This is a genomic window from [Flexibacter] sp. ATCC 35208 (genome assembly GCF_001975825.1).
GTDB lineage: Bacteria > Bacteroidota > Bacteroidia > Chitinophagales > Chitinophagaceae > Chitinophaga.
The window spans coordinates 1-57,671 of sequence record NZ_MTKN01000025.1; the positions used below are offsets into that span (position 1 = coordinate 1).

The following is a 57,671-nucleotide window of genomic DNA, read 5'->3' on the forward strand; positions in this document are numbered from 1 at the left end:
GCTTTCTTCCTACTCGATTTGATTGTATTTTTAGTTGTGTATTACTCTCCTGACTCTAACGTAAATCCAAACGTACTACCAATTTCCGGCTTACTGCGGATGTTGATTGTTTGTCCATGGGCTTCTATAATATGCTTCACAATTGCTAATCCAAGGCCGGTACCTCCAATATCTCTTGACCGTGCTCTATCCGTACGATAGAACCTTTCAAACACACGTGGTAAATGCTCTTCAGCAATCCCGATACCATCATCAGAAATCTCTACCAGCACGCGCTTATCATCCATAATGTAGATGCTTGCTACCGTATGGCCATCTGTACGACCGTATTTGATTGAGTTGTCAATTAAGTTAATCAGCACCTGTCTTACTTTCTCTTTATCTGCCAATACATGTATTGGTGCTTCACAGCCTTTCTTCACATTGAACTTAATTCCTTTGGTATTCGCCTTTAGTGAAAGGGTGTCGAATACATCCCTGATCAGTTCCTGTATCACAAAGTTCTCTGCATTGATCGTCATCTCTCCACTTTCCAGTTTAGAGATCTCATCCAGGTCATCTATCAAGCGACAGAGGCGTTCAATATTCTTGGTAGAATTCTTCAGGAACAGTTTATTCACTTTCGGATCATCCATGGCACCATCCAGCAGTGTGTGAATGTACCCCTGTACCGCGAAGATCGGTGTCTTCAGCTCATGGCTCAGGTTCAACAGGAACTCTTTTCGATACGCCTCGTTTCTACGCAGGCTATCCAACTCTTCTTTCTTTTGACTGGCCCACTTCTCCACATCTTCACTCACCTCTTCAATCGTCTTTAGGGGAAGAATATTCTTGTTGAAGAACTCTTCTCTCTTAGACGCTTTGGTCTGATAAATGAATTTATAAATCAGCTTGATCTTTCTGTAGATAAAGTTCTGTAAGGTATACAGATAGAGATAGTAAGACGTGAGGAAGGTGAGCACGAATGCTGTGACAATGATCTTCCAGTCACTATCAATTAATACAGACCCCAACGTGATGACCGTTGCGAGAATCAGTGCGGTAAAACCCGCTAATTTTTGCGGGGAAAGGTTTTTGGCTTTGAACATACTCCACAATGAGTAATGATTATAATACCGGGAAATTAATCCAATTTTTTCACTTGCCATACAAAGGAATTCCTCCGGATAACTGTTGCAACCTATGATTGCATCAGCTATCCGGCCAGGTTCGGCCTGCTGCCGTTATCAACACAATTTACATTTCGAACTTATAGCCAACGCCTTTTACAGTGGTAATGAGATCGATCCCAATTTTCTGGCGGATCTTACGGATATGCACATCTATGGTACGGTCGCCCACGATGACTTCTGTACCCCATACCTGATTAAGGATCTCGTTGCGAAGGAATACGCGGCCTGGTTTAGAAGCCAGCAGTTGCAGTAATTCAAATTCTTTCTTAGCCAGGATGATCTCCTGTCCTTTGTATGTCACTGTAAACTTCTCTCTGTCGATGATCAGGTCGCCCAGATGTACCTGCATTTCTTCAGTCTTGTGCAGACGGCGGAACAATGCATTGATACGGCTTACGAGCAACTTTGGCTTGATTGGTTTTGCAATATAGTCGTCGGCACCCATGTTCAGTCCATCTACCTCCGATTTTTCATCATTGAGGGCAGTCAGAAAGAGCACCATGGTATCTTTAAATTCAGGAATTTTTCTGATCTCCCGACAAGTGTCGATACCGTTTTTATTGGGCATCATAATGTCCAGCATAATCAGGTCCGGACGGAACACTTTCGCCTTCTGAATCGCCTCGATACCGTCTTTGGCAGTTACTGTATCATATCCTGCAGACTTAAGATTATAACTGATAATCTCAAGGATATCGAGCTCATCATCCACCACTAAAATCTTACCTGCTACCGCTTGGTCCATCATATAGTTTGACATTTTTAGACGGCACAAAATTATATCGCCGGCCCCGCTATTAATGAAAAGTTAATATTATCTAATTGTTAATTCGGACGTATGGCACACCCATAGCCGGTATACGGGAAAATTAAGACATATGAATTTACATCATTTTCAGGGGATTCAGATGATAGCTATTCTGTTTTTTTGTTATTGCCATTTATTTCCCTGTGATTACCATTCCCTTCGCCACCGAGTTTTTTGATTGCCTGCGACATTTCGGACAGCATTTCGATCTGAGTTTGTTGCATTTCCATCATATCCTGCTGCTGATGAATGATGAGGTGATCGATTTTTTCATGTAAGATCCTGACTTCCAGCTCGGACTTCAGGTTGATCATATAGTCATTTTTTGCCCTGATCCTGTCCTTTTCTTCCGTACGGTTCTGGCTCATCATGATGACAGGGGCCTGTAAGGCTGCCAGGCAGGAGAGGATGAGGTTGAGGAGGATAAAAGGGTAGGGGTCAAAGCCTTTGTTGAAAAGCCAGAAGACGTTGAACGCCATCCAGAGGAGGATAAAGACGAGAAATGAGATGATAAAGGTCCAGCTTCCGCCGAATTCGGCAATTTTATCGGCTATCCGCTGACCGAAGGTGAGTTGTGAGCCATCACCGTCCTCCAGTTTGTCTGTAAGTGTATCATGGTCCCGAAGCTTTTCGATCACGGTTTTCTCCATTTCGGTGAGTTCTCCGATTTCCTTGGCGAAGAGGTGCTCGAAATAGTGTTGCCTGTATTTGTTGAGCTCAGAGAGCGAGATCTTTGATTTAATGCTGAGGTTGGGATGGTCCTTGCGGATCAGGTCGAGAACGGACTTACGAACATTACGGCAGTGGATCTTTTCATTGGCGGGGAATTCGTTGCCTGAAAGATCGCTGATGAAGTTTTGCATAAATAAAGCGGATTTCCGGGATGAAGGTACTAAAATTACAATAGCATCCTCCGCCGGGGGGACTTCCTGCCCCTGAGATACGATTGCCGGGGGCAGAAGTATCTCAGGGGCGATTGGTGGCCCGATCCGTGGGGCGCCAATGAGCAGAACTCCCTTATTGTAGGAAATTGGTAGTAAATTTGCTATACTAGCCTTTATTAAGCATAGTTGTATTAATGAAAAAAATTATAATAGTCCTGTTAATGATTGTCTTTCAGGACAGTCTGGTTCATGCACAAAGTACTCAGAAGATAGACATCCCTATCGGGCGTATCGGATTCCATGATAATATCGACAAAGAACAGGCAGCAGCACTAAAATTTGATGGCAAGGCGGACGACCTGGTAAAGGTGTCGGATGATCAAACGATCAACCTACAGGTAACCAATGCCTTGATCAGGCAGGTGGATGATATGCAAACCCAGATAGAACTGGATTCTTCACTCGATCATCGTTTGAAAATCAAGTACCTGTCAGGGCTATATGTTATGCTGCACGATTATAATATGAAACGTGCTTACCATAAAATACAGGCTGAAGAAGCTCCTGTAATGGTAGAAGCTTACAGGAATATGATGGCTGCCGATATCAAAGGGCAGAGCATCAAGCCTTACCTGCAGGACCTTTCGTTCGACGCAGGCGAGAAAATGATCGAAGTATTTAAGGATAACCCTGGTTATAAAGACGCCAGGGAAATACTCTTTGGTAAATATGCCTTCAATCATCTTGAAACTGTGATGACAGAGATTTCAGGTTACCTGGAATACCCTATCACTGACTCCGTGATTGCAGCAGTAGCACGTAAATATCCTAACCAGGTATTGACTTACGCTACTTCGTACACACCGATAGCAGCCAGCATCCGTAAGAACCCGGATCCTATTGTACAGCAGATCGTAGCCATCGGCAAAACGAGCCAGCCTACACTGATCCTGCCTTTCATCGATGAACTGATGGACGGTACCACTACCGTGGATAAACTCACGACTGTAATCAGCAACGAAGACCTTTACTTCAAACAACTGGTGAAGAGCGCTATCGCTTTGCAACACCGCCGTAACAACGGAGAACACGTACTGGGTCTGAAAGCGATGATGGAGAACCTGCAAGCCAAGTCCCTCCGCTATATCCGCGAAGTGGATGACCTGCATGAAGAGCCTGCTAATGTACGCTTTGCTATCGTTAAGAACTTTACACCTGAAGAACTATATTACCTGATCGTAAACGGTCAGGAAGAGTTATATACTTCCAGTTACACCAACCATAACAACGCCGGTCTGTACGACCAGATGATGGCTCGTATGAAACCGCCGCGTGGTGATAGTTTGCTGATGCTGGTAGAATTTGACCGCTTTAAGAAATTCATCGCTATGGCGGCTGGTTATAACACCCTGGATAACTTCCTGAAATCCATGGATCCGGCAAATGCCAACTACCTGATGAAGAAATATGTGAGCAGCCTGGAGAAAACAGAAGACCTGGAAGATGCAGTAGATGTGGCTAACTCATTCGGTAGTATCAGAGATACAAAGCTGCTGGCTTTCCTGCGGGAAGAGGTTGCTAAGAACTATGCTTACCTGTCTAAGAAAAAAGATAGAAGAGGGATGGTGATCTATGAACTGCTGGGTAGCCTGTTCGACACTGAAACAGAGAAGACCAGTGATTCTTCCAAAGCCACTGAAATGGCGACCAAGCTGAAACTGCCTCCGATCAACTTCGTGACTTATAATAGCCTGCTCAATGACAGCGGCAGAATTATACAACAGGTATTTTTCTATGGAGATAAAGATGGTCATGACTCATATGTAAGCTTTATGGGCAACTTCCCATCAAGCGAGTGGAGAGTGACTAAGGGTAAATACTGGACAGTGATCACTTCTATCAAGGGTAAGCCAATTACTATCTATGCGAACCTGCCACTGGAAGAGCCGGCGGATAAGGAAGCGATTGAGAAGCTGAGTGAGTTCCTGGATGAAAATGATATTCATCCGACCGTATTCATTCACCGTGGGCATAGTTATCACGTGAATACTACGCTGGATAATTTGCAGGCGACTGCGAAGATAGTGGTATTGGGATCTTGTGGTGGTTATCATAACCTGGCGATCGTGTTGGAGAAGTCACCAGAGGCGCATATTATTTCTTCCAAGCAGGTGGGTACCAGGTTTGTGAATGAGCCGATCATTCGTCAGTTGGATGAGACGCTGAGAGTAGGGAAGAATGTGGATTGGGTGGATATGTGGAGTGTGTTGACCAGGAAGTTTGCGGGGGATGCGAGGAATAAGGAGTTGTTTAGTGATTATGTGCCACCGCATAAGAATCTGGGGGCGATATTCATAAAGGCTTATAAGCAGATAATGAAAGACGAGAAATTATAATTGGAAATTATATGGGGCTGACTAAAAAGTAAAATGAAGGTGTTCAGAATTGCGGAAAAGCAATTTCGGCTCCATCACCTACCCGAGAGGGGGGCCCCTTTTTGGTCAGCCCCCTTTTGCGGGGCTACCATGAACGGTTCTGCTACTGCAGAACCGTTCATGGTAGCTTATTCCTTAAAAAAGCTGTAGGTTTGCTTACTGTAAAGCGATATTAGGGTGGAAAAATCAGCGGAAAAGAAGAAAGTATTCGATGTCAGCCTATTAAGGCGCATATTCAGTTTTACATTTCCTTACAGACGTTCCTTTTACATTTCAATGTTTTTGACGGTATTACTGGCAGTGATCTCGCCCATGCGACCTTACCTGATCCAGCTTACTGTCGATAAGTACATTGCCAATCAGATGATGCAAATGTTGATTACCATCTCCATCATCCAGGTTGGTTTACTGTTGCTGGAAACAGTATTTCGTTTTTACTTCTCGTACCTGACCAACTGGCTGGGACAGTCAGTAGTGAAAGATATGCGAGTAGCAGTGTACAAAAAGATCGTTCATCTCAACCTCGCCTTCTTCGACAAGACCCCCATAGGCACGCTTACCACCCGCACCATCAACGATATCGAAGCTATTAACGACGTATTTTCCGAAGGATTAATTTCCATCATCGCAGATATGCTCATGATCGTAGCCATCCTCGGTGTGATGTTCTACGAAGACTGGCGGCTCACGTTGATCAGCCTGTCTCCATTCCCGATCCTGATCATAGCCACTTATATCTTCAAGGAAAGCGTGAACAAGTCATTCTTCCGTGTTCGAAATGCAGTGGCGGCATTGAATGCATTTGTGCAGGAGCACCTGACAGGGATTGTGATAGTACAGGCATTCTCCGCAGAGAAAAGAGAATTTGCCCGTTTCAAACATATCAATAAAGAACACAGGCAGGCCAACGTAGATGCGATCTTCGCTTATTCGGTCTTCTTTCCGGTAGTAGAAATTATTCTCGCCATCTCCCTTGGATTAATGGTGTGGTGGGGTGCAAATAAGGTACTGAATTACGAAGTGACACGGGGTGTAATGATTGCATTTATTATGTACCTGAACATGCTGTTCCGTCCACTGCGTATGCTGGCAGATAAGTTCAATACTTTGCAGATGGGGATGGTGGCCAGTGAGCGTGTGTTCAAGATCATGGATAGTGACGACTATATTCCTGATACTGGACAGGAGAGTGCTGCGAAGATGCGTGGTTCGATCACGTTTGATCATGTCTATTTTGCTTACAAGGATCAGGAATATGTATTGAAGGATATCAACTTCCACGCGGAACCGGGTGAGACCATTGCCATTGTAGGGCATACGGGTTCAGGGAAGACGACCATTATCAGTATCCTGAATCGTTTGTACGAGATTCAGCAGGGAGTTATCCGAATAGACGGAACAGACATTACCAAGTATGGCTTGCAGTCGTTGCGCAGCAAGATTGGCGTAGTACTACAGGATGTATTTCTCTTTGCTGGTTCCATTTATGAAAACATTACACTCCGTAACCCCGGAATTTCAAGGGAGCAGGTAGAGCAGGCGGCCCGCCTCATCGGGATGCATGAGTTCATTATGCAGTTGCCGGGAGGGTATGATTATCAGGTGATGGAAAGGGGTAGTACCCTTTCACTGGGACAACGTCAGTTGATATCATTTGTAAGGGCTTTATTATATGACCCTGCCATTCTTATACTGGATGAAGCCACATCATCGGTAGATACAGCATCTGAAATGTTGATCCAGCGGGCTATTGATAAATTGATTTCCGACCGTACCTCCATTGTGATTGCACACCGTTTGTCTACCATTAGCAAGGCAGACAAGATCATTGTGCTGGACAAGGGAGTGGTGAAGGAAATGGGTTCACATGAAGAGTTGTTGAAGCTGGAAGGGTTTTATTTTAAGCTGCATAGTATGCAGTTTAAACAGCCGGATACGATATAAGAGTATGTGTTTTGGGGCCTGGCGGCGAACCTGGAATGAATAGAATATTAACCCTTTTTTTGTTATTTTTATTAGAATAAAACTCCCCTACCTATTTATGAGAAGTACGATGAGAGTGCTATTATGCTGTATTGCGTTCGTAGCGGTCACCACCCAAACCCATGCTGGCGATTATGAAAAAGCGTGGGAGGCACTGCACAAAAACGACAAAGTACACGCTTATGAACTGTTCCGGAAAGTACTGAAGAGTGACCCGGTCCACAAACAAAACGCTATTGCCGCCCTGATTCTGCTGGAAAGCTATGATGGGCGCGGTGATACATTCCTCAACAGGTATCCTTCGCCATTTACGGTGATCACCGACCTTAACCCGTATACCTACGCTTTATGGTTCACTGACGGTATCTTCGGCGCTTATGGCATCAAGAAGGGGAAGCAACTTGATAACCTGAACACAGTAATTACCGACAACCGCTTTAACGGTTCGCTACATGCTGCGGCTAAGTATTACAAAGGGCTCCATCACCTGATAGGCATGCAGCTAAAGGAATCCGGTAATATGTACAGCCAGATTGGCGCCTTAGGTAACTGGCAGTTCGTTGGGTCCTTTGACAACATCAGCGGTAGTGGTTTTAACAAAGACTACGGCCCGCTGAAAGAGCCTAATACCGGAAAAGGCTTTACCTCTTACAATAACACACATATAGACTGGTTCAAACCAGCGGTGACGGACAGTGCCGGCTGGCTGTTCGTAGGCACACTGTTCCCTGCTGCCAATTCAGTTGGGTATGCACAGACTTTTGTGAATTCGCCGGTAGATCAGGATGCGATCCTTTGCCTGGGTGGCAATGGTAGTCTGAAGGCCTGGCTGAATGATAAATTGCTGATTGCACAGGAGGATGAAATTGCTACAGAGCTGGATAAATTCAATGTACGTGTACACCTGAAGAAAGGTTACAACCGTGTACTGGTGCAGATAGGCTTTACGAATCCCGGTTCCAACTTTATCGTTCGTCTTACAGATGATAAGTATGAAACCCTGAAAGGGCTTACCACAACTGATAAGGTAGAAACTTACCCTGTAGATAAAACTACAGATGTACCGGAATTGCTACCACACTTTGCTGAAGCATATTTCAAAAAGCAGGTAGAGAAATATCCGAACGATCCTATCTATGCTATTCTGTTGGCTAAAGTATACAACCGTAACCAGCAATATGATAAAGCAAAAGATGCATTGTTTAAATTCTTTGAAAAGGATCCGCAGGACCCGCTGCTGGCTTATCAATACCTGGAATGCCTGTCATCCAAATACGACAGAACTGACATCTCTGCACTGGTAGAAATGCTGAAACAGATAGATCCTGAAAATACGCTTGTATTGCAGGGGCATGAGTCAGAACTGGAAGATGAAAAGAAATGGAATGATGCACTGGAAGTAGTGAACAAACTGGAAGCCCGCGAAGGACAAAGTCTCTGGACGATCTCGAAGAAAATGTACCTGCATGCAAATCTGCAACACGTAGATAGCATGGTCACCATGTTGAAGAAAGCATATGAACTGTACCCGGATGAATACGATGTGGTAAGTGGCATGTATGCATATAACCAGAAGATGGTGAGAGACCCGGCAGAAGCCATGAGAATACTGGAGAAGTACCTGGCTGGTCACAACAATACCAAAGTGCAGGAACAACTGGCAGAGGATTACTTTCAGCAGAAAGAACCTGAAAAGGGGTTGGCTGTATTACGTAATATCATCAAGACGGCGCCGTATGAACTGTATGTGTATTCACCAATTATCACGCACTTCTTTGCAGCACAGCAATATGATTCTGCTATTCATTATCTGGAAATAGAACATGCTATCAGCCCATACAATTCAAGTCCGCTGGGTACTATAGCTGCCTGTTATCTGCAAAAGGGAGATAAGGAAAAAGCATTGGATTATTACAAACAGGCACTGGCCCTCTATGCAGGTGGTACGACTTACAGAGAGAAGATCCGTGAGCTGCAGAATAAGCCGGATGTATTCAGTTACTTTCCCAAAATGGATTATTACGCAGCAATCAACAAGGACCTGAAAGCACCGCAGGATACAGCAAAGAGCTATTACTACATCTTCGATGAAGAGAATGTAGTACTCTATGCAGAAGGCGCCAGTGAACAGGTGACGAATACGGCTATCTATATCAACAAGAAAGATGCGATTGATCAGTGGAAAGAAATTTCCATTCCTTACAACAGTACTTATTCAGACCTGACCATCATCAAAGCAGAAGTGGTAAAAGCGAATGGTACCAAGATTTCTGCAGAAACCTACGACAATGATATTGTATTCACCCGTCTGGAACCAGGTGATGTGATTTACTATAATTACAAGGTGGCCAACTTTGGGATTGGTCGTTTAGGACGTGAGTACTGGGATAAGTTTTACTTCCAGGCGACAGTGCCTACCAGGCTGGCGCGATATAGCCTGATGGTGGCTGCGCCGCTCAGCATCAACTATGTGATGAAGAATGCAGATGACGTGAAACCTGTAGAAAGTCAGCATGAAGATTTCCACATGTATACCTGGGAAATCAAGAACGTGCCTGCTTTCAAAGACGAATCTTACAGTCCTTCACTGGGTGATATTGGCAAGGTATTGCATGTATCTACTGTAAAATCCTGGGATGTGATTGCGGAGTGGTACAGTGATGTGACCCGTCAGCAATCCAAAGAGAACTTCGATGTGCTAAAGACGTTGCAACGGATCTTCCCGAATGGTGAAGAAAAGAAGCTGAGCAATGATGAGAAGGCAAAACGCATTTACAACTTTATCGAGCAGAATATCAGTTATAGCTCAGTGGCTTTCAGACAGGGGGCATATATCCCACAGCGGGCAAGTAAGACCCTTGCCACCCGTTTGGGAGATTGTAAAGATGTGAGCACCCTTTTTGTATCCCTGGCCCGTAAGGTAGGGCTGGATGCCAACCTGGTGCTGGTGAGTACACGTCGCAACGGTCAGCAGGGCATGGTATTACCATCTATGGAGTTCAACCACTGTATCGCCAGATTCAAGGATGGGGAGAGTTATCGCTACCTGGAACTGACTGATAACCAGTTGCCATATCATGCACTGCCCCAGAATGACATCAGCGCGCAGATCCTGAATATTCCATTTAACTATGATACAAAGGAGACGATTAGTCTGCTGAAGCCGACTGATAAATACGATGTGAAGCTGAACCGCCAGACTAAAATAGCTGTGGGTGCTACGGACCTGAAGGTAAAGACTTCCATGACAGTGAATGGAGAGCTGGCTTCCAATATGCGTGGCCGCTTTGCGGACAAGGATGAGGAGGAGATGCGGAAAGCGCTGCAGCAGAGTGCCGCCAGCCATTACAAGAACCCGGTGACACTGGATAGTTTTGAAGTGGCGAACCTGGATAACCTGGAGGATTCCGTGACGATCAGTACGACCTATACCGTTAAGAATGAGGTGATTGGAGTAGGAGACATCAACATGATCAAGCCACCGTTCATGGATGTGGTGGCTACCAGCGATGTATTCAATAATGAGGCCCGCCAGTATCCGTTTGAATACTGGTTGTACGAAAATACAGATCGTTACACAAGTGAGATAGAGCTGAACCTGCCAGCGGGAAAAACCTTCGACCAGATACCTGCGGATGTAAAAGCGACCTTCAAGGATATGAAATATGAGCTCACTTACCACAAGGTAGCGCAGGGCAAACTGATCATAAACAGGTCGTTCATGACGAACATCATGGACAACATTCCGGCATCTGAGGTTGGTCAGATGAAAGATTTTTTCAACTTGATAGTCAACGCAGAACAAAAATATATTTCCTTTAAATAGGATAAACGGTATGACGAAAGTCGGGTAGACAATGTATTATTGCATTAATATGTAATGTGACATTGTTTTCCCGGCTTTCCTTTTTTCGTCGTCCCCTTTGTTTAATTATAATTCTGGTTATCTTTGCGCAAAATTTCAGAAAGCGGTGATTTCCTCCAAACTGTTTAAACTTAAGCTGGTAGCACTTATTGCAGTTTTCTGCATGAGTGGGTATAGTACGTTTGCAAACCCGACTGAGGGCGAGCCTCATGAAAAGAAAGGGTTTAATGCCAAAGAGGTGATCCTTGGCCACGTTAAGGATGCCCATGATTGGCATCTGTTGGACATTGCAGGCACTCCTGTAACGATCCCTTTACCTGTTATCATATATAGCAAGGAAAGAGGGTTATCCACTTTCTCGAGCTCGCAATTCCACCATGGGCATGCTTCGCACGACGGTTACCGTCTGGTAAACGAGCACTACCTGGAAGAAAAGGGTCTGGCTGCTAACAAGTACGTTCCTGGTAAAGTCATTGCAGTAGATGCAAATGACAACCCAACGAATGAAGAGATCTACGACTGGTCAATTACCAAGAACCTGACTTCTATGCTGATCGGTGCAATTCTGCTGATCTGGATTATGACGAGTGTAGCGAAAGCTTATCGTGTCAGGGGGTCCAAGCAAGCGCCAAAGGGTATGCAAAGCCTGTTGGAGCCTGTGATCATCTTTATGCGTGACGAAGTTGCCAAGCCAAATATTCCAGGTGCTTATGAAAGATATACTCCTTTCATTCTCACAATCTTCTTCTTTATCCTGATCAACAACTTGTTGGGTCTGTTACCTGGTGGTGCGAACGTAACCGGTAACCTGGCAGTAACAGCTGCGCTGGCGCTGATTAGCTTCCTGGCAACGATGTTCAGTTCTAACAAGCATTTCTGGGCTCACACCCTGAATCCTCCTGTTCCGGGATGGGTAAAACCAATCCTGGTGCCAGTTGAAATCATCGGTATCTTCACTAAGCCGGTGTCTCTGATGATTCGTCTTTTTGCGAACATCCTGGCAGGTCACATCATCATCCTGAGCATTATTTCTCTGGTATTCATCTTTGGTTCACTGCAGCCAATTGCTGGTTTCGGTTTTGCACCGATTACGATTATATTCAATATCGTAATGATGATGCTGGAATTGCTGGTAGCTTTTATCCAGGCTTTCATCTTCGCTAACCTGACAGCTGTATTCATCGGTCAGGCAATGGAAGGCGGTCATGATGATCACCACGAGGCAAAACATCACTAAGATCAAAATTCGTATTAAACAATAAATACACATTTATCATGGCTATTTTAACTGTTTTATTGCAGGCTTCTACTGAAGCAGCTGCTTCTGCTGCTGGTCTGGCAAAAGCTGGTGGTGCTGTTGGTGCTGGTATCGCTGCTATCGCAGCTGGTATTGGTGTTGGTAACATCGGTAAGAGCGCGCTGGAATCTATCGCTCGTCAGCCTGAAGCTGCAAATGACATCCGTGCTAACATGATCCTGGCAGCGGCGCTGGTAGAGGGGGTTGCCCTGTTCGGCGTTATCGCAGGTCTGCTGGCAGTAGTGCTGTAAGGCCAAAACTTATTACTGCATCCGGCGCACAGGGCAATGGATGCAGTAATCTCTATCTTTAAAAAAGATCGCTGATCTGGCAGTATACCGGTAAAAATGTTTGTGTATTGCATTGGTACACTGGCATCATCAGCAAGAAAAAAATAATGCGAACCAAATAAATTCTAATAATCATGGATCTGTTGCAGCCCGCGTTAGGCTTGTTTACCTTCTCATTAGTTATATTCATCATTCTTTTCATTATCCTGAAGAAGTTTGCATGGAAACCGATCCTCTCTATCCTGAAGGAAAGAGAAACCTCTATATCTGACTCAATCGCAGCTGCTGAAAGAGTAAAAGAGGAAATGGCTCAGATGAAAGCTGAACATGAGCACGTACTGGCAGAAGCTAAAGCTGAAAGGAGCAAAATCCTGAAAGAAGCTAAAGACGCTAAAGATCACATCATTGCTGAAGCTAAGACACAAGCTCAGGCTGAAGCTAAGAAGATCATCAGCGAAGCTTACACTGCTATCGACAACCAGAAAATGGCTGCCCTGACTGATGTTAAAAATCAGGTTGGTAAACTGGTTATTGAAGTAGCTGAGAAAGTGCTGCGTAAAGAACTGTCTGACAAAAAAGCTCAGGAAGGTTATATTAAAGAACTGGCAGGAGACATTAAATTAAACTAAGAGCTAATCGCTATATATATGCGGAATCCTCGTTTAGCATCCAGGTATGCAAAATCTTTGATAGATCTGTCCTCTGAAAAAGGACAGCTGGAGGCTGTACAGGCAGATATGCTCTTCCTGCAGCAGCTCTCAAAAACAAATCCTGATGTGGTGAATTTGCTGAAAAGTCCCATCATCAAGCCTGATAAAAAACAACAGATCCTCGCTGCCATCTTCGACAGCCGTGTGAGCGCCATGACTTCTGCTTTCATTAAGTTGCTGGTAATCAAGGGAAGGGAAAGCAATCTGCCTGAGATCGCAGGTGAATATCTGCGTCAGTACAATACACTGAAAGGTATCAGTAAGGTGAAAATCACCACTGCTGTACCAGTAGATGCAAGTGTACTGAATGTGATCAAGCAGAAAGCAGAAGCAGGTTCAGACAAGAAGATCGAACTGGAATCAGCAGTAGATGCTGCCCTGATCGGTGGTTTTGTACTGGAAACAGAGGACAAACTGTTTGATGCATCAATACTGCGTGATCTGAATGACATCAAAAAGCAATTCGCAGGTAACATCTATGTTCCTGAACTGAAATAAAACAATTTACAGCAGCCGCTGCGTACCCGCAAAGCTGTTGTCGTTATACATCAATTTATTTAACGACTCTTTCTAAAAGTATATCACTATGGTGGAGATAAAACCAGATGAAATTTCGGCGATATTACGCCAGCAACTAAGCAACTTCAATGCTGCTGCTGACCTCGAAGAGGTTGGTACCGTATTGCAGGTGGGAGATGGTATCGCACGTGTTTATGGTTTGAACAACGTTCGTTCCGGTGAACTGGTAGAATTCGAAAATGGTGTTCAGGCGATCGCGCTGAACCTGGAAGAAGATAACGTGGGTGTGGTATTGATGGGTGAATCGGGTGACATTAAAGAAGGTAACAAAGTACGTCGTACCGGTAAGATCGCCTCTATCAATGTAGGTGAAGGCATGGTAGGTCGTGTAGTAAATACCCTGGGTGCTCCTATCGATGGTAAGGGCCCAATCACTGGCGAACTGTATGAAATGCCACTGGAACGTAAAGCTCCGGGTGTATTGTTCCGTGAGCCTGTAAAAGAACCACTGCAGACTGGTATCAAAGCGATCGATGCGATGATCCCTGTAGGTCGTGGTCAGCGTGAGCTGGTGATCGGTGACCGTCAGACTGGTAAAACTGCCATCTGTATCGATACCATCATCAATCAGAAAGAATTTTACGAAGCTGGCAAGCCAGTATATTGTATTTATGTAGCGATTGGTCAGAAAGCCTCAACAATCGCAGGTGTAATGAAAACCCTGCAGGATGCAGGTGCTTTGGCTTACACTGTTATCGTAGCTGCTTCTGCTGCTGATCCTGCTCCTTTGCAGTTCTACGCGCCATTTGCTGGTGCTGCTATCGGTGAGTTCTTCCGCGATAGCGGTCGTCCTGCACTGATCGTATACGATGATCTGTCTAAACAGGCGGTTGCTTACCGTGAGGTATCTCTGCTGCTCCGTCGTCCTCCTGGACGTGAAGCTTATCCTGGTGACGTATTCTACCTGCATAGCCGTCTTCTCGAGCGTGCAGCGAAAATCATCAGCAAGGATGAAATCGCTCAGCAGATGAATGACCTGCCAGAATCAATCAGACACCTGGTTAAGGGTGGTGGTTCCCTGACGGCATTGCCAATCATCGAAACGCAGGCTGCGGATGTATCTGCATACATCCCAACCAACGTAATCTCCATCACTGACGGTCAGATCTTCCTGGAGTCTAACCTGTTCAACGCTGGTATCCGTCCGGCTATTAACGTAGGTATCTCCGTAAGCCGTGTGGGTGGTAACGCTCAGATCAAATCCATGAAGAAGGTAGCTGGTACCCTGAAACTGGACCAGGCGCAATACCGTGAAATGGAAGCGTTCTCTAAATTCGGTGGTGACCTGGATGCTGCTACCAAGCAGGTACTTGATAAAGGTGCCCGCAACGTGGAAATACTGAAACAACCTCAGTTCTCTCCGTACACTGTAGAAAAACAGGTAGCAATGATCTATCTGGGTACAAACGGTCTGCTGCGTGAAGTTCCGGTTAGGAATGTGAGGGCTTTTGAAGAGGCTTTCCTGAATGAAATGGACGTTCGTCTGCCAGATGTAATGGCTGAGTTCAAGAAAGGTAACCTGCCTGAAGAAGGTTTGAAGAAAATGGTTGCGCTGGCTAGCGAACTGAAACCAAGATTTGCATAAGCCTATCAAGGTAAGAATATAAGAGAACGGCCTCACCCAAAGGGAGAGGCCGTTCTTTTTTACCGACTGTTCACCCGCTTTTACCGGCAATACTCCCTACATTTGCCTTATATGGATTGATAGCCCCCTGGCCCCGATGTAGCTTTGTTAAAAATTCAACACCCCCTATGTGTAAGTTTTACCTAATTCTGTTTTTATCAACCATCCCGACGGCTGTTCTGCAGGCGCAAACAAAGATCAGTGGAAAGATCACCGACAAGAAAAATCATCCATTACAGGGAGTGAATATCTCCATTAAAGACGCTTACGACGGTGCTACCAGTGCCGCCGACGGTACCTTCTCTTTTACAACCGACGTCACCGGCGAACAAAGTGTTTTTTTCAGTTTAGCCACTTATCAGACACAGGAACAAAAAGTAAATCTCTCAGGTCCCGTGACACTGAATATCATTTTAAGAAATGATATCAGCCAGCTCAAAATCGTGACCATCTCCGCAGGGAGTATTGAAGCCAGCAGCGAGAAGAATAATACTGTACTGAAACCGCTGGATATTGTAACCACTGGTGGTGCGATGGCAGATATTGTGAGTGCATTAAAGACATTGCCGGGTACACAGCAAACCAATGATAAGGAAGGCCTTTTTGTACGTGGTGGTACCGGTTACGAAACACAGACATTTATAGACGGATTACTGGTGCGTAATCCTTTTTATTCAGGGTTGCCTGATATGCCGGGAAGAGGGCGTTTTTCACCGTTCCTGTTTAAAGGCACGACCTTTAGCAGTGGGGGGTATTCAGCTCAGTATGGACAGGGTTTATCTTCTGCACTGGTATTGGAATCACAGGATCTGCCGGAACGTTCTTCCTATTCACTGGGGGTATCTCCGATTGGTGTGAGTGGTGGATTGGATGAACTGGCAAAAGATAAGAAAGGCTCTTTTGGTATAGAAGCAGACTACACCAACCTGGGTCCTTATCTGAATGTGATCAAGCCTAAGTTTGAGCCGAGTGTGAATCCAGAGATCATTGGTACTTCTGCTAATTTCAGAAGGAAAACATCTGCTACAGGCATGCTCAAGTTCTATGGATATAGCAACTGGACACATATGGGGAGTATTCGTCCCAGCTTTGAATATGCAGGGGATAAGGAGTTGTTTGAAATGAAAAATCAGAATGTGTATACGAATCTAAGCTATAAGGAGTTATTAAATAATGACTGGAAGATAAATGCAGGGGTATCATTTAGTACGAATACAGATAGGATCACTTTAGATACGGTGCCGAAGAACCCCGACCCGATGAAGATCCATAACCTTTCACAACTGGCTCAGGGTAGAGTGATGCTTACAAAGAACATTGGTAATTTCTCTGCACTGCGCTTGGGTGGTGAGTATCAGTATGCCGTGGAAAACGCTGAATACAATGGATATAAGGCGAACTATACAGATAATTATTCTGCTGCATTTGCAGAAGGTGATATCTACTTCACACCACAATTTGTAGGTCGTGTAGGTGGTCGTATGGAATACTCATCGAAGATTGGTAAAATGAATCTGGCACCGCGTGTATCATTAGCGTATAAGTTAGATCAGAATAGCCAGGTGTCATTAGCTTATGGTGATTACTATCAAAAGCCGGAGCAGCAATACCTGCGATTCAAGCCAGATTTGGATTACATGAAGGCTACGCATTACATCGCCAGTTTTCAGCGGGTAGCCAATAACTATACACTGCGTGTGGAAGCGTTCTATAAAAAGTATCATAACCTTGTGAAGACAAGTCCGGATACAGTTACTAACGGTACTGGCTATGCAAAAGGCATTGAACTCTTCTGGCGTGATCGTAAGAGTGTGAAGAACCTTGACTATTGGGTATCTTATTCTTATCTCGATACCAAGCGTAACTATCTCACTTACCCATATGAAGTACAGCCGGACTTCGCTGCAAAGCATACTTTCAGCGTAGTGACCAAATACTATATTTCATCTATCACTACTAATATTGGTTTGACATACACCTTTGCTACAGGTCGTCCTTATTATAATCCGAATCTGCCTGTGAGCCAGTTTATGTCGCAAAAGACCATCGATTATAATTCAGTCGGATTGAGTGTCAGTTATCTGACATCTATTCACAAAGCCTTTACCATCCTCGTATTATCTGTGAATAACATCGGTAATTTCAAACAGGTATATGGCTATCATTATTCAACAGATGCGTTGCGCAGGGAAGCGATCACACCGAATATTCCCCGCTTTATTTACCTGGGTATGTTTATGAGCTTTGGTATAGACAGGCGTCAGGAAACGATTGATAACTTATAAAACCTAAACTTGTATATGATGAAAACTTTTGTTCTCTCCTTCTGCCTTTTAGTAACTACATTTTCTATGACTTTTGCGCAGAGCGCGCAATATGAATCAGCCATGAACAAACAGATTGCACTGCTGGATGATCCCGCCAACCGGGGGCCTGAGAAGATGCAGGAAATTGCCAACACCTTTGAGCGTATTGCTGCTGCTGAAAAGACACAATGGTTGCCTTATTACTATGCTGCTTATTGCTATGTGATGAATGCACTGATGGAGAAAGATAAGAGCAAGGTGGATATGATCGATGATAAGGCGCAGGCTGCCATTCTGCAGGCAGACGCGCTGAGTCCTAAGAATGATGAGATCTATTGCATCAGGTCATTGATCGCTACAGCACGTATTGGTGTGGATCCGCAAACAAGAGGTATGCAGTATGGTACGGAAGCTGCTACCTGGCTGGCACAGGCTGCGCAGATCAATAAAGAGAATCCACGTGTGGATATGCTGGAGGGACAGTCTTTGTATTATACACCGGAACAGTTTGGTGGCAGTAAAGCGAAAGCGAAAGAGAAGTTTACAGTAGCGCTGAAGAAGTTTGCAGCATTCAAGCCGGCAAGCGGGATTGCGCCACATTGGGGAGAGGAGTATACCAGGCAGTTATTAGCAAAATAAATAAATTTATAGTTAAATGGACCTGCATGCGCAGGTTCATTTAATTATAAATCAAGCCCAACAGGGAGGAATGGCGAAGCCATTCCTCCCTGTTGGGCTTATATCCCTGTTATTACATTTCAGTCTTTACCGTTAACTTTAAAACACACGTTAACCTAAAAACTGAACCCCATGAAAACCGTGGAAAATAAACTCTCCGTGGCTTCTTCTTCCGCCTTATTACTCTCTGTAGTAAAAAGCCTGTACATGGATGGCTGGGGGCATGCATACTTATCACACATTGATTTCAGTGCTGTAGAAAAACCGGCAGAAGAGCTGTCAAGGATCACGCCTTTATTCAGTGAGATCTTATTGCTTCGCAAACAGATGGTGCGCTACCTGATCAAACAGCTTATGATAGAACACCCCCATCAGCAGGTATGCATATTAGCAGCGGGCCTGGACCCCCTGGGGCTGCAGATTGCAGAATACTTTCCCGAACAGCTTACCAGCATTTATGAAGTGGATACCTGCCATATGCAGGAAAAACAGGCGCTCTATGCCGCCGTGTCCTACAATGACGCCCGCCTGCATACATTACATGCAGACATTACCCACACACAGCAAATGATGGAACTACTGATAGCCGCAGGCTACAGACCGCATGAACCTACCCTCATCGTATTTGAAGGTATCATGCATTATATTCCCGAAGAGCATTTTCTGAAAGTGATGCGTTGTTTTTGTTCCAGGGGGCGGAACAATGCGGTGATTATGGATTATACCATTCCTGAGGAGGAGATGCCGGCTTCTTTTATATCCCGGGCAAGGGCATTGTCAGATATTATGGAAAACAATATTGGGGCTTATACACGGGCTTATAGCCGTAAGAAGGTGATGAACCTGCTCTCATTGTTAGAAGCGGAAATAACGGGTGTTTATGACATGCAGGCAACGGAATATGTATTGCACGGGTATAACAAGTGGTTCAGGAGCAGGGGAGAGGGGTTGCTGGAAATGGCAGCATTTCATATTTAAGGAAAGCATTCCAACAATAAAATGACGGGGTATTATCAGGTGTCAGAAAAAAACTTCATGAAAGAGGGAATTCACCAACGGGGGATGAAAAGCATTTTCAAGGAAAAAGGGGATATATCATCAATAACAGGAAGGCCATGAGAATTGCATGTACGAAAATTCTCTCCATCTGGTACATAAATAGAAACCTTCATGAAAGCGGGAATTTACCAACGGGGGGATGAAAAGTATTTTCAAAAAAATGGCCGTCCCGAAGTTTTGAGACGGCCCTTTTTCTATGCTATTCAGAAGCTAATTCAATTTTCTTGAGTGGGTTCAGCGTGTTCTCGTCATACTGTTCTCTCTTCTCAATAATATCCAGACAGGAGAAGATCGCCTGGCGGAAAGAAAAGTGATCTGCCAGGTTTTTACCTGCAATATCAAATGCAGTACCATGGTCAGGAGAAGTGCGTACGATAGGCAGACCTGCCGTGAAGTTGATCCCTTCGCCGGTAGCCAGTGACTTGAATGGTATCAGGCCCTGGTCGTGGTACATAGCCAGTACGCCATCGAAGGCGGCGTGCATATTCCTTGCAAAGAAGGCATCGGCGCTATAAGGGCCAAAGCAAAGAATACCATGGTTCTTTGCATGGTCAATAGCAGGGATGATCTCTCTCAGTTCTTCGTCACCGATCAGGCCATCATCGCCGGCATGTGGGTTCAGACCCAGTACTGCAATGCGTGGCTGGTCGATACCAAAGTCTCTGATCAGGCTATCTTTCATCATGGTCAGTTTGGCCAGGATGTTTTCGCGGGTCACATATTTTGCTACATCACGGATAGGTACATGCTCGGTGAGCAATCCTACACGCATATTATCGGCAGTCATAAACATGAGCACATCTTTTGCTTCAAAGGCATCTCTGAGGTAAGGGGTGTGACCAGTGTAATTGAACTGCTCGCTCTGTATGTTCTTTTTGTGGATCGGAGCGGTCACCAGACCATCTATTTCACCGTTTTTCAGGCATTCGATGGCGACTGCGAGGGAACGGGCAGCGTATTTACCGCCTGTTTCATTCAGTATACCTGGTGTGATCTGTACTTCTTCTTCCCAGCAGTTGAATACATTCACCTGCTTGTGGTTCAGCCTGGAGAATTCTTTCAGACTCTGATAGTTGAAGTTGTTCTCATTCATCAACTTGCGATAGAAGTTGATCGTCTTGTTGGAAGCAAATATCACCGGGGTACAAAACTCCAGCATTCTGTTATCCGCAAAGGTCTTGATAATCAATTCGGCGCCAATGCTGTTAATATCACCAACGGTGATACCAATTACCGGCTTGTTTGTCTGGGCGTTGCTACTCATGCGTTTTGAGAAATAATGGGCAAATATAACAAGAATTAAGGGAGAAACTTATTCAAACTGATTTCCGTAATTTTGACACCTGAACATGTATACACTTAAAAAATCGCTTGGGCAGCACTTTCTCAAGGACGAAAACATCTGCAGAAAGATTGTTGATTCACTACCTGTAATTCCGAATCAGCAAGTGCTGGAAGTGGGGCCTGGTGCGGGCGCCATCACAAAATACCTCCTTGAACTGCCAGATACTTCATTCAAGGCTGTAGAGCTGGACACTGAAAAGGTAGCATACCTACAGAAGACATATCCGGCCATTCAGGGAAAGCTCATTAATGAGAGTTTTCTGGATGTGAAGCCGCCGTTTGAGGGGAAATTCAATGTTATTGGCAACTTCCCGTACAACATTTCTTCCCAGATCATGTTTCGCATACTGGACTGGAAGGAGCAGGTACCCTGTGTAGTCGGGATGTTCCAGAAAGAGGTGGCTTTGCGCATTGCTGCAAAGCATGGGAATAAGGACTATGGTATTTTGAGTGTGCTCATTCAGGCTTATTACAGGGTAGAATACCTGTTTGAAGTGAGTGAGACCTGTTTCAATCCGCCTCCGAAGGTGAAGTCGGCAGTGATTCGTTTGCACAGGCTGGAGGAGAATTATGATATTCAGAATGAGCGGAAATTTAAGAACCTGGTAAAAACTGCTTTTGGCCAGCGTCGTAAGCAATTGCGAAATCCGTTAAAAACATTATTTGATAAGGAAGTACTACAGGACAGCATCTTTACCAAACGGGCAGAAGAGCTGACCGTAGCAGATTTTGTAGCATTATCCCACAAGATGATATGAGCAGGAAAGTATTAATTACAGCTAAAGCGCACAATTACTTAATTGACAGGTTGGAAGAGAAGGGATTTGAAGTCAGCTACCAGCCTGCCATTACATACGAGGAGCTACTTGGAGCTATTCACGAATACGTAGGATTGATTGTAACCACCCGCATGAAGATAGACCAGCCTGTTATAAACCGTGCATCGCAATTGCAATGGATCGGGCGACTGGGTAGCGGCATGGAGCTGATCGATGTGGCGTATGCGGAGAGCAAGGGTATTCATTGTGCCAGCAGTCCGGAGGGAAACAGGGAAGCGGTTGGTGAGCAGATGGTTGGTATGCTGTTGTGTATGATGAACAATGTGCTGAAGAGTAACCTGGAATTGCGCCAGGGCATTTATGAAAGAGATGGGAACAGGGGTTTTGAAATAGGCGGCCGTACGGTAGGCATCATTGGGTATGGTAATACTGGCAGTGCTTATGCGCGTAAGCTGAGAGGCTTTGAGCCAAAGATCCTGGCTTATGATAAATATAAAACCGGTTTCAGCAACGATCATGTACAGGAAGCGACGATGGAGCAACTGTTTGCCGAAGCTGAGATTGTGAGTGTGCATCTGCCACTGACAGCGGAAACCAGACACCTGGCGAACCTTGCCTTCTTCCGTTCTTTCCACAGACCCATCTGGTTCCTGAATGCGGCGAGGGGGAAAATCGTGCACACACCGGATCTGATCCAGGCGCTGGAAGAGGGATTGCTGAGAGGGGCGGCACTGGATGTACAGGAGAATGAAAAGCTGGCTACTTATAGTCAGGAAGAGAGAGCGCAGCTGCAAAAACTGCTGAATTTTCCGAATGTAGTGATGACACCGCACATAGCGGGATATACCCATGAGGCGAGCATTAATATGGCCAGGATTGTGTTAGAGAAGTTGCATGTGATATAAGCTTGCAGGGAGAATTTATCATTAGGAATGCTTACAATTCCGGGATGGCAGATTCATGCATTAAGATTACCCTATATGTGACATTCTTTAGGGGATTCAGCATTTTTTCGTTATATTTGCTTTAATACAAATTTACAACGCTTCTGTGCAAACGGGGGCGTTGATTTTTTTTCTTTATTCTTAAACTAAATAACGTTATGTCTGGTATTAACTACGTTACCAAGGAGACCCTGGACCAGATGCGTGAAGAGCTCAATTTCCTAAAAACAAAAGGCCGGGCAGAAATTGCCAGGGCTATTTCGGAAGCCAGAGAGAAAGGTGACTTGAAGGAAAATGCGGAGTATGACGCAGCAAAAGAGGCGCAGGGTTTACATGAGGCCAAGCTGGCCACACTAGAAAATGCGATCGCTACTGCCAGAATAGTAGACGCAGAATCCATTGATACCTCCAAAGTATCTATTTTATGTAAAGTGACTATTACAAATGTAGGTACTAAGAAAACCGTGACCTATCAGTTGGTGTCGGAGAAAGAGGCGGACCTGAAAGCGAACAAGATCTCAGTGACTTCTCCCATTGGGAAGGGATTGCTGGGCAAAGTGATAGGTGATGTTGCAGAAATCTCTACTCCTAATGGTGTAATTAAACTCAAGGTAGAGGATATTACAATATAATAATCTCTCTGAAGATATCAGGGCCTTCCGTATCATGCGGAAGGCTTTTTTTTTACCTTTAAGCTTCTTTAAAAAACCGCATTATGTCATCTGTATTTACGAAAATCATCAACGGTGAAATTCCCAGCTACCGTATAGCTGAGAATGATAGTTTTTATGCTTTCCTGGATATTTTTCCATTAGTGAAGGGGCATACATTGATTGTTCCAAAGGTGGAGATAGACAAATTCTTCGATGTGACGGATGATTTGCTGGGCGAGTGGTTGTTGTTTGCTAAGCCAATTGCGCAGGCGATAGAGCATGCATTTCCATGCAATCGTGTAGGTATGAGTGTGGTTGGTTTGGAAGTACCGCATGCACATATGCATCTGATACCTATTAATTCAATTGACGATATGAACTTCCAGCGTCCTAAGCTCAAGCTGTCAGAGGCTGAGTTCAAGGCTGTTCAGGAGCAGATTACAGCTGCCCTGGCACGTTAAAGCGGAAGCCTACACCATGGAGGGTTTCCAGCTTTATAGCGGGATCTGTTCTGAAATGTTTCCTCAGCTTGGTAATGAACACGTCCATACTGCGGCCCAGGAAATAGTCATCTTTGCCCCAAACGTGGAAGAGGATCTCTTCTCTTTTCAGCGTTTTGTTAGCATTATCGCAAAGGTATTTGAGCAGGTCAGCTTCTTTTTGTGTAAGTGTGCTGGAAACCTCTCCGTTCTTTTCGCGAAGAATGAGGTCATTATAGTCAAAGGTGAGTTTGCCGATGTTATACTGCGTGCGTTTCTCTGTCGTAGTGTTTACGGCACTTTTGGTTCTTTTCAGGAATACTTCAATGCGCAGCAAGAGTTCCTGCATGCTGAATGGTTTGGTAATATAGTCGTCTGCTCCTGTTTTAAATCCTTTAATTTTATCTTCATCCATTGCTTTCGAGGTGAGAAAGAGGATAGGAATGAAGTCGTTTTTTCTCCGGATTTGTTCTGCCAGTGTGAAACCGTCTTTTTTGGGCATTACCACATCCAGTAAACATATATCAAAGGTTCGTAACTGGAACTGCTCCCAGGCCATTTGTCCGTCTGTGCTATGTACCACATCGTAGCCTGCTTCTTCTAATCGCTTCTTTGTTACCGCACCAACATTTTGATCATCTTCCACCAATAGGATTCTTGCTTTCATAGCTTGATGCTGATTATATAAAATACCATAGTTTATGGCGTATAGCTCCATGTGTCATCAGGGGGAGCTAGTTATGAAGATTTTGATTCAAAGTAAATACAATTTATTAACTTCTGGAAAACCTATACGCTAATCCCTATAATTAACCGACTATACGACCAGGATTTTTCTGTAGAAATGCGTCCCAACCCTTTGCCTTGCTGGTATCGGGCATGACGGTGGACTCCTGGAAAAAATGGCAGACAGCCACTGCGACAGCATCTGTAGCATCCAGATAATCAGGGCGTTCTGAAAATTTCAGGATCCTTTGGAGCATTTGCCAGATTTGTTCTTTATTAGCATTACCATTGCCGGTAATGGACTGTTTTATTTTTTTGGGTGAATACTCAGTCACTGGTACGCCGGCCTGCATGGCAGTAGCGATGGCCACCCCCTGTGCCCTGCCCAGTTTGAGCATACTTTGTACGTTCTTACCAAAAAAAGGGGCCTCAATTGCGCAGGAAGCCGGTTTATGCAAGCGTATCAGTTCATTTACACGGGCGTGTATCAATTGCAACCTTTCGTAGTGATCTTTGTGACGGGATAGTTTTAACACATCCATTTCCAGCAGGCTGGCTTTCGTCCCTTCCACCAGAATGAGTCCGTAGCCCATTACCAATGTACCCGGATCAATACCGAGAATTATTTTCGACTTGTTTGCCAACCACAGTTTATTTTTGCCAAAATCTTGATGTCTGAACAAAAATACCAAAATAATTCTCAATTACCTGCTGGGAGCAGTCCTTTTTACCTGGTTAGCCTGGTCCATTTATACCCAACTGCTCCACCAACCTAATTTAAAGAGTTCTCTTCAGCAAATGGTAGATACCCTTGAGCATAAAGGCGTTGTGGCCATGCTATTGGTTTTGATAGGCATGCTGGTCAACTGGGGGCTGGAAGCCCGCAAGTGGCAAATGCTGATCCAACCCCTTCAGCCCATGTCGTTTTTTCGTGCGTTCAGGGCCATTCTCTCTGGTGTCTCATTTTCCATCAATACACCTAACCGAATCGGAGAATATGGGGGGCGGGTACTCTATGTCCGTAATAATAGAAGCAAATTAAAGGCAATAGCTGCTACAATGGTGGGTAGCTTTAGCCAGCTCATAGTTACTATTATCTTTGGGTTAACTGGCTTTGTCTACTTTGTGGCTAACTTCACGCCAGTCAGGGCTGAGCATAGTACGGGCTATTCCATATGGGAAAAAATATCGTTTGGATGCCTCCTGATAATTTGTGGCTTGATCATATTGTTATATTTTCGGCTGCAGATCATCCTATCAATCTTTGAAAGAATACCATTGTTAAGGAAGGCCCGGATCTTTGTGCAAATTATTGTTCGTTACTCCGATACAGACCTCGAACACTTATTGCTCCTCTCGGCCTTACGGTATATGGTCTTCTCGGCACAGTATTTGATTTTGCTAGACACATTGGGCGTGGAAATGCTGTGGTGGCAAGGATTTTTGATGAACGCTGTCATTTATCTCGTTATGGCTATGGTTCCAACCATCGCCATCGCGGAACTGGGTCTGAGAGGCAAAATAAGCCTGTATTTCATGGGATTCCTCAGTATGAACAGTCCTGCTATCATAGCTGCAACCGTCATTATCTGGTTGGTAAACCTAGTGATACCGGCCATTTTAGGTAGTGTGCTGTTGCTGGGAATTAAGATTTTTAAGGAAAAATAGCTTCGTCAATGCGGTTCATTCTACTCACAGTTGTTTTTAGTCTGGCCATTATCCGCCCCCTGTATGCACAAAACGAATTTTGTGGTATCACGAATACCAGCTTTAAAGCAGGCGAGAGTATTACGTTCAAAGTTTTCTATACCCTGGGAAGAGTATATATTGGTGCCGGTGAAGCTACGTTTAACTGTAATCTTGAAAAGTTCAACGGCAAAGACGTCTACCACATCTCCGCAGAAGGTAAGACTTACAGAACCTACGACTGGTTCTTTAAGGTCCGCGACAAATACCAGAGTTTTATAGATACGGCCAATATGATGCCCATGAAGTTCCTCCGCGATGTAGAGGAAGGCGGGTACCGGCTACATAATGATGTAAGCTTTTATCAGGCACAGCATACCGCAGTCAGTACCAAAGGCAGTTACAAGGTGCCCCCCTGCGTGCAGGACGTGATCAGCGCTATCTACTACGCCCGTAATATTGATTTTAATAAATATAAGCCAGGTGATAAGATCCCTTTCAATATGTTCCTCGACGACAAGGTCTACAACATCTATGTACGCTATATTGGTAAGGAAATCGTAGAAACCAAGTTTGGTAAGTTCCGGGCCATCCGGTTCGCCCCCCTGCTGCTGCAAGGTTCCATGTTCGAAGGCGGGGAGAAAATGAGCGTATGGGTAAGTGACGATGGCAATAAGATCCCTCTCCGTATTGATAGTCCTATCTCCGTGGGTAGTATTAAGGTAGATATGATCGGGTACAAGAATATTCGCTATCCATTTTCCTCCCTCATCTCAAAATAATCGCAGTTGGGCTTATTTTAACTTTATGTGAACATCTGACTGACTATATTTGTTTGTACATTAATACTTTATTATATATGGAAGAACGTAAACCAAAGATATTACTGGCAGAGGATGATACCAACCTGGGTATGGTGCTCAAAAATTATCTTGAACTGAACGATTATGACGTGGAGTTGTGCCGTGATGGCATTCTGGCGCTGGCTGCCTTCAGGAGGGAGAAATTTGACATTTGCCTGCTGGATATCATGATGCCTAATATGGATGGTTTTAAACTAGCCGAGGAAATCCGGGATGTAGATCCTGATATTCCTTTATTCTTCCTCTCTGCCAAAACAATGAAAGAAGACATCATCCAGGGATATAAGCTGGGTGCTGATGACTATATTGCCAAGCCATTTGACAGTGAACTGCTCCTGTTGAAGATCAAAGCGATCCTGAAAAGAAACCAGGAACTGAACAGCAAAGAGGAAGATATACACGAATTTAAGATAGGTCGCTACGAATTCAATTCCCGACTGCGTACCCTGGCCCGCGATGGTGAAACACATACGCTCTCTCCAAAAGAGAACGAACTGTTACGCATGCTGTGCGAGCATAAGAATGACTTGCTGCCACGTGAACTGGCGCTGAAAAAGATATGGGGCAGCGATACTTATTTCAACGGTCGTAGTATGGACGTTTATATTGCCAAGCTGCGCAAATACCTGAAGGAGGATACGAATATTGAAATCGTGAACATTCACGGTAACGGTTTCCGTCTGGTGGTGAAAGATTAGACTTTAAAATAGCTCTTAGGCTGACTGAAAAGATTCGTATCTTTTCAGTCAGCCTTATTTTTGATAGCGCATGAAATTATTGTTAATAGAGGACGAACCGGCAGTTGTATCCTTCATACACCGATATCTTACTGAAGCAGGATATGATGTGACTGTAGCCATGGATGGGCCCACCGGTCTGCAAATGGCCATGGAACATCCGTTTCAGCTCATCATACTCGATGTGATGCTACCGGGCATGAGTGGAATTGCCGTGTGCAAGGAACTGCGCACCCAACAAAATAAGACCCCCATCCTGATGCTTACCGCACTGGGTTCTACGGAGAATGTAGTATCCGGACTGGATAGCGGGGCAGATGATTACCTGATCAAACCCTTTAAACAGGCGGAGCTGCTGGCCCGGATCCGCTCTTTATTAAGAAGACAACCGGACAATACTGTCGCCGTTCTTCCTGCTGCCAACCTGCTCAAACTCGCCGACCTGGAACTGAATACAGATACTAAAAGCGCCAGCCGTAGCGGGGAAAGCATCACACTTACTGCTACAGAATACCGGCTGCTGGAATATTTTCTGCGCAATCCCCGTCGTGTGTTGTCAAGAATGGAGATCCTGGAAAATGTGTGGGGCATCGACTTTAATATGAATACCAAGGTAGTGGATGTATATGTGAATTACCTCCGCAGGAAAGTAAACCGAAAAGACCTGCCAGCCCTTATCCAGACTGTGGTTGGTATGGGTTATATGCTGAAAGAAGAAGCATGAGTATACGTGTCAAAATACTGATCCTGTTTACTGCACTGACAGTTTTTATCATCACGCTGATAGCTGGGGGTGCTTACTTCCTCGCCAATCAATACTCTTTTACTGACTTTTATAAACGTCTTGAAATACGCGCCATCGTTGCCGCGCGTGCTGCCCTGATCAAAGACAGAGATAACAGTGCTACCTATACGGAAATCCGTAATGAGCACCTGGAACGTATGCCTTATGAAAAGGAATACTTCCTGAAGCTGGATAAGGAAGGGCATTTTAACCGCCCCACTTCATTGGCTGCCCTGCCTGGTTCTTTCTTTGAAATGGTACAGTTGCAGGGAAAAGCGAATCATCGTAGTGGTGATATTTTCTTTACTGGTGTTGAATTTGGCTCAGATCCTGACCGCTATATCGTGATTGTCTCTGCCCGCAATGACTTTGGCCGCCATTACATGGCGGATCTGAAGCACGTACTGACCATTTGCCTGGGTACTGCCGGCATACTGGTACTGGCAGCGGGGTTCTTCTTTTCGAGATACATTCTGCAACCCGTAAGGGTCATGACTGCCCAGGTAAAAAACATCAGGGCCCATAACCTTCACCTGCGGCTGGATTCGCCTGATAGTAACGATGAGATGTTCGAACTGGCACAGACGTTCAATAACATGCTGGACAGGCTGGAAACGGCTTTCGAAACACAGAACAACTTTGTAAGTAATGCCTCTCATGAACTGGGAACACCGCTCACCGCTATCATTGGCGAAGCGGAACTGGCATTGAATAAGCAACGCTCAGATGCGGAATACAGGCAGTCCATACAAGTGATACTGGGAGAAGCCGAACGCCTGGAACACATCACAAAGAGCTTGCTGCGCCTTGCCCAGACAGGGTTTGGTGGTAAGGGCCAACAACGTGAACGGATACGGGTGGATGAGCTGATCTTCTCCGTAAAAGATACCATTGACCAGATCAATCCTGATAATAAAGTAGAAATAGATTATTCCATGTTGCCGGAAGATGAGGCAAAGCTCTTCATTCTGGGAGATGCGCAGTTATTGCACCTGGCATTCAGCAATATTGTACAGAATGCCTGCAAGTATTCTGATAACCACCCGGTGAGTGTGGCTTTGGCCGCTACTGATACCAATATTATCCTGTTGATCCAGGATCAGGGGATTGGTATTCCTGCATCTGAATTGCCATTTATCTATGATCCTTTCTTCCGCGCTTCTAATACAAGTGGTTATAAAGGATATGGTATCGGGTTGCCATTATCCCGTAATATCATCCGTCTGCACGGGGGCAATATCATTGTAAACAGCCAGCAGGGCAAGGGAACAGAGATAAGGATCACCCTGCCGGTAGCGTAGTTCTTACCGGATTCTTACCCCATTTTACCGGATTCTTACCACATTTTTAATCTTCTTTTATCTCCTGCTTACGGGTTCTTAATCTCGTGGAAATAGTTTTGTGTTATAAATCAAAGCACATGAAACATATTTTGATCCCTACAGATTTTTCCATCAGGTCTCTTCGTGTAGTTCATCATGTTGTAGATCGCTTTGGGGCTGGTGAACCCTTGAATATTGTGATGATGCATGCATTGCAGATGCCGGGTTCTATCATGGATCTGATGATGTTGTCAAGGAGGTCATCACACTATGATCTGATCACCGAAGATTATAAGGAGGCCAGTGAAATATTAAAGAATAAATATGGCTCAGCCATCCGGTCGCTGAAAACCGAGTTTCTGATGGGCCGCAGCAATGGGGTGTTCCGCAACTTTTTGTTGTACCACAATATTGATGCGATTGTATGTCCTGCTGAATTTAATTTCCGCAAGGCATCACCCAACAGTTATGATCCGGCAGCACTGATCAGGAAGAGCAACCTACCCGTACACCATGTATCGCTGAAGAAGAAAGAGCGGATGCTGGTGTCGGCAATGTCAGAACTATTTGAAATATAGATGTGTCTGTTTGAGTAGTGCTCTTTCCCTTTAAGGAGGGGGGAGCGCTATTTGTAAATCACTCTAAAACTACAGGTCTTATGCTACTCAAGAAAAATATACCCTTTAGATATGTGTTTGGGAAGATAAAATATGAAATCGCGTTGGTTGTATTATATACTCTTGTAATAGTGTTATTACATGACCGGTTCAATCTGAAAGAAACTATCAACATCCCATTGAGTGTACCAATGATTATGGGTACAGTAATATCACTGCTGCTCGCGTTCCGGTCTAACCAGGCGTATGATCGCTGGTGGGAGGCACGTACAGTGTGGGGCGCCATCGTGAACGATTCCCGCTCTTTTACAAGAGAAGTACTCACTTTTATACATAGTAATGAATTTCCGGAAGAGGCAGAACGGTTGCGTGAAAGAATGATACGCAGACAGATGGCATGGTGTTATTCACTGGGTCAGCAACTGAGAGGATTGTCTGCAACAGAAGGGCTGGAGCGACTGATCCCTAAGAGAGAAGTAGCGTATGTAGCACGCTTTGCGAATGTGCCGATGGCATTGCTGGAGCTGCATGCAAAGGATTTGCAGATAGCGCTGCAACGTGACTGGATCAATGCTTATCAGCAGGTGCAGATAGATTCTACATTGAATAAGTTCAGTGATAGCATGGGTAAGTGTGAGCGTATTAAGAATACTGTATTTCCTTCAACCTACAGCTTGTATATACATTTTGCATTGAACTTCTTTATCATGTTATTACCGTTTGGAGTGATAGAGTTTTTTGGTTACGCAGCAGTGCCGCTGGTAGGTGCGATCGCATCGTCTTTCCTGTTGATTGAGAAGATGGCGATACACCTGCAGGATCCGTTTGACAACAAACCAACTGATACGCCAATGACGGCTATTGCGCGTACTATTGAAAGGGATCTGCGGCAGATGCTGAATGACAATCATGTACCGGAAACACCGCCCGTGTACTCTTATTATGTGATGTAGTAGTTATATATATTGGTAAAGATTGATTGGTACGAAGGGGGAGTAAATTATAAGAAGAAAAGTTTGGTTAAAGATTAAACAAACTCCCTGATCACCGTTTTGAGGAGGAAGGGCTGACCAGCGATACAATGGTCAGCCCTTTAGTATTTTAATTAAAATAGTAAGCCACCGCTGGCACCACTTCTGGGTGTTTTACCGAGGTGTACATATGCTTTCTCTGTTACTTCCCTTCCACGTGGGGTACGCTTGATAAACCCTTCCTGTATGAGGAATGGTTCATACACTTCTTCCAGTGTGCCGGCTTCTTCGCCTACAGCTGTAGCGATGGTGGTTATACCCACCGGACCACCTTTAAAGTTTTCGATAATAACCTGCAGGATACGGTTATCCATTTCGTCCAGCCCATATTCATCTACGTTCAGTGCTTTCAGGCTGAATTTAGCAATATCCATATCGATAGTACCATTGCCCACTACCTGTGCAAAGTCTCTTACCCTTCTCAGTAAGCCGTTGGCAATACGAGGGGTACCTCTCGATCTCCGCGCTATTTCCATTGCAGCCTCGCTGGTGATCTTTGTTTCGAGCAGGCCGGCGGCACGCCAGATGATCTTTTGCAGGGTAGCGGAGTTATAGTATTCCAGCCTTGACTTGATACCAAAGCGGGAGAGCAGGGGAGCAGTGAGTAACCCTGAACGGGTAGTAGCCCCTATGAGAGTAAACGGATGTAATGAGATCTGGATGGCACGGGCGCTTGGACCTGTATCGATCATGATATCGATGCGGTAGTCTTCCATGGCAGAATAGAGGTATTCTTCCACCACGGTACTGAGCCGGTGAATTTCATCTATGAACAGCACATCCTTTGGCTCGAGGTTGGTGAGCAGACCGGCCAGATCACCGGGTTTCTCGATCACAGGGCCGGAGGTTTCACGGATGTTGACCCCCATTTCGTTGGAGACAATGCGTGACAGCGTTGTTTTACCCAATCCGGGAGGGCCGTGAAAAAGCACATGGTCCAGCGCTTCGCCTCTCAGTTTGGCGGCCTTGATAAAGATCTTGAGGTTCTCAATAATCTGCTCCTGTCCCGAGAAATCGACGATTTCTTTGGGCCGGATGCTGTTTTCAAACTCCTTTTCTGCCGCACTTGGGCGGACTTCATCTGGTCTTATCGGATTCGACATATCAGGGTGAAAGTTACCAAAAAATCGCCTGTGGCAGCTTCGAATTTTCGGTTATATTTGATAATTAGCAACCTCTCAATATGAAATACACGCGCATTTTAACCCTCCTTTTCAGTGTCTCCACCCTCACCACATACGCACAGGACATAAAGGAGCAGGAAGTAAAACGTATTATTACTACCCTTGCTGCCGATGATATGCAGGGGCGTAAAACCTTTGAGCCCGGTATTGAAAAAGCGGCTCAGTTTCTTGAAAAAGAATATAGTAAAGCCGGTCTTCAACCATTGACAGGCGCTGCCAGTTTCCGTCAGGCATTTCATCGCTTCAATACTACTCCCGGTACACAGGAACTGTACCTGAACGGGGAAAGAGCGCATGATGGCAGCGTGATCCTGATTGGTGTAACTACGAATATTGACTGGAACGAAAAGAGTGATGTCGCATCTGTATCGCTGCCGGCTTCCGAACAGTTTTATGAATCGCTGAGAAAAATCAGAGATGTAAAAAAGAATACTATTGTATGGGTAGATGCTGCGCATACAGAAGACTTTAAAAAGTTCTATGAGAATGTACAGTCAAGAGGCGGTAAATTTCAGGATAGCCTGCCTACGGTAGTATTAGTACTTAAACAGGGAGAAGATGTCAAAAGCTGGCAGGTGAAAGCGAATCAGCAGGTTACTCCTTTATACCTCAGTAATATTGTGGGAATGATCAAGGGGAAAACAAAACCAGATGAGTATGTTATCTTCTCCGGCCACTACGATCACCTGGGTATTGTAGAACCAGTAGGTACGGATAGCATTGCCAATGGAGCAGATGATGATGCCAGTGGCGTAACAGCGGTGGTCATGCTGGCGAAGTATTACAAACAGCATCCGCCAGCCAGATCCATCATCTTTGTTGCATTTACGGCGGAAGAAATAGGTGGATATGGTTCTAAATATTTCTCTCAGCAGCAGGATCCTGAAAAGGTAGTAGCGATGTTCAATATTGAGATGATCGGGAAGGAATCCAAGTTCGGTAAGAACAGTGCATTTATAACCGGTTATGAACGTTCTGATTTTGGAAAGATCCTTGAGAGGAACCTGCAGAATTCCGCCTTCCATTTTTATCCGGATCCTTATCCGGACCAGCAACTGTTCTATCGTTCAGACAATGCAACTCTTGCCAGGCAAGGTGTACCGGCGCATACCATTTCTACAGACCAGATTGATTCAGATAAACTCTATCATAGTGTAGGTGATGAAGTCAGTTCATTAGACATTAAGAATATCACTTCAACTATACAGGCAATTGCCATCAGTGCGCGTAGCATGGTAGATGGTACAGATACGCCTACCAGAATAGATAAAGAGGGCGTATTAAAACGCTAAGATGAGTTTTGGATCAGGGCAATTAGCCAGGTATCTTTCTCTTTCACTATAACGACATACGCCAGGATAGTCTCCCGCCTTCCCTTCCATATCGATGATGAGCTGGAAGTGGAGGTGTGGAGGCCAATGGCCATTCTCCGCCAGTGGCCCGAAGTGGGCGATGATCTGACCCGCAGCCACAGGTGCATCGGGTTTTAATCCTTCCAGATCAGCTACACTCATGTGCCCGTATAGGGTATGAAAAGTGACACCGTCCAGCATGTGTTTTAAGATGATCGTAGCCCCATAATCTCCCAATTGGTTGTTGAATTGAAAACTATGAACATGCCCATTGAGTGGGGCATATACAGGTGTGCCTGCAGGTCCCCAGATATCGACACCCAAGTGTAAGCGGCGTGGTTCGCCTTCTGTATCGAAATGTGCACTACGGGAATAGATGGTCCTATGTTCGTTATATCCTCCTATACCGAATACAGCATTGTGTTTGGCTAATAGTTGGGTGACGTAGTCACTGAAACGATGTTCATCGTCCAGAATGTCCGGTGTCAGCGCTGTATTAGCGGCAGTAAAGTCCATTGGGTACAGGTGATCCTTTGTGGGATCAAAGAGTACGACTGGCTGGAACGGTTGATGGCGTTGTAAGATCCCGGTTAACATAGTAAAAAAGAAGGCTGGCATAGCGCCAGCCTATATTTATTAAACAACAATATTGATCATTCTTCCTTTTACAATCACTACTTTCTTCACAGGTTTGCCTTCTATCCATTTCTGTACGACTTCGTTGGCCAGTACAGTCTGTTCGAGGGCAGTGTTGTCTGTATCCAGCGGGAAGCTGAGTTCTGTACGGGTTTTACCATTCACTGCGATAGGGTAGTTGAATGCGTCTTCCTTTACATACTTCTCTTCGAATACAGGGTATGGAGCGTCGAGAATAGTGGTTGTATTACCCAGCAGGTGCCACAGCTCTTCAGCGATATGCGGTGCATAAGGTGTAAGCAGGATGAGTACTGGTTCCAGTACGCTACGTTTGTTGCACTTGAGACTGCTCAGTTCATTGACACAGATCATAAACTGGCTTACAGCGGTATTGTAAGAGAAGTTTTCAGTATCGCTATCGATTTTCTGAATGGTCTTGTGCAGGATCTTCAGTTCTTCAGGCGTTGCTTCACCATCTTTTACGATCAGGCCTTTTTGCTCATCAGCATAGAGACGCCAGAGTTTTTTGAGGAAGCGGTGTACACCTTCGATACCTTTGGTATCCCATGGTTTGGACTGCTCTACAGGACCGAGGAACATTTCGTACATGCGGAAGGTATCGGCGCCGTATTTTTCAACAAGTACATCCGGGTTGACGGTATTGTACTTGCTCTTACTCATTTTCTCTATTTCAGATTTACAGGTGAACTGACCATCCTGTGTTAAGAAGATTGCGTTTGCAAAATCTGCTTTCCATTTTCTGGCAGCGTCTATATCCAATATCACACCATCGACGAAGTTGACATCCACGTGTATATAGCTTTCGATCACATAGTTTACATGCATAGAATCCAGGAACTCAGCTAATGAAGCATCCTGTGCCCTGATTAGCGTTATAATTTCTTTGATTTTGATATCGCCGAAACTATTAGAGATATAAACCTGTTTGTTATCTGGCAGTGTAATAGGATCAATTTCATCAGCACCTACATGGTGGTCGCTGTGGATGAATCTTAAACGCTTTGCAAACCTGGAAGAACCCTGAATCATACCCTGGTTGATCAGCTTCTTGTAAGGCTCATCAAAACCAATATAACCCAGGTCAAACAGTACTTTAGTCCACAGACGTGAATACAGCAGGTGGCCTACCGCATGTTCTGTACCACCGATATATACATCTACCTGGTTCCAGTAGTCAGTCGCTGCACGGCTTGCAAACTCTTCCTTGTTGGAAGGATCTGCATAGCGCAGGAAGTACCAGCTACTACCTGCATAACCAGGCATGGTGTTGGTTTCACGTTTGGTATTTGCATCTATATTTACCCAGTCAGTGATGTTAGCCAGCGGGCCTTCACCATCTTCACCTGGTTTGTAGGTGTCTACATGTGGCAATTCAACAGGCAATTCGCTTTCGTCTACAGCGTATGGGATACCATTTTTGTACACGATCGGGAATGGCTCACCCCAGTAACGCTGACGGCTAAAGCCGGCGTCACGCATTCTGAAGTTAGTCTGCTTTTTACCGATACCCATGGCTTCTACCTTATCAGCTACCAGCTCCATTGCCTGCTTCATAGGTACGCCATTCAGGAAGTCGCTGTTCTGCAGCACTGCATCTTTGGTAGGATTTGCTTCAGCACCATCAAATGCATCACCGATGATATTCGTAATAGGAATATTAAAGTGTTTTGCAAAGCCAAAGTCACGCTGGTCGCCGCATGGTACTGCCATGATTGCACCAGTACCATAACCTGCCAGTACGTATTCAGAGATCCATACCGGGATACGTTTGCCATTGAATGGATTCAGTACATAAGCACCTGTAAAGCAACCGGTGATTTGTTTGACCTCTGCCATACGTTCACGTTCAGAACGGCTTTGAACATAATCCAGGTATTTATCAACAGCTGCTTTATTTTCAGAAGTTGTGATCTTAGCTACCAGCTCATGCTCAGGAGCTACTACCATGAAATCTACACCAAAGATGGTATCGGGGCGGGTGGTATAGACTCTTAATCCTTCATTGTCGTTACCATCAAACCTGAAGGTGATTTCAGCGCCCTGGCTCTTGCCGATCCAGTTACGCTGCATTTCCTTCATAGCTTCGCTGTAGTTCACAGTTTCCAGACCCTCTAGCAGGCGGTTTGCATACTCAGTGATACGGAGGAACCACTGGCGCATTTTCTTCTTTACTACAGGGAAACCACCACGTTCACTTACACCATTTACCACTTCATCATTGGCCAGAACAGTACCCAGTGCGGCACACCAGTTCACCTCTGCGTAAGCGAGGAACGCGATGCGGTAATGCATGAGGATCTCACGCTGACGGGCTTCATCATAGCCTTTCCACTCTTCGGCAGAGAAGGTGAGGGTACGATCGCCAGGGCATTCGTGGGCTTTGTTACCTTCTTTTTCAAAGATAGCGGTCAGTTCAGGAATGCGTTTAGCTTTCCGGGCACTACGGTCAAACCAGCTGTCGAACAGTTGGAGGAAGATCCATTGTGTCCATTTATAGTAATCGGGATTGCTGGTATTCACTTCTCTTTCCCAGTCAAAGCAAAATCCGATGTTACCCAGTTGTTTACGGAAGGCCGCAATATTTTCGGCAGTAGTCACCGCAGGGTGCTGACCTGTTTCCAGGGCATACTGTTCTGCTGGCAGACCAAAGGCGTCCCAGCCCATGGGATGTAGTACATTAAAGCCTTTTAGTCTTTTATAACGAGCATAGATATCAGACGAAATATATCCCAGCGGATGACCTACATGGAGGCCCGCTCCTGATGGATAAGGAAACATATCAAGTACATAGCACTTGGGCTTTTGGCTATTGATGCTAACCCTGTAGGCATTCGAGCTGCCCCAGGCGTCCTGCCACTTTTTCTCAATAGCCCTGAAATTATATTCCATATAATTGTTGAATTAACCGGACGTAACGCTACGTCCTAGTTGACTTAAAATAACGTTAAAGGATGACAAAAGTAAACATAACTGTTAATTTTTATTATTTTCGCCTATAAACGGTAGTTTAATGGCGCAGCAACCCGGGAAATCATCTTCAAAAAAATCCAAACCTTCTTATTTGTATTCCATTATTGGAGTGGCACTTGTCCTGTTCCTGCTGGGAACTTTGGGTCTTATAGTGATACATGCTAATAAGCTAAGTGAATATTTTAAAGAAAGCATTGAAATTCAGGTGATCCTTAGGGACAACGTGAAAGAAGAGCAGGCGATCGCTCTTCGTGATTCCATTGCTGGCAGGCCTTATGTTAAGTCGATCGAATATGTATCCAAAAATATGGCGGCCGAGCGCTTTAAAAAGGAGTTTGGAGAGGATTTTATCACCCTGTTGCAGTATAACCCATTGTATGCCAGTATCAATATAAAAGGTAATGCCCGGTATGTAAATCCGGACAGCCTGGCAGTGATCGAGGCAAATCTGGGTCAGCAGAGTATAGTTAGAGAAATTTCTTACCAGAGAGGGCTGGTATCCAAGCTGAATGAGAATGTGCGTAAGATCGGGTTCGTGATCCTCGGTATCTCTGTTATGTTGGCGCTGGTAGTCATCGTACTGATAGACAATACGATACGTCTGGCCATGTTCAGTAACCGCTTCCTGATCAAGACCATGCAGATGGTAGGAGCCACCAGGTGGTTCATAGCCAAGCCTTTCGACCTGCGTAGTATCATCAATGGGGCCCTGAGTGCCATATTGGCTATTGCCGGTTTGATAGGGATTCTCTATTTTGCAGACCAGTTACTTCCAGAGCTCAGTGCCATGCGGGATTACTTTATGACATCTGTCCTCTTTATAGGCATGATTGTAATAGGTATCTTTATCTCGCTGGTGAGCACGCATCGTTCGGTAATGAAATACCTGCGACTGAAACTGGATGATTTATATTGATTGATAATTTTCTACATCATATGATTAAAGAAACCAAACAAGCAGTTAAGGCAGTCATTGATAGCCGCCCTGTTTTTGCAAAAGATAACTATAAATTGATGATAGCGGGTCTGGTGATCACTGTAGTCGGCTTTCTGCTGATGACTGGTGGTTACAATGATGATGCTACCAAATTCAAACCAGAAGAAGTGTATAGTTTCCAGCGTATTACCCTGGCGCCTATCGTGATCCTGCTGGGTCTGGCAGTAGAGGTTTTTGCGATTATGCGTAAACCAAAGCAATAATACCTGCAACTTATTATAATACAGGCGATGATACTGATTCATCGCTTTTTTTTATTTAAACGGATAAATCAGCTATTTCCATGAGCATTCTGGATGCCATTATCATTGCTATTGTTGAAGGATTAACCGAGTTTTTACCCATTTCGTCTACCGGTCACATGGTCATTGCCAGTGCAATGCTGGGTATTGGAGACGACGAGTTTACTAAATTGTTTGAAATTGTAATACAGCTGGGGGCAATATTAGCTGTCGTAGTTTTGTACTGGAAGAAATTCTTTGTGTTCGATAAGAACCGCATTCCCTTTTATATCAAACTGGTACTGGCTACCATTCCTGCGCTGATCCTGGGTTTTCTGTTCCATCACAAGATCAAGGACCTGATGGGTTCTCCTGCGGTGGTTGCGGCCAGCCTGTTCCTGGGGGGGATTGTATTATTGTTTGTGGACAACTGGTTTAAGAATCCAACCATTGACAAGGATGAACAAGTGGACAATTTCAGGGCTATCCGCATTGGCTTTTTCCAGTGCCTGGCGTTGATTCCTGGTGTGAGCCGCAGTGCGGCATCCATCATCGGTGGTATGCAGCAAAAGCTGACCCGCAATGCTGCTGCTGAATTCTCGTTTTTCCTGGCCGTACCAACCATGTTTGCAGCTACCTGCTACGACCTGTATAAAAGCAAAGATGCCCTGGCAAGCAATACCGGCAATTTCCAGTTGCTAATTATTGGTTTTGTCATTGCATTTATTGTGGCATTGATTGCCATCAAGTTCTTTATCGGCGTATTGAAAAGATACGGTTTCCGCGTATGGGGTGTATACCGCATACTTGTAGGAGGTGCTATCCTGGCAGCTATGGCGATGGGATACAACCTGACTGTAGGCTAAGAAAAGTAAATAATCCGTATACCCAGCATGAAGAAGATTATATTACCCCTGATGGGGTGCCTGTTTGCTATGACCACGTATGGACAGCAAAATTATGTTCCCGGGACAGTAGCTATTCCTCAACAAGATTCCCTGAGAGGATTTCGCAAACTGGAACAATCTCTTGTTGGCGGAGTTGGTGTGAAGGTAAGCCGCTTCCAGCTGGAAGTTCGCGGTGCTACTACGACAGGATGGATGCCAACGGCAATGGTCTCTATGCCGGTCAATTCATTACAGATAATAGCCGGAGTAAGATTATAATAAAAAAGCTTCTGCCAGGGCAGAAGCTTTTTCTTATCCCTTCACTGCCAGTAGCAGCTCGAGGTCAGTATATTTTAGTTTGAACTTTTCACTCAGGTGATAGTTGGTCAATGCCCCTTTATAGAGATAGATCCCATTCCGCACGCCTCTCTTGATCCACACCAAATTCTCAAAACCACCATCATCCGCCGCTTCGAGCAATAATGGCATCAGTACATTACTGATAGCTTCAGATGCTGTGCGTGCAAATCCTGATGGAATATTAGGTACGCAATAGTGTATTACATCGTACTTCTTGAATATAGGGTTTTCATGACTGGTGATCTCTGATGTTTCAAAACAACCGCCTCTATCTATACTTACATCTACAATCACAGATCCTGCTTTCATGTTGCTCACCATTGATTCGGAGACTACAATAGGTGTACGGCCTGACTGTGAAGACAAAGCGCCGACTGCTACATCAGCATTCCGCAGCTGCTCTGCCAGTACTTTGGGCTGAATAACGGAGGTAAATACACGAACGCCGATGTTGTTTTGCAGGCGTTTCAGTTTGTAGATGTTATTGTCGAATACTTTTACAGAAGAACCCAGGGCCATGGCAGTACGCGCTGCAAATTCGCCTACAATGCCTGCGCCGATGATCACTACTTTGGTAGGAGGTATACCTGTTACGCCGCCCAACAGAATACCTTTCCCTTTATTGCTGTTGCTCAGGTACTGACTGGCCAGCAGCATGACGGCGCCACCAGCTATCTCACTCATAGCTCTTACAATAGGGTAGGTGCCTGCATCGTCTTTGAGATTCTCGAACGAGAGCAGGGTAATCCGTTTCTCCATCATCTTCTGGACCTGCTCTATTTTCAGGGCAGCCAGGTGGATGGGAGAGATCACGATCTGGTGAGGATGCAGCAGCTCTATTTCCTCATCGTTGAGTGGGGCTGATTTTACAATGATCTCCGCTTTGTATACTTCTTTCTTATCGTACAATATTTCGGCGCCGGCTTCTGAAAAATCTGTGTCATAAAAATGAGAGCCATCGCCTGCCTTATGTTCTACCACGATATGATGACCATTGCTGGCCAGTATACTTACCGCATCGGGTGTTAGCGCAATGCGGTTTTCCTGGAAGGACGTTTCTTTTGGAATACCTATGAATAAACGGGAATTTTTCTGTGGAATATCCAACGTTTCTTCCAGTGGTGAATATGTAAAGCCAGCACTCACAACAGGTTTTTGCCTTTGCTCCATATAGTTGTCAAAATTGATCCGGGTGAATTTTTCCTTGTAATCAAAGATACATTATTTGTACAAAGCAATGTATCAGGAAACCCGCAGCTGTCTCCGCTGATCAGGTAATACTGTCAATTGCAATCGAATGGTGTCTGCAGGTAATAAGTCCTGGATGATATCCGGCCATTCTACAAAACATATTGCGCCCTCCTGGTAGAGGGTATCCTCTACACCTGCGCCTATGGCCTCTTCTTCATCACGTAACCGATACAGATCCAGGTGATAGATATTACGTGTTACACCACCATTTGTACGGTAGTTGTACTGGTTAATAATGGAGAAGGTCGGACTGGCAGTCGTATCCTCCACGCCTTTTGCCGCACACAGTGCCTTTACAAAAGTAGTTTTGCCGGCACCCATAGCTCCCTCAAGGGTAAAAATCTGTTGCGCCCCATATTGTGCCCAGAAACTTTGGGCTATCTTAGGCAGCTCCTCAATAGTAAAGGTCCATTCCATCTCGTAAATGTAATTAAATAACCGTAATCTATTGGTTGATACCGTGTTGCATTAATAAAAGACTTTACAGAAACAATTGATTTTCTGTTACTTTCATATTGGCTTGCCACTCCGTTGCATTAATATTTTATTCACATGAATCGGGGGTGGATACCTTTGTAACGTTAATCAGTCACTAATGGAAACGATCAGTTGTAAAGTTAAAGGAATGAACTGTACCAGTTGTGCCTTGACGGTATCTAAATACCTTCAGCACAAAGGTATGCAGGATGTGAATGTGAGTTTTGCCACAGAGGAATTGAGTTTTACCCTGCCGGAAGGAATTGATACAAATCCAAAAGATATTCTCTCCGGTATCGATCAGCTGGGTTACCAGGTGGTATTACCTAACCAACCTCAACCCAAGGCGGCTTTTCTGCGTACACTGACATTTAAGTTTGTTTTCTGCGCCATCTTTACAGCTCCTTTGTTATTACATATGTGGGTACACTGGGCATGGCTCCATGATCCTGTTGTGCAGCTTTGCCTCGCTACACCCGTTTTCCTGACGGGGATGTGGCATTTTGGCCGGAGTGCGATCCGCTCTCTTGTAAACGGGATGGCGAATATGGATGTGCTGATTGCTTTGGGCGCCATCGCTGCTTATGGTTATAGCCTTACTGGTACAATCCTGCACCTGGGCCCTGACTATATGTTTTACGAAACGGCTGCCGCTATCATCACCCTGGTATTCCTGGGCAACCTGCTGGAAGAGCGTTCTGTAAAGCAAACCACTACTGCAATTACTGCCCTTGCAAAGATGCAGGTTACAACAGCCAGTCGTATTGAAGAACACGGTGATCATGAACATATTCATGTAGTAGACAACCAGGCCCTGCGCACTGGTGATAAAGTATTGGTGAATACGGGCGATATGATCCCCATGGATGGCACTATCTATTGGGGGAGTGGCCTCATCAATGAATCTATGATCACTGGTGAAAGCACCCCTGTACGTAAAGGCGAAAAAGATAAAGGTATTGGCGGCACTATCCTGGAAGAAGGTAGTATCAAAATGTTCATCACCGCTACCGGAAAAGATACCGTTCTCTCATACATCATCGACCTCGTAAAACAGGCCCAGGGCAATAAACCGCCCATGCAGAAGCTGGCTGATAAGATCAGTGCCATCTTCGTACCATTGGTATTAGGCATTGCGGTACTGACCTTTTTAGGTTGGGCGATATTTGGTCATATCACCATCGGCGCCGCAATTATGCGGAGTATCGCTGTACTGGTCATCGCCTGTCCATGTGCTATGGGACTAGCTACGCCGGCAGCTGTTATGGTGGGATTGGGCAGAGCGGCAAAAAATGGTATTCTCATCAAAGGTGCCCAAACCCTGGAAGCCTTTAAGGATATAAAATACGTGGTGCTGGATAAAACCGGTACCCTCACTACCGGCAAACTGCAACTGGGCAATTATCACTACGAAGGGATGACCGAAAAGGAGTTTGCCCAGACAGTGTATAGCCTGGAGAAATTCTCTTCTCACCCCATTGCCCGTTCACTTGTGAGTATCTGGAAGAAGGAAGGAGAAGTGAAGCTGACACAGATCCGTGAAATAAAAGGTCGTGGTATGCAGGCAAAAGACTCCGCAGGCAATGAATGGCAGCTGGGTTCCTTTGAAATGGCGAAACATACGACTGCTGATGATAGCCATAACCTCTACCTGCTGAAGAATGGTCAGCTGACAGGCTGGATAGACCTGATCGATGAAGTAAGACCTGATGCAGCAGAAATGGTGGCCATGTTGCAAAGCAGAGGTATTACACCCGTGCTGCTGAGTGGAGATACTGAACGTAAATGTCGTGAACTGGCTGCGTTGACAGGCATCCAGGAAGTATATTCCAGCCAGACACCAGAACAGAAATTACAGCAAATAGATCGTCTTATGCAAACCGCACCGGTAGCCATGGTGGGTGATGGTATCAACGATGCACCGGCACTGGCCAGGGCAACGATTGGTATCTCCCTCAGTGATGCCACGCATATCGCTATGCAGAGTGCCAATGTGATCTTATTAAATAGCAAATTGTCTTCCCTGCCACTTGCATTGGGCCTGGGTAAACACACTTTCCTCACTATACAACAGAACCTTTTCTGGGCATTCCTGTACAATGTGATTGCCATTCCATTTGCCGCCTTTGGGGTATTGAGCCCTATATCCGGTGCAGGTGTGATGGCGCTTTCAGATATCGTACTGGCCGCGAATTCTGTGCGCCTGCGGTACAAGAGAGTAATATAGTTACATTTACAGTGTGACTACTCCAACAGAAATACTGAAAAAATACTGGGGCTATGACCAATTCCGTCCTTTGCAGGAAGACATTATTCAGTCTGTTTGCAATGGGCAGGATACACTTGCGCTGATGCCTACCGGAGGAGGAAAATCCATCTGCTTCCAGGTACCGGCACTCATGAAAGAAGGGCTTTGCCTGGTAGTCACACCCCTGATTGCATTGATGAAGGATCAGGTGGCAAATTTGCGTAGCCGGCATATTCCTGCTGCAGCTATCTATGCGGGTATGTATTATCAGGATGTGGAGAAGTTGCTGGAAGAGGCACGTCGCGGTTCATATAAGTTTCTCTATGTATCGCCTGAGCGATTACAGAGTCGTCGGTTTTTAGAATACTGCGATGGATTGCCGGTTACGTTGCTGGCAATAGATGAAGCACACTGTATTTCTCAATGGGGGTATGATTTCAGACCTGCCTATCTGGAGATCGCAGAGATCAGAACACAGTTTCCGGGAGTACCGGTATTAGCACTCACCGCATCGGCTACCCCAAAGGTCCAGCAGGACATCTGCGAAAAGCTGCGCATGCAAAAGCCGGCTATTTTTAGCAAGAGTTTTGTACGTAGCAATCTTTCCTACAGCGTCATTGAAGAAGGCGATAAGCAACCTAAGTTATTACACATCTTACAACGTGTACCCGGTAGTGCCATCATTTATTGCCGTAACCGGAAAGGCACCCGTGAGCTGGCGGATATGCTGGAACAGAACGGGATTTCTGCCAGTTATTATCATGCCGGACTAACAGGAGAGGAACGCACTGCCCGCCAGGAATTGTGGATAGAGGGCAGGATCAGGGTGATGGTGTGTACCAACGCATTTGGGATGGGGATCGATAAGCCGGATGTAAGAGTGGTGATACATGCAGATGCGCCTGAGAGCCTGGAGGGCTATTATCAGGAAGCTGGCAGAGGTGGGAGAGATGAGCAGAAGGCCTTTGCTGTATTGTTGTACCATTCTTCAGAGCTGGATAGAATGACGGAGATGATTGCTTTGCAGTTTCCCGGTCAGGATCAGGTGAGAGGTGTGTATCAGGCACTGGTGAATTATTTGCAGGTGCCGGTAGGTGGAGGAGAAGGCGTGTATTTTGATTTTGATATCAATGACTTCGTACAGAAATTCGAACTGAATATAACAGTGGCATATAGTGCTCTGCGCATATTGGAGCAGGAAGGTATTTTGCAGCTGAGTGAGAGTGTGTTTATGCCTTCAATGGTGGAATTTATTGTTAACAGGCAAACGTTGTTTGCATTTGATGCTGCACAACCGGCGTTGTCTGCTCTGGTGCAAACTTTATTACGCACTTATGAAGGGATTTTTGATAACCCCGTTCCGGTGTATGAAAGGCAGCTCCTGCGGATTCTGCGTATCAAAGAACCGGAGGTGATACTGGGCTTACAACAGCTGCATCAGCGCGGGATAATCCGGTATAAACAACGTAAGACAGTACCACAGTTATCCTTTGTAGAGCAGCGGGTATCTACGCAACATTTAAGGATAGATACAGAACGGGTAAAGGCGAGAATGAAGGCTTACAAGGATAGGCTGGATGCGATGTTGGAGTATGTCCGGAATAAAAAGCAGTGTCGGACACAGTTATTAGTACAGTATTTTGGAGAACACGATGCACAGCCTTGTGGTATCTGTGATGTATGTATAGCGCGGAAGAAAAAACCGGCTGATTTTAAGGCGATATCGGGGTTGTTATTGGCAGAGCTGAGTGGGGTTCCTCTTGAATGGGAAGTGATTCAGAATAAGCTAAAAGAGGTGGATGAAGCAGAATTGATGGAGGTAACGCAATTTATGATCAGTGAGGAAATTATTATAAGAGATGAAGAAGGACGCTTACGCGTTAAAGAATAAGGCTGCATTCATAGCCAGCCGCAGGCCCCAGTAAAAAAATCGCTTTTACCGAAGGTAAAAGCGATTTTTTGTTATTTAAGCGATATAACTTTCTTCGCATCACTACTCTCAAAAGCCGCCTCAATAATCCTGATCACATTCACCGCATCTTCCGCAGGTACAGGATTCGGCCCTTTACCGATCAGTGCATTATAAATACCCTCATAGTATTCGAGGTAGTCTCCCTTTGGAGATGGCAGGTATTCCCTCACCACCTTTCCATCTCTTTCTGTATGCAGCAACCCCCACTCATGAATCCCTTCCACACCCCATCCAGGCGCTCCCGGCATCAATCCCTGCTGCAACATCGTCTCCTGCGTATCTGCTTTCGTTTTTATAAAAGAACCTTTCCGCCCATGAAACTGATAAGAAGGAATCGGCTCTCTGGTGAGATAAGAGCATTTTAACCTCACTCTTAGATGCTCATAAAAATACACCAGCTCAAAGTAATCATCCACCAGTGACTCCTTCCTGATCGTCCTGATATCCGCCCATATTGCATCCGGCATTCCAAACAGTATCAGTGCCTGATCTACCAGGTGTGAACCCAGGTCATACAATCCGCCTGTACCTGGCAGTTTCTCTTCCTTATGTTTCTTATAACTCAGTTCCTCACGATAGCGGTCATAATGAATCTCTGCTTCCAGCAAATCACCCAGATCGCCACTGTTCAGCACCTGTTTTACAATCTTAAAATCACTATCAAAGCGTCTGTTATGATACACGCTCAACAGCAACCCTTTTGAAGCCGCCAGTTCTGCCAGCTCTTTCCCTTCTGCAGCATGCACTGTAAAAGGTTTTTCAACTATTACATTCTTCCCCGCTTCCAGCGCAGCTTTGGTGTATTCATAATGTGTATAGTTAGGTGTATTGATTACGATCAGATCCAGTTCAGGATCCTGAATCATATCCGCTACACTGGTATATACTTTCACATCAGGATAACGCTGTCTTGCGAGGTTCTTACTTCTCTCCACAACAGCATAGAAGGTAAACCCCGGATGTGTGTGAATGAAAGGTGCGTGAAAGATATGTCCTGACATACCATAGGAACAAATCCCTGCTTTGATAATTTTCTCCATATCCTAGATTTTAATTAAAACCAGCTACTACTTTTTTTGCTGCTCTTACCGCCTAATCCCAATGCGCCCAGCAGGCTCCTTGTGATCATCGTAGTTGCTGTTCGGCCCACTTGTTTGGCGATAGGACTGCTTAGTACAGTGTCTAATATACTCTTCTCTTCGGGTTGTTTTTTGCCTCCGGCAGTTTTCGCTGCAGGGGCACTTTTTTCCGCTGCTTCCTGCAGCTTTGCTGTCAGGATCTCATAAGCACTTTCATTATCGATTTCCTGATTATACTTCTTCGCAATTTTGCTGCTGTTTACCAGTGCATCCATCTCTGCCGCAGAGAGTATGTCCATGCGGGAGCGTGGTGTAACCAGCATGGTCGCAGCCAGTGGCGTAGGTATACCTTTTTCATTCAGACAGGTGAACAATGCTTCACCAATACCAATCTGTGTGAGTAGTTCATCAGTTTTATAGAAATCAGACAGTGGGTAGTTCTCTGCCGTCTGCTTAATGGTCTTACGGTCATTGGCAGTAAATGCACGCAGTGCATGCTGTACTTTCATACCCAGCTGTCCCAGTATTGAAGGTGGTACATCCATTGGATTTTGTGTACAGAAAAAGATGCCCACGCCTTTGGAACGGATCAGTTTAATGATCGTTTCGATCTGCTGCAACAGTGCAGAACTGGCTTCCTGGAATACCAGGTGCGCTTCGTCTATAAATAGCACCAGTTTGGGTTTATCCATATCACCTTCTTCAGGTAATGTAGCATACAGCTCTGCCAGCAGGCTAAGCATGAATGTGGAAAACAGCTTTGGTTTATCCTGGATATCTGCTACTCTTACGATGGAAATCACTCCTCTGCCATCATCGCTGATGCGCAGCAGGTCATCTACTTCAAAAGAGGCTTCGCCGAAGAACTTATCGGCACCCTGTTGTTCCAGCGCAATTACTTTTCTGAGCACAGTACCTGCTGAAGTGGTAGAGATCTTACCATAATCTTTTTCCAGTTCAGCCTTGCCTTCATCGCTCACATACTGCAATACTTTCTTGAAATCTTTCAGGTCCAGCAGGGGCAGTTGACTATCATCACAATATTTAAATATCATGGCCACCAGGCCTTCCTGTGTATCGTTCAGTTCTAATATTCTGGACAGTAATATCGGTCCAAATTCACTCACCGTTGCTCTCAGGCGTGCGCCTTTTTCATTACTGAGTGACAGCAGTTCTACCGGGTAGCCGGAAGGAGACCAGCTGCCGCCGATTTTCTCATATCGCTCTTTGATCCTGTCACTGTTGGTGCCGGCAGCGGCTACGCCACTCAGGTCACCTTTAATATCCATGAGCAGTACGGGTACGCTGGCATCGCTCAGCCCTTCTGCAATCACCTGCAGGGTTTTGGTTTTACCTGTACCTGTGGCGCCGGCTATCAATCCATGCCTGTTCATCGTTTTCAGTGGCAGGTACACATCTGCTCCACTTACAACATCGCCATTCAGCATGGCGCAGCCCAGTTTAAATCTTTCGCCTTTGAAGGTATATCCAGTTTGAATATGCGAAAGAAATGCTTCTTTATCGGCCATGGGGTATTAAAATTTCTCTGAAGATAAAAAAAGGGCTGTAATCACTTACAGCCCTTTTTGAAATTTTTATGAAAAAAAGCATTAGAGATCTTCTTCTCTTTCCAGCATCAGTATCGCACTCTGCGGTACGATAAAGTACTTTTCTCCCTGGTACGACACTTCTGTGGAGCCATTGAGCAGGAAGATAGCCAGATCGCCTTCCTTTGCCTGTAAAGGAATATACTTCACTTTCTCATCTTCTCCCTTCCAGGCATCATCATCCTCAGAAGGTAATGGAATGGCATATCCGGGACCTGTTTTGATCACATATCCAGATTGTACCTTTTCCTTTTCCTGCATACCGGGAGGCAAAAATAGCCCGCTTTCTGTACGTTCATTGGGGGTAAGTGGTTGTACCAGAACCCTGTCGCCTACAACAATCAGCTTTTTCAATTTATTATCTATTGTCAGGTGTGTTGCCATGATCTATATAGTACAAAATGTATGCAGCAGGCACGTGTTGTGCCAAGATGACATACACTATAGTGCAGACAATGGGAAAGTTTCGCCTGCGCGGATGCCTTTCTCTGTTTGCTGCAGCACGAGGCATTCTACCTTCGGATCATGCTCTAAATACAGTACATATTGCTGCTCCAGGGCTTCAGTCAGGTAGGTTTTCTTCTCCTGAAGGGTTGTCAGCGGGAACATATCGTATGCCATTACGTATGGCAGCGGAATATGTCCGATGCCGGGCAACAGGTCCGCCATATACAGGATGGTTTTATCCTTGTATTTGATCTGTGGCAGCATCTGTGCATCTGTATGTCCGTTTACAAACCGGATATTGATATTATCAGTAAAGCTCACGCCTTCCTTTACTTCCACAAATTTCAGCTGACCACTTTCCTGCATGGGCAGGATGTTTTCTTTCAGGAAAGATGCTTTCTCTCTGTCGTTTGGTTTTATTGCCCAGTTCCAGTGATCTTCATTGCTCCAGAAGGTAGCATTTTTGAAAGCAGGTACGAGTTTATCGCCCTGTCTTACAATGGAGCCACCACAATGGTCAAAGTGCAGGTGGGTCATGAACACATCGGTGATATCATCTTTGTGAAAACCCAGTTTAGCCAGGGAGCTATCCAGGGTTGCATCGCCATGCAGGTGGTAATGGCCGAACCATTTCGCATCCTGTTTGTCACCAATACCTGTGTCTACCAGGATCAGGCGTTTGCCATCTTCGATGAGCAGGCAGCGCATGGCCCAGGAGCATAAATTGTTCTCGTCTGATGGGCTTAGTTTGTTCCAAATAGTCTTTGGTACTACGCCGTACATAGCACCTCCATCCAGTTTAAAAAAGCCTGTGTCTACGGTATATAGTTGCATACAATTGAAATTTTATTGTAGTGCCTTTTGCTTTCTCCGGGCGGAGAACAGCCATGCGAGGCCCATTAAAAAGAAGGCAGCCAGTGCAATTACAGAATTGCGCATACTCCCTGTCAGCTCATGGATATACCCGAAGGTGGTCATACCGATCACGATAGAAAGCTTTTCAGTCACATCATAGTAACTGAAGAAACTCGCGGTATCCTCCGTTTCCGGCATTAGCTTGGCGTAAGTGGAGCGGCTCAGGGACTGAACACCTCCCATGACCAGACCTACAGCTGTGGCCAGTATATAAAAGTCGGTGGCTGTCTGCATCCGGTAACCTGCAAAGCAGATGCCTATCCATACGAATATGACACCAATCAATACAGGCAGGTTGCCATACTTACCCGAGAGCCATGCCATGCCCGAAGCTCCGGCAATCGCTACTAACTGGATCACTACCACTACACTGATGAGGGTGGTAGAAGGCAGGTGTAATTCCTGTGCACCAAAGAGGGTTGCTGCCATCATGACTGTCTGCACACCCATGCTGTAGAAGAAAAAGCCTCTCAGAAAGCGTTTCAGTACCGGCATGGTCTTCACCTGGGCATACACTTTGCGTAGCTCAGAGAAGCTTTCTGTGAACACACCTGCTTTATGTTCAGTAATTGTTCCTTTGGATGCGGGCAGTCGTACAAAGGTGATCTGGGCAAAGCCGATCCACCAGACACCTACCAGCAGGAAGGTAATAAGCACTGCCTGACCTTCTGTGATACCAAATGGCAGCAGTGCCACCAGTGCAAAACCAACCAGCTGTAACAGTACGCTACCGATGTACCCCATGGCAAAGCCTTTGGCACTTACCCGGTCACGGTCTTCCTCTGCTGCTATCTCTGGTAAGTAAGAGTTGTAAAACACCAGGCCTCCGCAGTAGCCGAGGGTAGCGAGGACAAAGAAGATGATCCCATATTCGACATTGCCGCCATTGAACAGGTACAACGCACTACAGCTGATACCACCCAGCCAGGTGAACATCATCAGGTAACGTTTTTTGTTACCTCTTGTATCTGCAATAGAAGAAAGGATCGGAGAGGCAATCGCAGCAATCAGAAACGCTGCTGCCATCGCGTAGTCATACAGGGCAGAATTAATAAAATATTTTCCGAAGAAAGGAATGCGGTCGCTATGGAAGGCCGCTTTTGTAGCGCTTGTAAAGTAAATAGGGAAAAAGGTAGTAGTAATTACCAGATTGTAAACAGAGTTAGCCCAGTCATACATGGCCCACCCGTTAATTACTTTCTTACTGGCAGTCTTTTGCATATGCATCTCGTATTATGGGGTTCAATATACGATTAAAGCACAAATCCCCACGTCATTTGTAGTCCAAGATACTCATACGCTGTTCACACATAAAATACTCCTGCTCATCGTTGGAGCTGACAATGATCATACGATTGCTTGCATATGTTGTAATCAGCTCCTGGTACAGCTTTACACCTGCTGCATCCAGGTTGGTACATGGTTCGTCCAGCAGTAATACAGGCACATCGGAAAAGATGGCCAGCGCCAGTTTCAGCCTTTGCTTCATACCAGAAGAAAAGTGCTTCACCTGCTTACGCATAGATGATTGCAGACCGACTGTTTCCGCAGCTTTTTGCGGGGTAATACCAGGTATGAACTGCTTAAATTGCAGATGAAAACTGATGCTCTCTGCGAGGGTAAATTCTTCGATCAGTTCGAGATAGGGGGCTGCGATAGCACAGGATTCAAAAAACCGATCGGCGGGTATGGGGGTGTTCGCATCGTGGTAGGTGACAGTGCCTTCGTTGTGCAACAAATGTCCGCTGATCACCTGCAATAATGTAGACTTACCTGAACCGTTTGGTCCAAGTATGGCATAACGTTGTCCGGCTTCAAAGGTAGCGTTGACCCGACGGAAGATCCAATCGTAGTTAAAGCGTTTACCCGTCTGGTCCAGCGTTATTTTCATTCGTCCTCATTATTTATAGAAAAGGCAATACCACATGTTTTACACATGGTATTGCCTGTAAAGATTTTATTTTCATTCGTCACTGGAGAGAGACGTATATCCTTTCATGATACCACGTCCGGACTCACGGATAAATGCAAGGATTTCATCCCTTTCATCTGTAGCAGGATATTCAGCTTCGATGATGCTCACTGCTTTTGACAGCTTGTAGCCTTTCACGAAGATCACGCGGTAAATATCCAGGATATGATTGATCTTTTCCAGAGAGAAGCCTCTTCTTTTTAAACCGATAGAGTTCACGCCTACATAAGACAATGGCTCACGTGCAGCTTTTACGTAAGGGGGTACATCTTTTCTTACCAGTGAACCACCGGTTACGAAAGCATGTGCACCAATTTTACAGAACTGTTGTACAGCCACCATACCAGCCAGCACTACGTGGTCGCCCACGGTGATGTGACCAGCCAGGGTCGTGTCGTTAGAAAATACGCAGTAGTTACCTACTTCACAGTCGTGGGCGATATGGCTGTAGGCCATGATCAGACAGTTGGACCCGATTACGGTTTTCCATTTGTCTTTAGTACCCCTGTTAATGGTTACATACTCGCGGATAGTGGTGTTATCTCCAATAATGGTGGTGGTGTCTTCTCCGTCAAATTTGAGGTCCTGTGGTATAGCGGATATGACTGAACCAGGGAAGATACGGCAGTTCTTTCCAATCCTTGCCCCTTCCATGATAGTGACATTCGACCCGATCCAGGTACCGTCACCAATCTCCACATTCTTGTGGATGACAGTGAATGGATCGATTTTAACGTTTGGTGCCACCTTCGCGTCAGGGTGGATGTAAGTAAGCGGATGGATCATTGCTATTTTTTAGCCTCTTGTTTTAATGATTTGAGCAGTCAGGTCGCCCTCTGTAACGATCTTGTTACCTACAAATACAGTTCCCCGCATTTCCACGATACCTCTTCTGATAGGGCTCAGCAGCTCCATCTTCAGGATCATCGTGTCACCTGGGAATACCTTTTGCTTGAACTTACAGTTGTCGATCTTGATAAAGTATGTATCGTAATTTTCAGGATCAGGAACTGTGTTCAGTGCGAGGATACCTCCACATTGTGCCAATGCCTCTACCTGTAATACACCCGGCATAACCGGATTGTTCGGGAAGTGACCCTGGAAGAAGGGTTCGTTGAAGGTTACATTCTTGATACCGACTACCTGCGTATCTGTGAGATCAATGATCTTGTCTACCAGCAGCATTGGGAAACGATGTGGCAGGGTCCGCTCTATACGTGGAAGGTCAAATATAGCCGGTTTATTAGGATCATATACAGGCACATCTTTAATATGCTTGTTCTTCTTGATGTATTGTTTTAAGCGACGGGCAAACTCCACGTTGGAAGCATGTCCTGGACGGTTGGCGATGATATGGGCCTTGAGCGGATAACCTACCAGTGCCAGGTCGCCCATGATGTCCAGCAGTTTGTGACGTGCAGGTTCGTTAGGGAAACGCAGCTTAATATTGTTCAGGATACCTTCGCGTTGTTCCACACTGATATTCTTGCGTTGGAAAACGGTTGCCAGGCGCGCCAGTTCTTCTTCGCTTACAGGTTTATCAACGATCACGATTGCGTTGTTGATATCACCACCTTTGATCAGGTTATTGTTGATCAGGTACTCCAGCTCATGCAGGAATACGAAGGTACGGCACGGTGCGATTTCTGATCTGAAGTCAGCCAGGCTGTTCAGGTTCGCGTGCTGGGTACCCAGTACCGGCGAGTTGAAGTCGATCATACAGGTGACGCGGTAGTCTACAGCAGGCAGCGCTACCATTTCCACATTCTTCTTATCGTCGTAGTAGGTAATATTGGTATCGATGGTATAGTATACCTTCTTAGCATCCTGTTCAGCTACACCTGTCTGTTCGATCAGTTCGATGAAAGGCATAGCGCTACCGTCAATGATAGGCACTTCAGGACCATCAATATCTATTTCTACGTTGTCAACACCTGTACCTACCAGTGCAGCCATGATATGTTCGATGGTATTTACTCTTGCACCATTGTGTTCCAGTGTGGTACTTCTGGCTGTATCTACTACATAATCCACATCCGCTTTTACTACAGGTTGGTTGGGCAGATCAATACGTCTGAACTTAATACCCGATCCAGGAATACCAGGTTTGAGGGTCATATTTACGCTGGCACCTGTGTGCAAACCTACACCCGATATAGTGACAGGGGTTTTTATCGTGTGTTGATTGGGCGACTGTTGATTCTCCATCATATTTTATTAACTAATTTTTCTGTTGTCTCGTAAAGGTATGCGATCCCGCAAATGATTGTGGCGTAGTAAACTACAGGTATATTAAACACCTTCTCTTACAGAAAGTAACTGTTTTACCATATCCTCCAGCTCTTTTACACGTTTTTCAAGGTCCGGCAAATTTCTAAAAATTGCCTGACTTTTCAGTGAACTTTTGTAGTCAAAAGCAGGAGAGCCCATCAGCGCCGTATTTGACTCGGTGATGGATTTGGAAAGACCGCTCTGCGCATTGATCTTAGTGCCGTCTGCCAGCTGAATATGGCCTACCAGACCTACCTGGCCGCCGATCACGCAGTTCTTTCCGATTTTGGTACTGCCGGAGATGCCGGTCTGTGCCGCGATTACGGTATTCGTATCTATATCTACGTTGTGCGCGATCTGGATCAGGTTATCCAGTTTTACACCCTGGCGGATGATGGTGGAGCCCATTGTCGCTCTGTCGATAGTCGTATTTGCACCGATTTCCACATCGTCGTGGATCACTACGTTGCCGATCTGAGGAACTTTCTTGTATTTACCATCAGGCTGGGGGGCAAAGCCGAAGCCGTCGCCACCGATTACGCAGTTCGCATGCAGGATCACCCGTTTGCCTACCACGCAGTTCTCGTAAACTTTCACACCTGGGAATACCACTGTGTCGTCGCTCACAACTACATTATCACCCAGATATACACCCGGATAGATCTTCACATTATTGCCCAGTACGACATTTTCACCCAGGTAGGCAAATGCGCCAATGAATACATTGGTGCCTGTTTTTACAGAAGCAGGTACAAAAGATGGTTGTTGAATACCAGTTTTGTTGCCTACCAGCTGTTTGTATTGCTCCAGTAGTTGGGCGAATGCGCTGTAAGCATCTTTTACCCTGATCAGGGTAGACTTTACAGGACGCTCTGTCACCAGACTTTCGTTCACAATGAGTATGGAAGCATTGGTCGTGTAGATGAATTCTTCGTATTTGGGATTGGCAATGAAACTGAGCATCCCTTCACCAGCCTCTTCGATTTTGGCGATGTTATTCACTTTTACGTCCGGGTTGCCTTCCAGCTTACCATCCAACATGGTAGCCAATTGTAATGCGCTAAACTGCATAGTTAATAATTAATATAGTTATCCAGGCGGTACCAGTTTTATGATTTAATTGACAGCCATCTAGTTATACATTATCTACAATCTATCATTCATAATCCTGTGTTGCTTAGATTTTTGGATGACAAATGTAGAATTTTTTTACGGGTATAGCCAGTGTATGACTAACCAGTGCATTATCGATTGACGAAATATCCTTGACGGTCCCGTCTTTAAAAAGGATGTTAATCCTTTCATTATTAATGTTGTACGCGCTCAGACTAGCTGTTCCTGTGAAGACAAAGTAATCAAGATCATGGCCAGAAATGCCATATCTTTCTTGTACCTGTGTTTTCAATAAAGTTATGGCCGAGGTATCAAAAGCCTCATTACTGAGCAGGCATTTAAACAAATTCCTGTTTGTCAACCATTTACATAACAAGGAAAGGACTGGATCCGTATGGGTGGTCCATACCTTTATCGCGCTTAAAATATCGTAATCATCCAGCAGACAAAACTGTTGCAGACAAGCTGGTTCCTGTTCGAAGTTGGCAGCTGTAATAGTATGGTACAGGAAATATTCCAATGCCGGCGAGGCAAACAGGGATACTCCCCTCAGTGCCAGTTCTTTAGCCCGTTTCAGTATTTTGACCAGCATATTTTCTGCACTTAATACTGTCTTGTGCAGGTATACCTGCCAGTACATCAATCGCCGGGCCACAATAAACTTTTCTATTGAATAAATTCCCTTCTCCTCCACCATCAGCTCATTCCGTTGCACAGTGAGCATTTTTATAATACGGTCATAACCAATTACTCCTTCAGAAACTCCCGTATAAAAGCTGTCACGATTCAGGTAATCCATCCTGTCTACATCCAGCTGGCTCGACACCAGCTGATGAAGAAACGTTTTATGATAACGCCCGTTGAAGATTTCTATTGTCAGGCTCAGGGCTCCTTTCAGCTCCTTATTCAACTCCTCCATCAGCCACTGGCTGATCTTTTCGTGGGATACCCCTTCGATAATTCCATTTTCCAGGGCATGAGAATAAGGTCCATGACCTATATCATGCAGCAAAATAGCCATCTTAGCGGCTATCTCCTCTTCGTCCGTAATTTCTACCCCTTTCCCTTTCAACTCTGCCAGTGCGCAGCTCATCAGGTGATAAGCGCCCATGCTGTGATGAAAACGGGTATGCATCGCTCCCGGATAAACCAGATGTGCCAGGGCCATCTGATGAATACGGCGCAGGCGTTGATAGTAAGGATGGGAAATTAAGGCAAATATCAGCGGATGATCTATCGTGATGAAGCCATACACCGGATCATTTACAATTTTTCTCTTGCGTTCTGCCATTTTACCGTTACCCTTTAGCTTGGGCAAAGCTACGTTAAGGAATTATTATCTTTAACTTTTTCTAATGTATAAGACGCCACCCGTACCTCCTTCCCCTATATCTGCCTCGATTTTCCTATTTTTATTGCAAAAATTGATAATATTTGGACAACTTACAGCAAATCAACTGTTATTTAACAATTTATTGTGCCAACATCGCATATAGGGAATATTTTTTGCCAGTAGAGAATGGTACCTTGGCCAAATAGTTGCTGCATGAAACTAATTTTATCTTACTCCTAACCAATACTTGCATGAGTCAAATAAATATACTCTGGGTAGATGACGAAATAGAATCACTGAAATCGCAAATTATGTTCCTTGAAAACAAGGGATACAAGGTGTCTGCCCTGACCAATGGCTATGACGCCCTGGAATTTCTGAAGGAACAGGTGGTAGATGTTGTGCTGCTGGATGAGTCTATGCCGGGTATAACTGGACTCGAAACCCTGGCCAAGATCAAGGAGATCGATCAGCAGATCCCTGTGGTCATGATCACCAAAAATGAGGCGGAAAATGTGATGGACGAAGCCATTGGCTCCCAGATCACCGACTACCTTATTAAACCCGTGAACCCGAACCAGGTACTCCTTTCTCTGAAGAAAATCATTGATAATAAAAGGCTTGTGGCCGAAAAGACGACCATCGGTTACCAACAGGACTTCCGTTCCCTCTTCATGGCCCTGAACTCAGGTCCGGACTTCAA

Annotated in this window: 51 protein-coding genes (1 of these 51 running past the window's edge); 30 read left to right on the forward strand and 21 right to left on the reverse strand. The window is 45.2% G+C overall.

Annotation, left to right across the window (positions count from 1 at the left end; translation table 11 throughout):
• Positions 1 to 41: 41 nt before the first annotated feature.
• The 3 genes from BW716_RS16835 to BW716_RS16845 all read right to left on the reverse strand — a co-directional run bounded on the left by BW716_RS16835 (position 42) and on the right by BW716_RS16845 (position 2,843).
• On the reverse strand, positions 42 to 1,148 hold the full coding sequence (locus BW716_RS16835) for a cell wall metabolism sensor histidine kinase WalK (protein ID WP_083724041.1): 1,107 nt from the start codon (positions 1,146 to 1,148) through the stop codon (positions 42 to 44).
• Between the two features lie 88 nt (positions 1,149 to 1,236).
• Positions 1,237 to 1,920 (reverse strand): response regulator transcription factor, encoded by a 684-nt coding sequence (locus BW716_RS16840; protein ID WP_083724043.1) that lies wholly within the window; start codon positions 1,918 to 1,920, stop codon positions 1,237 to 1,239.
• 167 nt (positions 1,921 to 2,087) lie between these two features.
• Positions 2,088 to 2,843: a DUF1003 domain-containing protein gene (locus BW716_RS16845; protein WP_083724045.1), complete on the reverse strand. Its 756-nt coding sequence runs from the start codon at positions 2,841 to 2,843 to the stop codon at positions 2,088 to 2,090.
• A 242-nt stretch (positions 2,844 to 3,085) separates the two neighbouring features.
• Between BW716_RS16845 and BW716_RS16850 the strand changes: the two genes are divergently transcribed.
• The 11 genes from BW716_RS16850 (at position 3,086) to BW716_RS16900 (ending at position 19,609) form a co-directional block, all read left to right on the forward strand.
• Positions 3,086 to 5,260, forward strand: coding sequence for a hypothetical protein (locus tag BW716_RS16850; protein ID WP_143708883.1), 2,175 nt, complete (start codon positions 3,086 to 3,088; stop codon positions 5,258 to 5,260).
• A 216-nt stretch (positions 5,261 to 5,476) separates the two neighbouring features.
• Entirely contained in the window at positions 5,477 to 7,243 is a 1,767-nt protein-coding gene (locus BW716_RS16855) for an ABC transporter ATP-binding protein (RefSeq protein ID WP_083724049.1), read from the forward strand.
• 97 nt (positions 7,244 to 7,340) lie between these two features.
• Entirely contained in the window at positions 7,341 to 11,108 is a 3,768-nt protein-coding gene (locus BW716_RS16860; protein WP_083724051.1) for a DUF3857 domain-containing protein, read from the forward strand.
• Between the two features lie 145 nt (positions 11,109 to 11,253).
• Positions 11,254 to 12,384, forward strand: coding sequence for a F0F1 ATP synthase subunit A (atpB, locus tag BW716_RS16865; RefSeq protein ID WP_083724214.1), 1,131 nt, complete (start codon positions 11,254 to 11,256; stop codon positions 12,382 to 12,384).
• 38 nt (positions 12,385 to 12,422) lie between these two features.
• Positions 12,423 to 12,695 carry an ATP synthase F0 subunit C gene (gene atpE, locus BW716_RS16870; RefSeq protein WP_083724053.1) on the forward strand — a complete coding sequence of 91 codons (273 nt, stop codon included), beginning with the start codon at positions 12,423 to 12,425 and terminating at the stop codon, positions 12,693 to 12,695.
• A 173-nt stretch (positions 12,696 to 12,868) separates the two neighbouring features.
• Positions 12,869 to 13,363 (forward strand): F0F1 ATP synthase subunit B, encoded by a 495-nt coding sequence (gene atpF / locus BW716_RS16875; protein WP_083724055.1) that lies wholly within the window; start codon positions 12,869 to 12,871, stop codon positions 13,361 to 13,363.
• 18 nt (positions 13,364 to 13,381) lie between these two features.
• Complete coding sequence (gene atpH, locus BW716_RS16880) at positions 13,382 to 13,942, forward strand: ATP synthase F1 subunit delta (protein WP_083724057.1); 561 nt, start codon at positions 13,382 to 13,384, stop codon at positions 13,940 to 13,942.
• Between the two features lie 88 nt (positions 13,943 to 14,030).
• Positions 14,031 to 15,608: a F0F1 ATP synthase subunit alpha gene (atpA, locus tag BW716_RS16885; protein WP_083724059.1), complete on the forward strand. Its 1,578-nt coding sequence runs from the start codon at positions 14,031 to 14,033 to the stop codon at positions 15,606 to 15,608.
• A 167-nt stretch (positions 15,609 to 15,775) separates the two neighbouring features.
• Positions 15,776 to 17,932 carry a TonB-dependent receptor gene (locus tag BW716_RS16890; RefSeq protein WP_083724061.1) on the forward strand — a complete coding sequence of 719 codons (2,157 nt, stop codon included), beginning with the start codon at positions 15,776 to 15,778 and terminating at the stop codon, positions 17,930 to 17,932.
• 66 nt (positions 17,933 to 17,998) lie between these two features.
• Positions 17,999 to 18,592: a hypothetical protein gene (locus BW716_RS16895; protein WP_083724063.1), complete on the forward strand. Its 594-nt coding sequence runs from the start codon at positions 17,999 to 18,001 to the stop codon at positions 18,590 to 18,592.
• 171 nt (positions 18,593 to 18,763) lie between these two features.
• Positions 18,764 to 19,609 (forward strand): class I SAM-dependent methyltransferase, encoded by an 846-nt coding sequence (locus BW716_RS16900; RefSeq protein ID WP_083724065.1) that lies wholly within the window; start codon positions 18,764 to 18,766, stop codon positions 19,607 to 19,609.
• 280 nt (positions 19,610 to 19,889) lie between these two features.
• On the opposite strand, the gene pdxA is transcribed toward BW716_RS16900, so the two are convergent.
• Positions 19,890 to 20,954, reverse strand: a complete 1,065-nt coding sequence (gene pdxA / locus BW716_RS16905; protein WP_083724067.1) for a 4-hydroxythreonine-4-phosphate dehydrogenase PdxA — start codon at positions 20,952 to 20,954, stop codon at positions 19,890 to 19,892.
• An 85-nt stretch (positions 20,955 to 21,039) separates the two neighbouring features.
• On the opposite strand from pdxA, the gene rsmA reads away from it, so the two are divergent.
• The 4 genes from rsmA (at position 21,040) to BW716_RS16925 (ending at position 23,871) form a co-directional block, all read left to right on the forward strand.
• A complete protein-coding gene (gene rsmA, locus BW716_RS16910) occupies positions 21,040 to 21,792 on the forward strand; it encodes a 16S rRNA (adenine(1518)-N(6)/adenine(1519)-N(6))-dimethyltransferase RsmA (protein WP_083724069.1) in 753 nt (250 codons plus the stop codon).
• Entirely contained in the window at positions 21,789 to 22,718 is a 930-nt protein-coding gene (locus BW716_RS16915) for an NAD(P)-dependent oxidoreductase (RefSeq protein WP_083724071.1), read from the forward strand. Before rsmA ends, BW716_RS16915 begins: the two co-directional genes overlap by 4 nt.
• Before the next feature lie 197 nt (positions 22,719 to 22,915).
• Positions 22,916 to 23,389, forward strand: a complete 474-nt coding sequence (gene greA, locus BW716_RS16920) for a transcription elongation factor GreA (RefSeq protein ID WP_083724073.1) — start codon at positions 22,916 to 22,918, stop codon at positions 23,387 to 23,389.
• Positions 23,390 to 23,472: 83 nt separating this feature from the next.
• Entirely contained in the window at positions 23,473 to 23,871 is a 399-nt protein-coding gene (locus BW716_RS16925; protein WP_083724075.1) for an HIT family protein, read from the forward strand.
• On the opposite strand, the gene BW716_RS16930 is transcribed toward BW716_RS16925, so the two are convergent.
• Positions 23,849 to 24,556 carry a response regulator transcription factor gene (locus tag BW716_RS16930; RefSeq protein WP_083724077.1) on the reverse strand — a complete coding sequence of 236 codons (708 nt, stop codon included), beginning with the start codon at positions 24,554 to 24,556 and terminating at the stop codon, positions 23,849 to 23,851. The two genes, BW716_RS16925 and BW716_RS16930, sit on opposite strands and share 23 nt — an antisense overlap.
• A 142-nt stretch (positions 24,557 to 24,698) precedes the next feature.
• Positions 24,699 to 25,259 carry a crossover junction endodeoxyribonuclease RuvC gene (gene ruvC / locus BW716_RS16935; protein WP_235643754.1) on the reverse strand — a complete coding sequence of 187 codons (561 nt, stop codon included), beginning with the start codon at positions 25,257 to 25,259 and terminating at the stop codon, positions 24,699 to 24,701.
• Positions 25,260 to 25,323: 64 nt separating this feature from the next.
• On the opposite strand from ruvC, the gene BW716_RS16940 reads away from it, so the two are divergent.
• The 7 genes from BW716_RS16940 to BW716_RS16970 all read left to right on the forward strand — a co-directional run bounded on the left by BW716_RS16940 (position 25,324) and on the right by BW716_RS16970 (position 31,577).
• Complete coding sequence (locus BW716_RS16940) at positions 25,324 to 26,283, forward strand: lysylphosphatidylglycerol synthase domain-containing protein (protein ID WP_255373881.1); 960 nt, start codon at positions 25,324 to 25,326, stop codon at positions 26,281 to 26,283.
• A gap of 8 nt (positions 26,284 to 26,291) precedes the next feature.
• Complete coding sequence (locus BW716_RS16945) at positions 26,292 to 27,083, forward strand: DUF3108 domain-containing protein (RefSeq protein WP_083724083.1); 792 nt, start codon at positions 26,292 to 26,294, stop codon at positions 27,081 to 27,083.
• 77 nt (positions 27,084 to 27,160) lie between these two features.
• Positions 27,161 to 27,862, forward strand: a complete 702-nt coding sequence (locus BW716_RS16950) for a response regulator transcription factor (RefSeq protein ID WP_083724085.1) — start codon at positions 27,161 to 27,163, stop codon at positions 27,860 to 27,862.
• Positions 27,863 to 27,932: 70 nt separating this feature from the next.
• On the forward strand, positions 27,933 to 28,625 hold the full coding sequence (locus tag BW716_RS16955; RefSeq protein WP_083724087.1) for a response regulator transcription factor: 693 nt from the start codon (positions 27,933 to 27,935) through the stop codon (positions 28,623 to 28,625).
• The gene (locus BW716_RS16960; RefSeq protein WP_083724089.1) at positions 28,622 to 29,986 is read left to right on the forward strand and encodes a HAMP domain-containing sensor histidine kinase; all 1,365 of its coding nucleotides are present in this window, start codon (positions 28,622 to 28,624) and stop codon (positions 29,984 to 29,986) included. Before BW716_RS16955 ends, BW716_RS16960 begins: the two co-directional genes overlap by 4 nt.
• A 119-nt stretch (positions 29,987 to 30,105) precedes the next feature.
• Positions 30,106 to 30,585, forward strand: coding sequence for a hypothetical protein (locus BW716_RS16965; RefSeq protein WP_083724091.1), 480 nt, complete (start codon positions 30,106 to 30,108; stop codon positions 30,583 to 30,585).
• A gap of 80 nt (positions 30,586 to 30,665) precedes the next feature.
• Positions 30,666 to 31,577: a bestrophin family protein gene (locus BW716_RS16970; protein ID WP_083724093.1), complete on the forward strand. Its 912-nt coding sequence runs from the start codon at positions 30,666 to 30,668 to the stop codon at positions 31,575 to 31,577.
• Between the two features lie 152 nt (positions 31,578 to 31,729).
• Here BW716_RS16970 and ruvB read toward each other — a convergent pair whose 3' ends face one another.
• Positions 31,730 to 32,758, reverse strand: coding sequence for a Holliday junction branch migration DNA helicase RuvB (gene ruvB / locus BW716_RS16975; protein ID WP_083724095.1), 1,029 nt, complete (start codon positions 32,756 to 32,758; stop codon positions 31,730 to 31,732).
• An 80-nt stretch (positions 32,759 to 32,838) separates the two neighbouring features.
• Here ruvB and BW716_RS16980 point away from each other — a divergent pair, with 80 nt between their 5' ends.
• Positions 32,839 to 34,131 carry a M28 family metallopeptidase gene (locus BW716_RS16980; RefSeq protein WP_083724097.1) on the forward strand — a complete coding sequence of 431 codons (1,293 nt, stop codon included), beginning with the start codon at positions 32,839 to 32,841 and terminating at the stop codon, positions 34,129 to 34,131.
• Here BW716_RS16980 and BW716_RS16985 read toward each other — a convergent pair.
• Both BW716_RS16985 and BW716_RS16990 read right to left on the reverse strand, forming a co-directional pair.
• Positions 34,120 to 34,809, reverse strand: a complete 690-nt coding sequence (locus BW716_RS16985) for a peptidoglycan DD-metalloendopeptidase family protein (protein ID WP_235643756.1) — start codon at positions 34,807 to 34,809, stop codon at positions 34,120 to 34,122. The genes BW716_RS16980 and BW716_RS16985 overlap by 12 nt on opposite strands.
• An 18-nt stretch (positions 34,810 to 34,827) precedes the next feature.
• Complete coding sequence (locus tag BW716_RS16990) at positions 34,828 to 37,737, reverse strand: leucine--tRNA ligase (RefSeq protein WP_083724099.1); 2,910 nt, start codon at positions 37,735 to 37,737, stop codon at positions 34,828 to 34,830.
• A 121-nt stretch (positions 37,738 to 37,858) separates the two neighbouring features.
• Between BW716_RS16990 and BW716_RS16995 the strand changes: the two genes are divergently transcribed.
• From BW716_RS16995 to BW716_RS17010, 4 genes are all read left to right on the forward strand, one after another.
• A complete protein-coding gene (locus tag BW716_RS16995; RefSeq protein ID WP_083724101.1) occupies positions 37,859 to 38,734 on the forward strand; it encodes an ABC transporter permease in 876 nt (291 codons plus the stop codon).
• A gap of 20 nt (positions 38,735 to 38,754) precedes the next feature.
• Positions 38,755 to 39,018: a DUF3098 domain-containing protein gene (locus BW716_RS17000; RefSeq protein WP_083724102.1), complete on the forward strand. Its 264-nt coding sequence runs from the start codon at positions 38,755 to 38,757 to the stop codon at positions 39,016 to 39,018.
• Between the two features lie 80 nt (positions 39,019 to 39,098).
• Positions 39,099 to 39,902 (forward strand): undecaprenyl-diphosphate phosphatase, encoded by an 804-nt coding sequence (locus tag BW716_RS17005; RefSeq protein WP_083724104.1) that lies wholly within the window; start codon positions 39,099 to 39,101, stop codon positions 39,900 to 39,902.
• Positions 39,903 to 39,929: 27 nt separating this feature from the next.
• A complete protein-coding gene (locus BW716_RS17010) occupies positions 39,930 to 40,202 on the forward strand; it encodes a hypothetical protein (RefSeq protein ID WP_143708884.1) in 273 nt (90 codons plus the stop codon).
• A gap of 33 nt (positions 40,203 to 40,235) precedes the next feature.
• Here the strand turns inward: BW716_RS17010 and BW716_RS17015 are convergent, their stop codons facing one another.
• The gene (locus BW716_RS17015; RefSeq protein WP_083724108.1) at positions 40,236 to 41,453 is read right to left on the reverse strand and encodes an alanine dehydrogenase; all 1,218 of its coding nucleotides are present in this window, start codon (positions 41,451 to 41,453) and stop codon (positions 40,236 to 40,238) included.
• Between the two features lie 72 nt (positions 41,454 to 41,525).
• On the reverse strand, positions 41,526 to 41,951 hold the full coding sequence (gene tsaE / locus BW716_RS17020; RefSeq protein ID WP_083724110.1) for a tRNA (adenosine(37)-N6)-threonylcarbamoyltransferase complex ATPase subunit type 1 TsaE: 426 nt from the start codon (positions 41,949 to 41,951) through the stop codon (positions 41,526 to 41,528).
• A gap of 178 nt (positions 41,952 to 42,129) precedes the next feature.
• Here tsaE and BW716_RS17025 point away from each other — a divergent pair, with 178 nt between their 5' ends.
• Both BW716_RS17025 and BW716_RS17030 read left to right on the forward strand, forming a co-directional pair.
• Positions 42,130 to 44,238, forward strand: a complete 2,109-nt coding sequence (locus BW716_RS17025) for a cation-translocating P-type ATPase (protein WP_083724112.1) — start codon at positions 42,130 to 42,132, stop codon at positions 44,236 to 44,238.
• 13 nt (positions 44,239 to 44,251) lie between these two features.
• Positions 44,252 to 46,150: an ATP-dependent DNA helicase RecQ gene (locus BW716_RS17030; protein ID WP_083724114.1), complete on the forward strand. Its 1,899-nt coding sequence runs from the start codon at positions 44,252 to 44,254 to the stop codon at positions 46,148 to 46,150.
• Between the two features lie 71 nt (positions 46,151 to 46,221).
• Here BW716_RS17030 and BW716_RS17035 read toward each other — a convergent pair whose 3' ends face one another.
• The 10 genes from BW716_RS17035 to BW716_RS17080 form a co-directional block, all read right to left on the reverse strand.
• Complete coding sequence (locus BW716_RS17035) at positions 46,222 to 47,271, reverse strand: Gfo/Idh/MocA family oxidoreductase (RefSeq protein WP_083724116.1); 1,050 nt, start codon at positions 47,269 to 47,271, stop codon at positions 46,222 to 46,224.
• Between the two features lie 14 nt (positions 47,272 to 47,285).
• Entirely contained in the window at positions 47,286 to 48,839 is a 1,554-nt protein-coding gene (locus BW716_RS17040) for a helicase HerA-like domain-containing protein (RefSeq protein ID WP_083724118.1), read from the reverse strand.
• Between the two features lie 81 nt (positions 48,840 to 48,920).
• Positions 48,921 to 49,301 carry a co-chaperone GroES family protein gene (locus tag BW716_RS17045; RefSeq protein ID WP_083724120.1) on the reverse strand — a complete coding sequence of 127 codons (381 nt, stop codon included), beginning with the start codon at positions 49,299 to 49,301 and terminating at the stop codon, positions 48,921 to 48,923.
• A gap of 57 nt (positions 49,302 to 49,358) precedes the next feature.
• On the reverse strand, positions 49,359 to 50,198 hold the full coding sequence (locus tag BW716_RS17050) for an MBL fold metallo-hydrolase (protein WP_083724122.1): 840 nt from the start codon (positions 50,196 to 50,198) through the stop codon (positions 49,359 to 49,361).
• Between the two features lie 12 nt (positions 50,199 to 50,210).
• Positions 50,211 to 51,500, reverse strand: coding sequence for an MFS transporter (locus BW716_RS17055; RefSeq protein ID WP_083724218.1), 1,290 nt, complete (start codon positions 51,498 to 51,500; stop codon positions 50,211 to 50,213).
• Between the two features lie 52 nt (positions 51,501 to 51,552).
• Positions 51,553 to 52,170 (reverse strand): ATP-binding cassette domain-containing protein, encoded by a 618-nt coding sequence (locus tag BW716_RS17060; protein ID WP_083724124.1) that lies wholly within the window; start codon positions 52,168 to 52,170, stop codon positions 51,553 to 51,555.
• A 72-nt stretch (positions 52,171 to 52,242) separates the two neighbouring features.
• Positions 52,243 to 53,037, reverse strand: a complete 795-nt coding sequence (lpxA, locus tag BW716_RS17065) for an acyl-ACP--UDP-N-acetylglucosamine O-acyltransferase (RefSeq protein ID WP_083724126.1) — start codon at positions 53,035 to 53,037, stop codon at positions 52,243 to 52,245.
• A 9-nt stretch (positions 53,038 to 53,046) separates the two neighbouring features.
• Positions 53,047 to 54,462: a bifunctional UDP-3-O-[3-hydroxymyristoyl] N-acetylglucosamine deacetylase/3-hydroxyacyl-ACP dehydratase gene (locus BW716_RS17070; protein WP_235643757.1), complete on the reverse strand. Its 1,416-nt coding sequence runs from the start codon at positions 54,460 to 54,462 to the stop codon at positions 53,047 to 53,049.
• Between the two features lie 81 nt (positions 54,463 to 54,543).
• Positions 54,544 to 55,593 carry a UDP-3-O-(3-hydroxymyristoyl)glucosamine N-acyltransferase gene (lpxD, locus tag BW716_RS17075; protein WP_083724128.1) on the reverse strand — a complete coding sequence of 350 codons (1,050 nt, stop codon included), beginning with the start codon at positions 55,591 to 55,593 and terminating at the stop codon, positions 54,544 to 54,546.
• A 106-nt stretch (positions 55,594 to 55,699) separates the two neighbouring features.
• The gene (locus BW716_RS17080) at positions 55,700 to 56,953 is read right to left on the reverse strand and encodes an HD domain-containing protein (RefSeq protein ID WP_235643759.1); all 1,254 of its coding nucleotides are present in this window, start codon (positions 56,951 to 56,953) and stop codon (positions 55,700 to 55,702) included.
• Positions 56,954 to 57,219: 266 nt separating this feature from the next.
• Here BW716_RS17080 and BW716_RS17085 point away from each other — a divergent pair, with 266 nt between their 5' ends.
• A protein-coding gene (locus BW716_RS17085) for a response regulator (protein ID WP_083724132.1) crosses the window boundary here: on the forward strand, positions 57,220 to 57,671 show its 5' end (the start). 1,102 nt of this gene lie beyond the right edge of the window; 452 of the gene's 1,554 nt are visible here — the first part of the coding sequence; the start codon lies at positions 57,220 to 57,222; the stop codon falls past the right edge of the window.

What these genes read in the sequence shown, in the direction of transcription:
- BW716_RS16840 (WP_083724043.1), bottom strand. Translation starts at nt 1,920, where the DNA reads ATGATGGACCAAGCGGTAGCAGGTAAGATTTTAGTGGTGGATGATGAG.
- pdxA (WP_083724067.1), bottom strand. Translation starts at nt 20,954, where the DNA reads ATGAGTAGCAACGCCCAGACAAACAAGCCGGTAATTGGTATCACCGTT.
- atpA (WP_083724059.1), top strand. Translation starts at nt 14,031, where the DNA reads ATGGTGGAGATAAAACCAGATGAAATTTCGGCGATATTACGCCAGCAA.
- lpxA (WP_083724126.1), bottom strand. Translation starts at nt 53,037, where the DNA reads ATGATCCATCCGCTTACTTACATCCACCCTGACGCGAAGGTGGCACCA.
- atpH (WP_083724057.1), top strand. Translation starts at nt 13,382, where the DNA reads ATGCGGAATCCTCGTTTAGCATCCAGGTATGCAAAATCTTTGATAGAT.
- BW716_RS16895 (WP_083724063.1), top strand. Translation starts at nt 17,999, where the DNA reads ATGACTTTTGCGCAGAGCGCGCAATATGAATCAGCCATGAACAAACAG.
- BW716_RS16950 (WP_083724085.1), top strand. Translation starts at nt 27,161, where the DNA reads ATGGAAGAACGTAAACCAAAGATATTACTGGCAGAGGATGATACCAAC.
- BW716_RS17000 (WP_083724102.1), top strand. Translation starts at nt 38,755, where the DNA reads ATGATTAAAGAAACCAAACAAGCAGTTAAGGCAGTCATTGATAGCCGC.
- BW716_RS17025 (WP_083724112.1), top strand. Translation starts at nt 42,130, where the DNA reads ATGGAAACGATCAGTTGTAAAGTTAAAGGAATGAACTGTACCAGTTGT.
- BW716_RS17055 (WP_083724218.1), bottom strand. Translation starts at nt 51,500, where the DNA reads ATGCAAAAGACTGCCAGTAAGAAAGTAATTAACGGGTGGGCCATGTAT.
- BW716_RS17040 (WP_083724118.1), bottom strand. Translation starts at nt 48,839, where the DNA reads ATGGCCGATAAAGAAGCATTTCTTTCGCATATTCAAACTGGATATACC.
- atpF (WP_083724055.1), top strand. Translation starts at nt 12,869, where the DNA reads ATGGATCTGTTGCAGCCCGCGTTAGGCTTGTTTACCTTCTCATTAGTT.
- ruvB (WP_083724095.1), bottom strand. Translation starts at nt 32,758, where the DNA reads ATGTCGAATCCGATAAGACCAGATGAAGTCCGCCCAAGTGCGGCAGAA.
- BW716_RS17050 (WP_083724122.1), bottom strand. Translation starts at nt 50,198, where the DNA reads ATGCAACTATATACCGTAGACACAGGCTTTTTTAAACTGGATGGAGGT.
- atpE (WP_083724053.1), top strand. Translation starts at nt 12,423, where the DNA reads ATGGCTATTTTAACTGTTTTATTGCAGGCTTCTACTGAAGCAGCTGCT.
- BW716_RS16850 (WP_143708883.1), top strand. Translation starts at nt 3,086, where the DNA reads ATGATTGTCTTTCAGGACAGTCTGGTTCATGCACAAAGTACTCAGAAG.
- BW716_RS16835 (WP_083724041.1), bottom strand. Translation starts at nt 1,148, where the DNA reads ATGGCAAGTGAAAAAATTGGATTAATTTCCCGGTATTATAATCATTAC.
- BW716_RS16995 (WP_083724101.1), top strand. Translation starts at nt 37,859, where the DNA reads ATGGCGCAGCAACCCGGGAAATCATCTTCAAAAAAATCCAAACCTTCT.
- BW716_RS16980 (WP_083724097.1), top strand. Translation starts at nt 32,839, where the DNA reads ATGAAATACACGCGCATTTTAACCCTCCTTTTCAGTGTCTCCACCCTC.
- BW716_RS16985 (WP_235643756.1), bottom strand. Translation starts at nt 34,809, where the DNA reads ATGCCAGCCTTCTTTTTTACTATGTTAACCGGGATCTTACAACGCCAT.
- BW716_RS16960 (WP_083724089.1), top strand. Translation starts at nt 28,622, where the DNA reads ATGAGTATACGTGTCAAAATACTGATCCTGTTTACTGCACTGACAGTT.
- BW716_RS16970 (WP_083724093.1), top strand. Translation starts at nt 30,666, where the DNA reads ATGCTACTCAAGAAAAATATACCCTTTAGATATGTGTTTGGGAAGATA.
- lpxD (WP_083724128.1), bottom strand. Translation starts at nt 55,593, where the DNA reads ATGCAGTTTAGCGCATTACAATTGGCTACCATGTTGGATGGTAAGCTG.
- BW716_RS16860 (WP_083724051.1), top strand. Translation starts at nt 7,341, where the DNA reads ATGAGAAGTACGATGAGAGTGCTATTATGCTGTATTGCGTTCGTAGCG.
- rsmA (WP_083724069.1), top strand. Translation starts at nt 21,040, where the DNA reads ATGTATACACTTAAAAAATCGCTTGGGCAGCACTTTCTCAAGGACGAA.
- BW716_RS16915 (WP_083724071.1), top strand. Translation starts at nt 21,789, where the DNA reads ATGAGCAGGAAAGTATTAATTACAGCTAAAGCGCACAATTACTTAATT.
- BW716_RS16945 (WP_083724083.1), top strand. Translation starts at nt 26,292, where the DNA reads ATGCGGTTCATTCTACTCACAGTTGTTTTTAGTCTGGCCATTATCCGC.
- BW716_RS16990 (WP_083724099.1), bottom strand. Translation starts at nt 37,737, where the DNA reads ATGGAATATAATTTCAGGGCTATTGAGAAAAAGTGGCAGGACGCCTGG.
- BW716_RS16925 (WP_083724075.1), top strand. Translation starts at nt 23,473, where the DNA reads ATGTCATCTGTATTTACGAAAATCATCAACGGTGAAATTCCCAGCTAC.
- BW716_RS16955 (WP_083724087.1), top strand. Translation starts at nt 27,933, where the DNA reads ATGAAATTATTGTTAATAGAGGACGAACCGGCAGTTGTATCCTTCATA.
- BW716_RS17015 (WP_083724108.1), bottom strand. Translation starts at nt 41,453, where the DNA reads ATGGAGCAAAGGCAAAAACCTGTTGTGAGTGCTGGCTTTACATATTCA.
- BW716_RS16965 (WP_083724091.1), top strand. Translation starts at nt 30,106, where the DNA reads ATGAAACATATTTTGATCCCTACAGATTTTTCCATCAGGTCTCTTCGT.
- BW716_RS17035 (WP_083724116.1), bottom strand. Translation starts at nt 47,271, where the DNA reads ATGGAGAAAATTATCAAAGCAGGGATTTGTTCCTATGGTATGTCAGGA.
- tsaE (WP_083724110.1), bottom strand. Translation starts at nt 41,951, where the DNA reads ATGGAATGGACCTTTACTATTGAGGAGCTGCCTAAGATAGCCCAAAGT.
- BW716_RS16845 (WP_083724045.1), bottom strand. Translation starts at nt 2,843, where the DNA reads ATGCAAAACTTCATCAGCGATCTTTCAGGCAACGAATTCCCCGCCAAT.
- BW716_RS17045 (WP_083724120.1), bottom strand. Translation starts at nt 49,301, where the DNA reads ATGGCAACACACCTGACAATAGATAATAAATTGAAAAAGCTGATTGTT.
- BW716_RS16900 (WP_083724065.1), top strand. Translation starts at nt 18,764, where the DNA reads ATGAAAACCGTGGAAAATAAACTCTCCGTGGCTTCTTCTTCCGCCTTA.
- BW716_RS16930 (WP_083724077.1), bottom strand. Translation starts at nt 24,556, where the DNA reads ATGAAAGCAAGAATCCTATTGGTGGAAGATGATCAAAATGTTGGTGCG.
- BW716_RS17005 (WP_083724104.1), top strand. Translation starts at nt 39,099, where the DNA reads ATGAGCATTCTGGATGCCATTATCATTGCTATTGTTGAAGGATTAACC.
- BW716_RS17060 (WP_083724124.1), bottom strand. Translation starts at nt 52,170, where the DNA reads ATGAAAATAACGCTGGACCAGACGGGTAAACGCTTTAACTACGATTGG.
- BW716_RS17070 (WP_235643757.1), bottom strand. Translation starts at nt 54,462, where the DNA reads ATGATGGAGAATCAACAGTCGCCCAATCAACACACGATAAAAACCCCT.
- BW716_RS16890 (WP_083724061.1), top strand. Translation starts at nt 15,776, where the DNA reads ATGTGTAAGTTTTACCTAATTCTGTTTTTATCAACCATCCCGACGGCT.
- BW716_RS17010 (WP_143708884.1), top strand. Translation starts at nt 39,930, where the DNA reads ATGAAGAAGATTATATTACCCCTGATGGGGTGCCTGTTTGCTATGACC.
- greA (WP_083724073.1), top strand. Translation starts at nt 22,916, where the DNA reads ATGTCTGGTATTAACTACGTTACCAAGGAGACCCTGGACCAGATGCGT.